The sequence below is a fragment of the Rhizobium sp. AN6A genome (genome assembly GCF_900215635.1).
Lineage (GTDB): Bacteria > Pseudomonadota > Alphaproteobacteria > Rhizobiales > Rhizobiaceae > Agrobacterium > Agrobacterium tumefaciens.
Map to the genome: position 1 here is coordinate 403,130 of NZ_OCNC01000002.1, position 57,671 is coordinate 460,800.

The 57,671-nt window shown below is 58.5% G+C and carries 51 protein-coding genes and 2 pseudogenes (1 of these 53 cut by a window edge); 19 read left to right on the forward strand and 34 right to left on the reverse strand.

The window, feature by feature from the left end; all coding sequences use genetic code 11:
- Positions 1-207: 207 nt before the first annotated feature.
- From CRO62_RS03215 to CRO62_RS03225, 3 genes are all read left to right on the forward strand, one after another.
- Complete coding sequence (locus CRO62_RS03215) at positions 208-588, forward strand: DUF6481 family protein (RefSeq protein ID WP_097099285.1); 381 nt, start codon at positions 208-210, stop codon at positions 586-588.
- 70 nt (positions 589-658) lie between these two features.
- Positions 659-934 (forward strand): hypothetical protein, encoded by a 276-nt coding sequence (locus CRO62_RS03220; protein WP_003519315.1) that lies wholly within the window; start codon positions 659-661, stop codon positions 932-934.
- A 340-nt stretch (positions 935-1,274) separates the two neighbouring features.
- Positions 1,275-1,649, forward strand: a complete 375-nt coding sequence (locus CRO62_RS03225) for a VOC family protein (protein WP_097099164.1) — start codon at positions 1,275-1,277, stop codon at positions 1,647-1,649.
- A gap of 103 nt (positions 1,650-1,752) precedes the next feature.
- Here CRO62_RS03225 and CRO62_RS03230 read toward each other — a convergent pair whose 3' ends face one another.
- A complete protein-coding gene (locus tag CRO62_RS03230) occupies positions 1,753-2,808 on the reverse strand; it encodes an aldo/keto reductase (RefSeq protein ID WP_097099165.1) in 1,056 nt (351 codons plus the stop codon).
- A 120-nt stretch (positions 2,809-2,928) separates the two neighbouring features.
- Between CRO62_RS03230 and CRO62_RS03235 the strand changes: the two are divergent.
- The 10 genes and pseudogenes from CRO62_RS03235 to CRO62_RS27515 form a co-directional block, all read left to right on the forward strand.
- Positions 2,929-3,835: pseudogene (locus tag CRO62_RS03235) on the forward strand (LysR family transcriptional regulator).
- 499 nt (positions 3,836-4,334) lie between these two features.
- Complete coding sequence (locus CRO62_RS03245; RefSeq protein ID WP_236760445.1) at positions 4,335-4,820, forward strand: RNA polymerase sigma factor; 486 nt, start codon at positions 4,335-4,337, stop codon at positions 4,818-4,820.
- 86 nt (positions 4,821-4,906) lie between these two features.
- Entirely contained in the window at positions 4,907-5,842 is a 936-nt protein-coding gene (locus tag CRO62_RS03250) for a FecR family protein (RefSeq protein ID WP_097099166.1), read from the forward strand.
- Between the two features lie 120 nt (positions 5,843-5,962).
- The gene (locus CRO62_RS03255) at positions 5,963-8,422 is read left to right on the forward strand and encodes a TonB-dependent siderophore receptor (RefSeq protein WP_097099167.1); all 2,460 of its coding nucleotides are present in this window, start codon (positions 5,963-5,965) and stop codon (positions 8,420-8,422) included.
- Positions 8,423-8,578: 156 nt separating this feature from the next.
- Complete coding sequence (locus tag CRO62_RS03260; protein ID WP_323455319.1) at positions 8,579-9,403, forward strand: iron-siderophore ABC transporter substrate-binding protein; 825 nt, start codon at positions 8,579-8,581, stop codon at positions 9,401-9,403.
- 2 nt (positions 9,404-9,405) lie between these two features.
- Positions 9,406-10,209: a siderophore-interacting protein gene (locus tag CRO62_RS03265; RefSeq protein ID WP_236765546.1), complete on the forward strand. Its 804-nt coding sequence runs from the start codon at positions 9,406-9,408 to the stop codon at positions 10,207-10,209.
- Positions 10,206-11,291: a FecCD family ABC transporter permease gene (locus CRO62_RS03270; RefSeq protein WP_038497307.1), complete on the forward strand. Its 1,086-nt coding sequence runs from the start codon at positions 10,206-10,208 to the stop codon at positions 11,289-11,291. Before CRO62_RS03265 ends, CRO62_RS03270 begins: the two co-directional genes overlap by 4 nt.
- Complete coding sequence (locus tag CRO62_RS03275; protein WP_323455447.1) at positions 11,288-12,394, forward strand: FecCD family ABC transporter permease; 1,107 nt, start codon at positions 11,288-11,290, stop codon at positions 12,392-12,394. The genes CRO62_RS03270 and CRO62_RS03275 overlap by 4 nt, the downstream gene beginning before the upstream one ends.
- Positions 12,391-13,194, forward strand: coding sequence for an ABC transporter ATP-binding protein (locus tag CRO62_RS03280; protein ID WP_046205679.1), 804 nt, complete (start codon positions 12,391-12,393; stop codon positions 13,192-13,194). Before CRO62_RS03275 ends, CRO62_RS03280 begins: the two co-directional genes overlap by 4 nt.
- Before the next feature lie 54 nt (positions 13,195-13,248).
- A pseudogene (locus tag CRO62_RS27515) lies at positions 13,249-13,365 on the forward strand (IS6 family transposase); the annotation flags it as partial.
- 137 nt (positions 13,366-13,502) lie between these two features.
- On the opposite strand, the gene CRO62_RS03290 reads toward CRO62_RS27515, so the two are convergent.
- From CRO62_RS03290 to CRO62_RS03360, 15 genes are all read right to left on the reverse strand, one after another.
- Entirely contained in the window at positions 13,503-14,135 is a 633-nt protein-coding gene (locus CRO62_RS03290) for a hypothetical protein (protein WP_038497304.1), read from the reverse strand.
- 302 nt (positions 14,136-14,437) lie between these two features.
- The gene (locus tag CRO62_RS03295; protein WP_097099170.1) at positions 14,438-15,592 is read right to left on the reverse strand and encodes an iron-containing alcohol dehydrogenase; all 1,155 of its coding nucleotides are present in this window, start codon (positions 15,590-15,592) and stop codon (positions 14,438-14,440) included.
- Positions 15,593-15,603: 11 nt separating this feature from the next.
- A complete protein-coding gene (locus tag CRO62_RS03300) occupies positions 15,604-17,355 on the reverse strand; it encodes a nitrilase-related carbon-nitrogen hydrolase (protein ID WP_065687646.1) in 1,752 nt (583 codons plus the stop codon).
- Positions 17,356-17,379: 24 nt separating this feature from the next.
- The gene (urtE, locus tag CRO62_RS03305) at positions 17,380-18,075 is read right to left on the reverse strand and encodes an urea ABC transporter ATP-binding subunit UrtE (protein WP_097099171.1); all 696 of its coding nucleotides are present in this window, start codon (positions 18,073-18,075) and stop codon (positions 17,380-17,382) included.
- A complete protein-coding gene (gene urtD / locus CRO62_RS03310; protein WP_097099172.1) occupies positions 18,075-18,824 on the reverse strand; it encodes an urea ABC transporter ATP-binding protein UrtD in 750 nt (249 codons plus the stop codon). The genes urtE and urtD overlap by 1 nt, the downstream gene beginning before the upstream one ends.
- Before the next feature lies 1 nt (position 18,825).
- Positions 18,826-19,965, reverse strand: coding sequence for an urea ABC transporter permease subunit UrtC (gene urtC / locus CRO62_RS03315; protein ID WP_097099173.1), 1,140 nt, complete (start codon positions 19,963-19,965; stop codon positions 18,826-18,828).
- A 1-nt stretch (position 19,966) separates the two neighbouring features.
- Positions 19,967-20,860, reverse strand: coding sequence for an urea ABC transporter permease subunit UrtB (gene urtB, locus CRO62_RS03320; protein WP_019565873.1), 894 nt, complete (start codon positions 20,858-20,860; stop codon positions 19,967-19,969).
- 156 nt (positions 20,861-21,016) lie between these two features.
- On the reverse strand, positions 21,017-22,267 hold the full coding sequence (locus CRO62_RS03325; RefSeq protein WP_097099174.1) for a transporter substrate-binding domain-containing protein: 1,251 nt from the start codon (positions 22,265-22,267) through the stop codon (positions 21,017-21,019).
- A gap of 249 nt (positions 22,268-22,516) precedes the next feature.
- Positions 22,517-23,125, reverse strand: coding sequence for an ANTAR domain-containing response regulator (locus tag CRO62_RS03330; protein WP_003516987.1), 609 nt, complete (start codon positions 23,123-23,125; stop codon positions 22,517-22,519).
- 12 nt (positions 23,126-23,137) lie between these two features.
- Positions 23,138-24,289: a transporter substrate-binding domain-containing protein gene (locus CRO62_RS03335; protein ID WP_097099175.1), complete on the reverse strand. Its 1,152-nt coding sequence runs from the start codon at positions 24,287-24,289 to the stop codon at positions 23,138-23,140.
- 370 nt (positions 24,290-24,659) lie between these two features.
- Complete coding sequence (locus CRO62_RS03340; protein WP_013637555.1) at positions 24,660-25,133, reverse strand: hypothetical protein; 474 nt, start codon at positions 25,131-25,133, stop codon at positions 24,660-24,662.
- 43 nt (positions 25,134-25,176) lie between these two features.
- Complete coding sequence (locus CRO62_RS03345) at positions 25,177-25,824, reverse strand: MarC family protein (RefSeq protein ID WP_020808305.1); 648 nt, start codon at positions 25,822-25,824, stop codon at positions 25,177-25,179.
- A gap of 65 nt (positions 25,825-25,889) precedes the next feature.
- Positions 25,890-26,321: a hypothetical protein gene (locus CRO62_RS03350; protein WP_013637556.1), complete on the reverse strand. Its 432-nt coding sequence runs from the start codon at positions 26,319-26,321 to the stop codon at positions 25,890-25,892.
- A 52-nt stretch (positions 26,322-26,373) separates the two neighbouring features.
- Entirely contained in the window at positions 26,374-28,539 is a 2,166-nt protein-coding gene (locus CRO62_RS03355; RefSeq protein WP_097099176.1) for a mechanosensitive ion channel family protein, read from the reverse strand.
- Positions 28,540-28,591: 52 nt separating this feature from the next.
- A complete protein-coding gene (locus CRO62_RS03360; protein WP_323455464.1) occupies positions 28,592-29,851 on the reverse strand; it encodes an alpha/beta hydrolase in 1,260 nt (419 codons plus the stop codon).
- A 426-nt stretch (positions 29,852-30,277) separates the two neighbouring features.
- Between CRO62_RS03360 and CRO62_RS03365 the strand changes: the two genes are divergently transcribed.
- From CRO62_RS03365 to CRO62_RS03375, 3 genes are read left to right on the forward strand one after another with little or no spacing between them, the layout of a single operon-like run.
- A complete protein-coding gene (locus tag CRO62_RS03365; RefSeq protein WP_020808308.1) occupies positions 30,278-30,562 on the forward strand; it encodes a hypothetical protein in 285 nt (94 codons plus the stop codon).
- 39 nt (positions 30,563-30,601) lie between these two features.
- On the forward strand, positions 30,602-31,708 hold the full coding sequence (locus CRO62_RS03370; RefSeq protein ID WP_097099178.1) for an HlyD family secretion protein: 1,107 nt from the start codon (positions 30,602-30,604) through the stop codon (positions 31,706-31,708).
- Positions 31,698-32,720, forward strand: coding sequence for a DUF2955 domain-containing protein (locus tag CRO62_RS03375; RefSeq protein WP_097099179.1), 1,023 nt, complete (start codon positions 31,698-31,700; stop codon positions 32,718-32,720). The genes CRO62_RS03370 and CRO62_RS03375 overlap by 11 nt, the downstream gene beginning before the upstream one ends.
- A gap of 174 nt (positions 32,721-32,894) precedes the next feature.
- Here CRO62_RS03375 and CRO62_RS03380 read toward each other — a convergent pair whose 3' ends face one another.
- Together CRO62_RS03380 and CRO62_RS03395 are read right to left on the reverse strand one after the other, a co-directional pair.
- Positions 32,895-34,700, reverse strand: a complete 1,806-nt coding sequence (locus CRO62_RS03380) for an adenylate cyclase (protein WP_097099180.1) — start codon at positions 34,698-34,700, stop codon at positions 32,895-32,897.
- A 707-nt stretch (positions 34,701-35,407) separates the two neighbouring features.
- Positions 35,408-36,325, reverse strand: a complete 918-nt coding sequence (locus CRO62_RS03395; RefSeq protein WP_097099182.1) for an AraC family transcriptional regulator — start codon at positions 36,323-36,325, stop codon at positions 35,408-35,410.
- Between the two features lie 156 nt (positions 36,326-36,481).
- Between CRO62_RS03395 and CRO62_RS03400 the strand changes: the two genes are divergently transcribed.
- The gene (locus CRO62_RS03400; RefSeq protein ID WP_097099183.1) at positions 36,482-36,868 is read left to right on the forward strand and encodes a limonene-1,2-epoxide hydrolase; all 387 of its coding nucleotides are present in this window, start codon (positions 36,482-36,484) and stop codon (positions 36,866-36,868) included.
- A 146-nt stretch (positions 36,869-37,014) separates the two neighbouring features.
- Here CRO62_RS03400 and eutC read toward each other — a convergent pair whose 3' ends face one another.
- From eutC to CRO62_RS03480, 16 genes are all read right to left on the reverse strand, one after another.
- Entirely contained in the window at positions 37,015-37,821 is an 807-nt protein-coding gene (gene eutC, locus CRO62_RS03405) for an ethanolamine ammonia-lyase subunit EutC (protein ID WP_097099184.1), read from the reverse strand.
- A 1-nt stretch (position 37,822) separates the two neighbouring features.
- Entirely contained in the window at positions 37,823-39,214 is a 1,392-nt protein-coding gene (locus CRO62_RS03410; RefSeq protein ID WP_097099185.1) for an ethanolamine ammonia-lyase subunit EutB, read from the reverse strand.
- Positions 39,215-39,223: 9 nt separating this feature from the next.
- On the reverse strand, positions 39,224-40,012 hold the full coding sequence (gene hisN, locus CRO62_RS03415) for a histidinol-phosphatase (RefSeq protein WP_097099186.1): 789 nt from the start codon (positions 40,010-40,012) through the stop codon (positions 39,224-39,226).
- Entirely contained in the window at positions 40,012-40,947 is a 936-nt protein-coding gene (locus CRO62_RS03420; RefSeq protein WP_097099187.1) for a choline/ethanolamine kinase family protein, read from the reverse strand. Before CRO62_RS03420 ends, hisN begins: the two co-directional genes overlap by 1 nt.
- 47 nt (positions 40,948-40,994) lie before the next feature.
- Positions 40,995-41,960 (reverse strand): phosphotransferase family protein, encoded by a 966-nt coding sequence (locus CRO62_RS03425; RefSeq protein WP_323455448.1) that lies wholly within the window; start codon positions 41,958-41,960, stop codon positions 40,995-40,997.
- On the reverse strand, positions 41,957-43,246 hold the full coding sequence (locus CRO62_RS03430; protein WP_097099189.1) for a Zn-dependent hydrolase: 1,290 nt from the start codon (positions 43,244-43,246) through the stop codon (positions 41,957-41,959). Before CRO62_RS03430 ends, CRO62_RS03425 begins: the two co-directional genes overlap by 4 nt.
- The gene (locus CRO62_RS03435; RefSeq protein ID WP_013637571.1) at positions 43,239-44,000 is read right to left on the reverse strand and encodes a DeoR/GlpR family DNA-binding transcription regulator; all 762 of its coding nucleotides are present in this window, start codon (positions 43,998-44,000) and stop codon (positions 43,239-43,241) included. The genes CRO62_RS03430 and CRO62_RS03435 overlap by 8 nt, the downstream gene beginning before the upstream one ends.
- Before the next feature lie 58 nt (positions 44,001-44,058).
- A complete protein-coding gene (locus CRO62_RS03440) occupies positions 44,059-45,894 on the reverse strand; it encodes an ABC transporter ATP-binding protein (RefSeq protein ID WP_097099190.1) in 1,836 nt (611 codons plus the stop codon).
- The gene (locus CRO62_RS03445) at positions 45,894-46,811 is read right to left on the reverse strand and encodes an ABC transporter permease (protein WP_097099191.1); all 918 of its coding nucleotides are present in this window, start codon (positions 46,809-46,811) and stop codon (positions 45,894-45,896) included. Before CRO62_RS03445 ends, CRO62_RS03440 begins: the two co-directional genes overlap by 1 nt.
- Positions 46,811-47,791: an ABC transporter permease gene (locus tag CRO62_RS03450; protein WP_038497236.1), complete on the reverse strand. Its 981-nt coding sequence runs from the start codon at positions 47,789-47,791 to the stop codon at positions 46,811-46,813. Before CRO62_RS03450 ends, CRO62_RS03445 begins: the two co-directional genes overlap by 1 nt.
- Before the next feature lie 71 nt (positions 47,792-47,862).
- Positions 47,863-49,446, reverse strand: coding sequence for an ABC transporter substrate-binding protein (locus tag CRO62_RS03455; protein WP_025591696.1), 1,584 nt, complete (start codon positions 49,444-49,446; stop codon positions 47,863-47,865).
- A gap of 965 nt (positions 49,447-50,411) precedes the next feature.
- Complete coding sequence (locus tag CRO62_RS03460; RefSeq protein ID WP_097099192.1) at positions 50,412-51,461, reverse strand: ABC transporter ATP-binding protein; 1,050 nt, start codon at positions 51,459-51,461, stop codon at positions 50,412-50,414.
- On the reverse strand, positions 51,461-52,507 hold the full coding sequence (locus CRO62_RS03465) for an NAD(P)-dependent alcohol dehydrogenase (RefSeq protein ID WP_097099193.1): 1,047 nt from the start codon (positions 52,505-52,507) through the stop codon (positions 51,461-51,463). The genes CRO62_RS03460 and CRO62_RS03465 overlap by 1 nt, the downstream gene beginning before the upstream one ends.
- 7 nt (positions 52,508-52,514) lie before the next feature.
- The gene (locus CRO62_RS03470; protein ID WP_097099194.1) at positions 52,515-53,333 is read right to left on the reverse strand and encodes a carbohydrate ABC transporter permease; all 819 of its coding nucleotides are present in this window, start codon (positions 53,331-53,333) and stop codon (positions 52,515-52,517) included.
- Positions 53,330-54,193, reverse strand: a complete 864-nt coding sequence (locus CRO62_RS03475) for a carbohydrate ABC transporter permease (RefSeq protein ID WP_097099195.1) — start codon at positions 54,191-54,193, stop codon at positions 53,330-53,332. The genes CRO62_RS03470 and CRO62_RS03475 overlap by 4 nt, the downstream gene beginning before the upstream one ends.
- Before the next feature lie 67 nt (positions 54,194-54,260).
- Positions 54,261-55,511 (reverse strand): ABC transporter substrate-binding protein, encoded by a 1,251-nt coding sequence (locus CRO62_RS03480; RefSeq protein WP_097099196.1) that lies wholly within the window; start codon positions 55,509-55,511, stop codon positions 54,261-54,263.
- Between the two features lie 135 nt (positions 55,512-55,646).
- Here CRO62_RS03480 and CRO62_RS03485 point away from each other — a divergent pair, with 135 nt between their 5' ends.
- Together CRO62_RS03485 and CRO62_RS03490 are read left to right on the forward strand one after the other, a co-directional pair.
- The gene (locus CRO62_RS03485; RefSeq protein ID WP_097099197.1) at positions 55,647-56,585 is read left to right on the forward strand and encodes an AraC family transcriptional regulator; all 939 of its coding nucleotides are present in this window, start codon (positions 55,647-55,649) and stop codon (positions 56,583-56,585) included.
- Between the two features lie 256 nt (positions 56,586-56,841).
- Positions 56,842-57,671, forward strand: partial view of an ABC transporter ATP-binding protein gene (locus CRO62_RS03490; protein WP_097099198.1) — the beginning only. 1,024 nt of this gene lie beyond the right edge of the window; the window shows 830 of its 1,854 coding nt (coding positions 1-830); the start codon lies at positions 56,842-56,844; its stop codon lies beyond the right edge, outside the window.

Genomic DNA, 57,671 nt, shown 5'->3' on the forward strand with positions numbered 1-57,671 from the left:
ACGACGATCTGCCTCACCGGCATCCAGATGTTATTTTCTGTCAAAAGCAACCTGGCGGCAGTGTCGGAATACGGCGCTCACGCCCCTTAGACCGAATGGCTGCCAGCGGCACGTCTCGCCAAGAAGGCAGGGCCACTGCTCCATCAGTCCGTTCATAAAACGCGCCAAAACGCGATGATCTCTCTTCCACTCATTATCAGGATATCCATGAAGAACGCCCGAAACAATGACGTCGCCGACCGTCGCGCCGCATCTACCGAAGCCAAAGCTGCTCTGCTCAATGCGTACCGCGCGGCAAAGACCGCTTTAGAACCTTCCAGGCTGGCAAGACAGGCAGAACGAGCAGCCATTGCCACCGCTCGGGAAGAGCGACGTCTTCAACGCGAGCGCACGAAGCTTGAAGAACAACAGCGTATCGAGACCGACGCTTTGCAGCGCCAGGCAGCGATTGAGGCGGTCGCAGTCGCAGAAATCGAAGCGCGGGAGAGTGCGGAAAAGGCACGTATAGCCCGAGTCATTGAAGATGAGACGATGCGAAAGGCTGAACGCGACCGGCGCTACGCTAACCGCAAGGCAAGACAAGCCTAAACTTGCCCTTGCACGCCGACCCCACAACATGACGGCGTCATGCTTGTGACACTCTAACGAAAGCAGCCCCATGGCACCGGATAATAACGAGCTCCAGGCAATCAACACGTCGTGGCAAATCGCTATCCAGGAAATCCTGCGCATGGTCATTCGCGACATGTACCATGACGGTGGAGAAGCGAATTTCAAGGCCCATATAAAACGTATTGAAGAAGCTGCGGTCGACAGCATCCACTCCGATCTGCGACTTCGAGGAACCGACGAGTGGACTGAAGTGCTTGTAAAGGAACGGGCGAGCAACTTCGTGACGACATTGCTGACGTCGTTCACTTACGACCGTGCCTGACCCCTGGACATCGGTTTTAACGAGGAACTGAGCCGATTGCCAAGGAGAAGTGCGCCACCTCCGAGTACGATTTTCTGATCAGGGTTTGGCCGAGGGATTGGCTTTTTCTCCTTTCTTCTGTGCCAGGGCGGCTGAGCTGGCCTTAAAGCTGAAACTGTCGTGCCCGGTATTCCGCATCAGTGGATCGAGCTCTCCGCTCCTTCAGAAGCGATCCACCAAACCCTACCCTCGCTTTGCGAGCCCCGCGGGACGGTGTACGGTGAAAGCAGACAAACGAGCTTTTGGCTCAGGTGGAGCTCGACCCCTGCTGCCAGCGGGCTGCCTTACGGGAGAAGAGACCATGTTCACGCACGTCATGATCGGCAGTAATGATCTGGAGCGGTCAAGAAACTTCTACGACGCCACATTCGCTGGACTGGGTGGCAGGCCCGGCGAGATGGATGCGAGAGGCAGACTGATCTATGTCCACGAAGGCGGACGACTGATGATCACGAAACCGATCGACGGCAAAGCGGCGACCGTTGCCAACGGCGGGACAATCGGAATCGCCGCCCTGAGCCGCGAGCATGTTCTGGCGTGGCACGACGCCGGTGTTATGCACGGCGGCACATCGATCGAGAGCCCGCCGAATGAGCGCCCAAACGGGGCCTTCGTCGCTTATCTTCGTGATCCGGACGGACATAAACTGAGCGCACGGTCTCAGCCGACAAAGTGACGCCAGCGCCAATAGCGCTGGTATTCTCGCAGCTGTTGTGGGTTGGTCTTTCTGCATAACTTTTGCAGCCGGATCTGCCGCCACATTAATCGCAACATTACGCTCAACATCCACGCATCTTGGAACCTACCATCGGCGGGTTAAGACGGGCAAAGCCCTCCTGACGATGATAGGGGAAATGCGGATATGGCGGCGTCAAGACGCTCGCATTGTCCAGGAGAGCAATCTGATCATCGGTGAGATGCCAGCCGACCGCGCCGAGGTTCTGTCGGAGCTGCTCTTCGTTTCGCGCTCCCATGATAATGGAAGACACCGTGGGCCGGCCTGCAAGCCAGTTGAGCGCCACTTGCGCAACTGTTTTGTCGACCTGTCTTGCGACGTCTTCAAGGGCATCGACGACGCGATAGAGATGCTCCTCATCGACTGGAGGACCAAAGCTTGCGGTTTCGTGAAGGCGACTGTCCTTCGGCAGCGGAGCGCCGCGCCTGATCTTTCCTGTAAGCCGGCCCCACCCAAGCGGACTCCAGACGAGTGCTCCAAGCCCTTGATCCATACCCAATGGCATCAGATCCCACTCGTAGTCTCGGCCGAGAAGGGAATAGTACACCTGATTGGCAATGTAGCGAGGCCATCCGTACGTGTCGGCAACCGCCAGCGACTTCATGATTTCCCATCCCGAAAAGTTCGAGATGCCGACGTAGCGGACCTTTCCCGCCCGAACGAGCATATCAAGGGTCGACAAGACTTCTTCAACAGGTGTCCGGGCGTCGTAGGCATGAAGTTGCAGGATGTCTATATAGTCCGTCCGAAGCCGGCGAAGTGCGTCTTCGACTGATCTGATCAAGCGAAACCTGGAGGAACCCGCATCGTTCGGCCCATCTCCCATAGGCAGGCTGGTCTTCGTCGATATCAGCACGGTCTCGCGACGACCTTCCAGCGCTGCACCCAGCACCTCCTCCGATGCACCGTTGGAGTAGACATCTGCGGTATCGAACAGATTAACGCCTGCTTCAACGCAGATATCGATAAGTTGCCTTGCCTCGGTGACATCGGTCGTGCCCCATGCACTGAAAAGGGGACCTGCCCCTCCAAACGTGCCTGCGCCAAAGCTCAGGACCGAGACTTTGAGGCCTGATCGGCCAAGAGAACGATATTCCATCTGGTCTTCCTTCTGGAGAAATGGAAGCGACTTGCGCCACCTGATGGGGAAGAGATAGGAGATCCGGCTTTCGTGATATAGATTGCGGGTGGGAACAACATTTGTGAAATTGGGGACCAGATGGCTCGAGCGGAAGTCAATCGATCCGGAGAAATGGAAGTCTTCGTGCAGGTTGTCGAGCGCGGTGGCTTCTCGTCAGCTGCTCGCAGCGTCGGAATGACGCCGTCGGCGGTGAGCAAACTGGTCGCGAGACTGGAGGCGCGGTTGGGTACCCGTCTCATCAACCGTTCGACGCGCGTGTTCAAGTTGACCTCGGAAGGCTGCGTCTTTTTCGAGCGCGCCACGCGTATCCTGGCAGACATCGAAGATGCCGAGCGGATCGCCAGTGCGGGTGAGGTGCCCAGTGGCCGCCTCCGCCTGAGTACCAGCGCCTCCTATGCCACCCATGTCCTCGCCGGCATACTCCCGGAATTCCTGGAGCGATATCCTGCGATTACCGTCGATATCGTGCAAAGCGACCTTGTCGTCGATCTGCTTGAGGAGCGAATGGACGTGGCGGTTCGCGCAGGGCCCGCTCAAAAGTTCGAGCCTCATAGCGCGCAGGCTTGGCGATACTGCAATGACAATCGTCGCTGCTCCCTCTTATGTCGACCGGCGTGGGCTGCCCCGGACTATCGAGGAGCTTGAAAGGCATGACAGGCTGGGCCTTGGTTACACCCGCGCGATGGATGGCTGGCCGTTAATATCGGCAGGCGGGACGATTTTTGCCCCAGTCGTCGCCCGTGTCCAGGCCACTGACGGCGAGACGCTGCGACAGTTGGTACTCGGTGGAAACGGAATTGCCCGCCTCGCCAACTTCACGATCCGCGGTGATTTGAAGGCCGGCCGGCTGGTGCCGGTGCTCGACGAGTATAATCCTGGAGACGGGGAGGAGTTTCATGCCATTCATATCGGGCAGGGTGGCCCGCTGCCTTCGAGAGTGCGCGCTCTTCTCGATTTCCTGGCCAAACAAGGCAAAGTTACATAGGCGCGAAATTGATGCTTGGGCGCGCTGATCAAGGCGTCTCGACCTTTTAAAGCTTGGCGCAACGCTTTCTCATCCCGAGCGTCCCTGTTGGAAGGCTGGGCGCCTCTAGGAAGGCGGCCCAGCTTTGTTTGTTGCGATCGGCAATCACAGTCGGCCCTGTTCAAGCAGCTCGCGGGTCCGCTTCAGCGTCGATACGAGGGCCCACTTGTAGCCTTTGTCGCTGTCGCCGTCTGGCGCGTGGTGACGCAGCTTGACTCGCCGATGAAAACACCCGCTGGCGCGGATGCGAAAACCTGGTTCCGCGAGGCGGGCCAGACGCTGGCCTGAAGACGACCGTCCGGTATCAGCGGTTCGAATCCCAACAAGGTGACGGCTGAGCCGGGATTAACATGAGTTTTCTTCTCTACTATTGCCAGCAGTTCGGCGAACCGGTATTGCGTCGAAAACAGATTTCGGGCGGGCAAGGAGCGAAGGGATGGCAAGTTACGACGACGAGCTTATGGCCGCATTTTCGCGCAATGAACGCCGGATTAAACGTTACCTCATCAGCAGAACCCTTTCGCAAGCAGACAGCGACGATCTCGCTCAGGAAGCTTGGATCAAGCTTGCCCGTAATGGCGCGGCTGCGTTAGCCGCGCCCGTTCCCTATCTGATGCGGATCGCACGTACCCTTGCGGTCGATCACGACCGCGGGCAAAAACGCAAACTCACCTCCAACGATATTGATGTTCTCATGTCTGTCGCCGACGAACAGCCGGGACCGGAGAAACAGTTCGAAGACCGGGATCAGGTGCGCTGCCTGATGCAGATCATCGATGAACTCCCAGAGCGCCAGCGCAAAATGCTGGTTGCTTGCCGCCTCGAGCAGCGCCGTCATGCCGATATTGCTGCGGAATTTGGGGTGTCGATCCGCACGGTCGAGCTGGAAGTCCGCAAGGCAGTCGACTATTGCAGGGAGCGGCTCGAGACAATAAATCGGGCCTGAGGCTTCGGCTTTTCATTTTTCAATCGTTGATAGTTTTAGAAACAGGTATACGCAACATCCTGTCACGAACGCGCACAAGGGAGCGGATGTTGGACGAGAATTTCGAAGCTCTCAGGCGCGAAGCGACAGCTTGGATCGTCCGCATCACATCCGGTACGGCAACCACCGAAGATGCCGAAGCGCTGCTACGCTGGCGCTCGCGCAGCGCCGCTCACGAGCAAGCCTTCCAGCAGTCGGCACGGCTGTGGAAAAATCTCGGATCAGCGCTTGGTGAGACCAAGAATACATCTGCCCCGGCTGTCACGCGGCGATCCTTCCTCGCGGCTGGAAGTCTTGCAGCCGGTGCGGCGGGCGTGGGGATCGTCTTGTCGGAACTCGGATTTCTGCCGTCCGTTGATGCCGTACTTGCTGATTACGCCACCGGGGTCGGCGAACAGCGAACGGTTGAACTCCTCGATGGATCGACGGCCACGCTCGATGGTGGCACGACCCTTTCCCTCGACTACACCCCATCAACCCGGCACCTGGTGCTAACATCAGGAGCGGCGGTCTTCGATGTGGTCCACGACGCCATGCGGCCCTTTGTGGTGACCGCCGCCAACGGTGACACAACGGCAATTGGGACGTCGTTTTCTGTTAAGCATGGCGAGGAGGATGTCTCTGTGGAGTGTCTTCAGGGACATATCACCGTACAATGTCTGGTCGATAGTCAGCTCACCGGCGGCGAAGGCATCAGCTATTCTCGGGTTGGGCTCGGTGAGAGAGTGGCAACCGATCTTGAGACGGCCGCGGCGTGGCGGCGGGGCCTGCTGATTTTCAAGGACCGGCCGCTCGCAGACGTTGTCTCGGACCTCAATCGCCATCGTCGCGGAAAGGTGCTGATTGCAAGCAGCAATCTCCGCTCACGCCGGATGTCCGGGGTGTTTCATCTCAATCGTCCGGACGAAATCCTCGCGCATCTGGAAGAGACGTTGCGGGTTCGCCCCGTCAGTCTTGTCGGTGGAATTGTGCTGCTGCGGTAGCCGGAAATTTTCTTTAAAAAAATCGACGGAAAAATTTCGTGTTTTCAAATTCGGATCGTTCTTCCTGCTAGAGGCCGCGCCAATGGATGGCACGGCGACGACTTGCATGGGGACATCGGAATGGGGCAGTTCAACGTCGGCAAGCACGGCCGTGAGGGCATGACAATATACAAATGGCGGATTTCCCACCTGTCTGCGTCCATTGCATTTGCGGCGCTCGCAATGACCTCGTCCGCGGTCTTCGCACAGCAAAGCGTCACCTATTCTATTCCTGCCGGCTCTCTTGAGCGCGGCCTGACACGGTTCGGTGCCGCGAGCGGCATCCAGATTCTCTACAACACTGCTGTCGCTAACGGACTGAACACCGCGGGCATAAGCGGTCCGCTTTCCCCAGAGGCAGCATTGCAGGGGCTTCTCGCCAATACGGGTCTGACATACCATTTTACCGGTCCGAAGAGTGTAACCGTCGCCAACCCGGCACAGGCTCCGGACGCGGTCACGGATGAAAGCGCGACAATACTACAGACGATTACGGTACAGGGCGCAGAGAGCGCCTATGGGCATGTCGATGGGATTGTTGCCAGTCGGTCGGCAACAGGTACCAAAACCGACACGCCGTTGATTGAAGTTCCGCAATCGATTTCTGTCATAACCGCCGATGAAGTAAAGGCCCGGGGTGCTGAAACGATCAAGGAAGCGGTGAATTACACTGCGGGCGTCCATGTCGGCGGCAGCAGTGCCTCGACCCGTGCGTTTGACAACATCGAAATACGCGGCTTCGCGCCAACGCCTCTCTATCTCGACGGCACTTATCTGCCCTATATCGGCGATCTCGGCGGCTCACCACAGATTGACCCGTATCTGCTCGAGCGGATTGAAGTCCTGAAGGGACCATCCTCCGTCCTCTACGGCCAGAACTACCCCGGTGGCATGATCAACATGGTCAGCAAACGGCCGACGGACAAGCCATTCAATGAGGTTGTTGCCGGAACCGGTACGGACGGTCGGGCCTATGGTGCATTCGATTTTTCCGGCCCCGTACCTGATAACGATGCGCTCCTCTACCGGCTGACAGGCGTTGCGACCCGCACCGGGACGAATATAGACTACACCGAGGACGAGCGGTTCATGGTCGCGCCCTCATTCACGCTGAAACCGGACGAGGACACGACATTCACGTTCCTGTCGCACTATCAAAAGGACAACGGTGTCCCGGACTACCAGCCCTTGCCTTACATCGGAACGGTGAAGGCCGGGCCTTATGGAAGAATCGACCGTGATCTCTTCACCGGCGAGCCGGCCTACAACGGCTATGACAGGGAGCAGGCCGTACTTGGCTACGAATTCAAGCATCAGTTCAACGATGTATGGTCGATCCGCCACAACGCGAAATATATCTCGGTCGATGATTCCTACCGGACATTCTTCAGTGGTGGCTATGTCGAGACGGGCGGCGTGACGGACTATACGAAGATGAGACGCAACGCGATCGACTATTCTTCGAACAACCAGGTTTTCGCCACCGATACCAATCTCCAGGCCGAGCTCTCGGCCGGCGAGGTTGAGCACACAGTCATCGTCGGCACCGACTACAAATGGTTCCGCAATGACTATACCGGCCGTTATGGCTTTGGCAACACGCCGCTGGATGTGTTCAATCCTGACTACGGATTTTACAAGGAGCCAACGGTCGGCGCCCGTTGGGACAACAAGATCAGCCAGCTGGGTCTTTATGCCCAGGATCAGATCAAATGGGACAATTGGATTTTAACGCTTGGCGGACGTTATGATTGGGCGTGGCAGACCGACAACGACATCCTCTCATCGACGGTAGGGAAAAAGACGGACACCGCATTCACTGGCCGTGCGGGGCTCATTTACCTCTTCGATAATGGCCTTGCGCCTTATGTCAGCTATGCCACTTCCTTCATGCCCTATTCTGGGTTTGACGGGCAGAACAACCCGTTCAAGCCCACGACCGGCGAGCAGTGGGAAGTCGGAATGAAGTATGAGCCGGTCGGTTACGATGCTCTCATCACGCTCTCCGCGTTCGATTTGAAGCAACAGAATGTACCGACCTATGATGAATTCACCTATATTCCTGCGCAGACGGGCGAAATTCACGTCCAAGGTATCGAGATCGAAGGCAAGGCAACGGTTTTTGATAGCCTTGATCTGATTGCAGCCGCCGCCTACACGGATTCGGTCTATTCCAAAGCGGATGACGGAACACAGGGGAACAAGGTTCGGTTCATGCCGCCGGTCAACATATCCCTTTGGGCCAAATACCGGATCGAAGATGGTCCACTCGAGGGGCTTGGGTTTGGCGCCGGGGTACGTCACTCAAACAGCGGATATGGCAATGCGGCCAACAGCTTCAAGTATCCCGCCTACACGGTCGTGGATGCAGCGTTGTCCTATGACTTTGGCAAACGGAATCCCAAGCTGGAAGGCCTGGAACTGAACGTAACCGCCCAAAACCTCTTCGACAAAACCTACGTGAGCGGGTGCAGCAATATCAACTCCTGTTTCTATGGAAAATCGCGGGCGGTCTATGCCAACCTGAGCTTCAAATGGTAAGTGAGAACGCTATTGTCCTCACCTCGTAAAATGGCAATCTTGCTGGTGTCAGTGCTGTTGTTCGTCGTCGGGCCTGTCCGGTCCGAGGACGGGTTTCCGCGAACTGTTCAGCATGCCCTTGGGACAACGGCGATACCGAACGATCCGGAACGGATCGTGACGTTGGGCTGGAGCGGCGAAGATGCGGTACTTGCGCTTGGCAAGACGCCGGTGGGCGTGCCGCGTTATCGCTTTTTCGAGAGCGGCATCTTTCCCTGGAACGAGCAACGGCTGGACGGTATCCGGCCATATCTCTTCGAAGGCGACATCGATTATGAGGCGATCGCAGCGCTACGGCCGGACCTCATCCTCGGCATCTATTCGGGCGTGGATGATCTCGCCTACAAGCGGCTTTCCTCCATCGCGCCGACTGTTGTCTATCGCTCTGCGCCGTGGTCGGCCGACTGGAAGGAACAGACTGAAATGGTCGGGCAGGCACTCGGCAGAAGCGATCAGGCCAAAGCACTCATCGAAAAGACAGCATCCTCTCTCAACGCGATGGGCGACAGCTGGCCTGTCCTGCGTGGCAAGACATTTACCTTCGGGACCTATTTTCCCGGCGGGTCCGGCGTCGTCGTCTATCTGCCGGAGGATCCACGCGTTGCCGCCCTACTGGAACTGGGGCTTAAACCATCTGCGGGTATACTGGCGCTCTCCGCTGCCAATCCCGGCCAGGGCTCTGTTACTGTTGGCATGGAACAGGTCGATAGCCTGGACGCCGACATCCTGATCATGTGGTACGGCGAAGGTGCACGCATTGCGGCCGAGGCGCAGCCGCTGTTTATGCGGCTTCCGGCGGTCATGAGCAGTCGTTATGTGGCCTTGGAAGATCCTGTTTCCGTCTGGTCGACATCAGCCTTGAGCGTGTTGTCAATTCCCTATGGTTTTCCGAGGTTTTTGCCCCGTCTTGCCGAAGCGGCAGAGCGGGCGGGCAAGGAGTAATGATGTCCCACGATAATGATCACGAACCCTACGTGGAAGATTATTTCTTCTGCGAGGTGACTGCTGTTACACAACTGACGCCATCGATGATCCGGGTCGCCCTGCAGGTCGAGGGCGGTGAGCGGTTGATATCGACCGGTCACCCCGACGAATGGGTGCGGCTTGCTTTGCGGCCTGATCCCCACACACCGGTGACGCTGCCGGTCTTGATGAGCAATGGGGAATGGGGCCGGCCGGATGGTTCGCAGCATTGCCCGAACCGACCCTATACAGTCCGCCGCTGGGATGCGGAGCGCAGGGAGATGCTGATCGATCTTGTCGCCCACGCGGGTGGCGTTGCCGCCAGCTGGGCGATGGGCGCCAAGGTGGGCGACGTCGTCGGCATCTGCAATCCGGAAGGCCGTTTCGAGCCGCCGGAAGATACGGACTGGATGCTGCTTGTCACCGACATCACGGGGCTTCCGGCAGTCGGTCGGATTTTGGAGGAACTGGACACGAATGAGCGCGCCATCGTGCATGTCGAGATTCCATCGGCTGCCGACCGCCAGGTGATCAACAGTGACGGCGACGTTTCGATCAAGTGGTACGAGACCCATGGTCCAAGAGCCGACCGTGACGGCTATACGCAGCTGCCGCAGATCGCCTGGGCGATCGACAGCTTGCCGGAAGGACCGGGCTATATCTACATCGCCGGCGAAGCACGGGCAGCCTCCGAATGCCGCAAGCATTTTCGCGACCGGCTCGGCTTCGACAAGACGCGGATCGACGCGATCGGCTACTGGATTGAGGGGCAGGCGCGCGTATGACCACGCAAGCTGTGGATCAGACAGGTACCGATCCAATCGGCAGACCGCCTGCTGTAAACCCGTCAGGCGGGCATGCCTGGCGATTACGGTCGCGGCTGCCCGTACTGTTTGCTCTGTCCACAACCATCCTGATCCTGCTGTGTATCGCGAGCCTCCTGACGGGTGCACGCGCCGTTGCGCCCTCGACCGGCTTCGATGCGCTGTTCGCCTATGACCCGGCATCTGCGGAACACATCATTATCCGCGATTACCGTCTGCCGCGAACGTTGCTTGGCCTCTTGTGTGGTGCGGCGTTCGGCGTCTCCGGTGCGTTGATCCAAGCTGTTACTCGCAATCCGCTCGCCGATCCCGGTATCCTCGGTGTAAATGCGGGCGCTGCCTTCTTCGTGACACTGGCAGTTGGGCTGTTAGGCTTTCACGCGATCTCCAGCTATCTCTGGTTTGCGTTTCTCGGCGCAATTGCCGTGGCGCTAGTGGTCTACGCGGTCGGATCGCGCGGGCGCGATGGGGCGAGCCCGGCGCGGCTCGTTCTGTCCGGCGTCGCGCTCTCCGCCGTGCTCGGTGGCATCGGTTCTGCGATCACGCTGCTTGATCCTCGCGCCTTCGACGGTCTGCGGGTCTGGTCGATCGGCTCGCTTTCCGGACGCAATATGGATGTCGTGCTGACGGTGGCGCCGTTCATCATCTGCGGGCTCGTCCTCTCGCTCTGCGTGGCACCATCCCTCAATGCCGTCGCCTTGGGTGATGATCCCTCCCGCGCTCTCGGGGTCAATCTGGTGCACACCCGCATCCTCGTAGTAATCGCCGTGACTCTCCTGGCGGGCGCTGCGACGGCAGCCGCAGGGCCGATCGGATTTATCGGGCTGATGGTTCCGCATGTGGTACGATGGCTCAGCGGACCCGATCAGCGATGGATCATCGCCTTCACCGTCCTTTGTTCGCCTATTCTTCTTTTGACCGCCGATATTGCCGGGCGGCTGGTGCTGTTTCCCGGCGAACTGGAAGCCGGGATCGTCACAGCTTTCATCGGGGCGCCGGTGCTGATCGCTTTGGCCCGGCGCCAGCGGGCGAGTGGCCTATGAGCGGACATCACCATGATCCTTCCAAGACCGGTGCTCATCGCCTTGCTGTCTCAAGCTCCAGCCAAATCGACTTCGGCCACAGGATCGCCGTGCTCAGGCTGTTTGGCGGGCGGCTGTCGATGCGGCTCGATCCACGCAGCCTTGTTGCTGGTGTGATCCTTCTGTCGCTAACAGTGATGATCGGGGCCGCATCGCTAGCAAGCGGAAAGTTTCCGGTCCCGCTTGCCGATGTTTTCAGGGCGCTCGTCGGTACCGCTGACGATACGATGAAGATGATCGTGATGGAATGGCGGCTACCGCGCCTGCTCCTTGCCTTTCTACTTGGCGCCGCCCTTGGTTTGAGCGGGGCGATCTTCCAGTCGCTGACGCGCAACCCGCTGGGATCGCCGGATATTATCGGGTTCTCCGCCGGCTCCTATACCGGCGCGCTGGTTGTCATTTTCGTTGGTTCCGGCGGTTATTACGAGACTGCGGCGGGTGCCCTTGCCGGTGGCATCTTCACGGCAGCCGCTATCTATCTCCTGGCCTATCGGGGCGGTGCCCAGAGTTTCCGGCTGATCGTCATCGGCATCGGGATATCGGCTATGCTTAGTGCGATGAATGCATGGATGATCCGCCAGGCCGATCTTAAGGTTGCCATGTCGGCGGCGATCTGGGCAGCGGGTTCGCTGAATGGTCTCGGTTTCGAACAGGTCCGGCCGGTCTTGCTGATGCTGGCGGCGATCATACCGTTTGTTCTGGTGATCACGCGGCCGATGCTGCAGCTGGAACTGGGCGACGAGACGGCAACGGCGTCCGGCATCCATGTAAACCGTCTCCGCCTGTTTCTGATGATCTGCGGTGTTGCGCTGACGGCAATCGTCACGGCAGCGGCTGGGCCGATCGCCTTCGTTTCTCTGGCCGCACCCCAGATTGCCCGGCGCCTATCCCGCTCGGTTGGCGCCACGCTGATCCCGTCGGCGCTCACAGGTGGATTGCTGCTCATCGCCGCTGACTGGGTTGCCCAACATGCATTCGGTGTGCAGTTGCCGGTCGGCGTCATAACCGTCAGCCTCGGCGGGCTCTATTTTCTCTGGCTGCTGATCCGTGAGGCAAGACAATGACAGATCGGCCGGATACTCGACGCGGAAGGCTTGAGGTTCACAATGCCACGCTGCGTTATAACCAACGGATCATCGCTGAGGATTTGTCTGTCGTGATTCCGGACGGTTCCTTCACCGTTATCGTTGGACCCAATGGCTGCGGCAAGTCCACGTTGCTGCGTGCCCTGTCGCGGCTGCTAACGCCTTCAGCTGGCGAGGTTATTCTCGACGGAAAGGCGCTCGCCGGCTACCCCGCAAAACAGCTTGCCCGCGCGGTTGGCCTCCTGCCACAGACCTCGATCGCCCCCGACGGCATCACCGTCGCTGAGCTTGTCGCTCGCGGTCGCTATCCGCATCAATCCCTCTTCCGGCAATGGTCGAGCGAGGACGAAGCGGCGGTCGCATCGGCAATGGCCGCGACGCAGACGACGCAGCTTTCCAGCCGTCTTGTCGAGGAGCTTTCCGGCGGCCAGCGCCAGAGAGTGTGGATCGCCATGGTGCTGGCACAGGAAACACCGATCCTGCTCCTCGACGAGCCAACCACTTTCTTGGATATCGCCCATCAGGTTGACCTGCTTGATCTTTGTCAGGAGCTTAACGCGGCCGGTCGCACGATCATCGCCGTGCTGCACGATCTCAACCCTGCTTGCCGCTATGCCACCAATATCATCGCCATGAGGGATGGCGCCATCATCGCACATGGCCCTCCGCCCGCTATCATCACCGAACGGTTGGTTGAAGACGTCTTCGGCCTGCCCTGCATGATCATTCCCGATCCGGTCTCAGGCACACCGTTGATCGTCCCGAAAGCCAGGCGGTGACGGTTCGATTCTCTCCAAGGCGAAGAAGCTACACCAACTTCGGGTGTTCAATCGCTTCAGAGCCGCCGGAACAAGCAGACGGCCTTGAAGTCGATGCGAAAGCTCCGGAAGGGCAAATGCGTCACACCGCGTGTCATGATCACCGATAAGCTTAAATCCTACGACGCAGCACTGCTGATCATCGCAAACTGCCAAACGTCGCCATGAACACATGGAGCGAAATCACCCTGTTAACCGCGGCATAAACGAGCCCCCACCGTGGCCATCATGTGCCCGAACCAAGTTAAGGCGACGCTGGCATAAAGTGCTCAACGAAGCAGTCCGTCCACGTCGAACTCCTCCCAGCCGCCGAGCTTCAAGGCCGGATCATCGGAACCATCTTCAGACGTCGTTGGCCGCTTCGCAACCTTCTTCTTGAGCGACCGCGTTAGCTTCGCCTGATATGCCGTGCGCCGCCTCTTTTCGGCTTTCGCCTCTGCATCCTCCACCCGCCATTCGTCTACAACGCCGCGGTCGAGAAGGTCTTCGACCACCTTGGGGTCGAAGACATGAAACGTGATCTGACGTGCGCGCCCGTTCAGTCTGACGGTTCGCGTCCCCCCGCTCGGCAAGCGACCGTCGGCAAGCCAACGATGCCGCTCGCTCGTCTTGATAGTCAGGATGTCCTCGATTTCGCGCGGGATTACCGGCAGTGCAGCGGCCTCCGTCACCACTTTTGTGACGATGGTCGCCGCCGCATTGAAGGCGGACTTTTCACTGGCCGCCATCGACAGTGTGAGATCTACTCCTTCGAGCGAGATCAACTTTTTTACACTAGCGGGCAGCCTTGCCTGTATTTCTTGAAGCACGCCTTTGGCGCGAACGGCCGATCCCATTGTCACGGTAGCCGGCAGGGTCCATGTCCTGATCAGTTCGATGTGATGTTTTTCATGCTTCGGCATTTGGCACAGATGGTATTTCAACGCGTTCAAGTCAAACAGCTAATTGATAGCACTCGTTCACTCTGCCAACTTGCTACGAGGCATGAAGGACAAGTCTGATGAACATCAGCCGATCTTTCCTCTCCCTTCGTATTGCTTAAATCTTCCATCAAGATGCACAGGAGTGGTGTATTGGATTCCAGGCAGAACTGAGCACATCATACCATGACGACTCCGTCGGCCTTGCAGTGCTTTGGCCAGGTCGCCTGACATAGGGGCTCATCGCATCTGATCGTTCCGCGTTCCTGACGTCCGTCACCATATTACCAAGCGGCTTCATAGATCCTGACGGCATCCGGTAGCAAAAGTGGACGAGGATTGTTGCGCAGTAAGCGCGTCTGTTCCATTGCGCTTTCCGCCAGCAGAGGAAGCCCGTCTTTGGGAATCCCGACATCGCGCAGTCGTACGGCGAGGTTGAGGCGCACAGGAAGCGCGGCTAGTCCTTCGATGAAGCCGGAAAGCCGCTCGGCGTGACCAACAGGCTCAAGGTGCGGAAAGAGGCATGGCGCCAGTTCTGCATAGGCGTCACCACACACCGGGGCGTTAAAGCGCAGCACGTGCGGCAGGACCAGACTGTTGGAAAGACCGTGCGGAACGTGATAACGGCCGCCGATCGGATAGGCGAGAGCATGAACGGCAGCGACGGGCGAATTGGCAAAAGCCTGACCGGCCAGCATCGCACCGAGCAGCATCGCCTGTCTGGCGGCGAGGTCATGTCCATTCTTGACGGCGATTTCCAGATTTGCTCCGAGAAGGCGAAGAGCTTCCTTGGCAAGGGCACGGGAAACAGCGTTGTTGTTTGCACTTGCGGAGGTGAAGGCCTCGATGGCGTGGACCATCGCGTCAATTCCCGTTGCAGCGGTCACGGCCGGCGGCAGGCCGATGGTAAGGTTCGCGTCCAAAAAAGCCGCGTCCGGTAACAGGACCGGCGATACAACGCCTTTTTTCTGGTCTGCCCCGGTAGTAACGATCGAAATCGGCGTGACTTCCGATCCGGTGCCTGCCGTTGTCGGTACCAGCACCAGCGGTAGACGCTGGCCTGTCACATTGCCAACTCCGTAGATATTGCCGAGATTTTCGCCGCTCTTGGCCAGTAGGGCCACGAGCTTTGCGACATCGAGCGACGAGCCGCCGCCGATGCCCAGTACACCAGTTGCGCCAAACTCGATCGCCCGCGCCACAGCCGTGTGAATGACGGTTTCCGGCGGATCGGCAATGACGCCGGTGAAAATTGATGTTTCAGCGCCAGCTTCCGCAAGGCTCACGAGGGCCGACTGAACAAGTCCCGCCTTGACGACCCCATCGTCGGAAATCACCAGGACGCGCGGTCCGAGCCGGGACTTGAGTTCTGAAATCCTTGCGATGCAGCCCGGTCCCGCAATTATCTGCGGGACGGTCGCGAACGTGAATGTCGACATTGTGCCGCCTTTTACTGATGCCATTTGACGAGAGGCTGATAGTGATGCGGCTGACGCATGACGACAAGGTCTTTTCGCCGGACGATGTTCGTCGGATATGGCGTGTCGAGATTGGTGGTATCGACAGCCGCAGCGGCAATCCCCTCCTCATCCAGGATCGCCGATTCCTGACGTGGAAAAGCAAAGGAATCCGGCCCGAATACCGCACTCTTGCCCAGATAACCCTTTTCCTGGTCCAGCACATTGGCGAAGGCGAAATAGACGTTGTTCTCGCCGCCGCGAACGCGAAGCGCATGCCAGTGGTAGGGATCGGCGCCCTTTGGGATCGGATAGTTGTGCGGGATTTTCGTACCGCCATGGCTGCCGGTGAAGGTGCCGGCGATCGCCGAAGGGCAGGCGACAAGATCGCATCCCATGAGTGAAAGCGAACGGATGGCTTCCGGATAAAGCGCGTCGTGGCCAATCGCCAGGCCCACCCGGCCAATGGCAAGGTCGTAGATTTTCCATTCGTCGCCGGCCGTTGCCCAACTGTCGGCGACACCCAGATGCGTCTTGCGATAGCTGCCCACCAGCCCCTCGGGCCCTGCAAGGACCACGCTGTTATAGATCCTGTCTTCGTCCGCTTCGGCAAATCCGGCGACGAGATAAAAGCCGAGCTTCATGGCCAGACGAACGAAGGCGGATACGGTTGGACCAGACAGCGGCTCCGCCCGCGTTTGCGGTGCCTCAAGTCCGGTCAGCGACAGTTCCGGGAACACCAGAATGTCCGGCGCCGTTGTCGCCTTAGCCTCGTTTGCGAGCCTTGTTATGTGGGCAATATTGTCTGCAATGACCGAGGTTGGCGCGAACTGGGCAACGGCAGCACGCGATCTGCGTCCACGCGGGATTGGCTGATAGCCATAGAGGCGGAAATAATCGCCAGGGTTCCAGGTGAAACTGTTGGTCATCATGTTCATGTAGAGCTCGGGCCGGCGCGTCTTGAAGACCGGTTCGCTTAAGACCTCGCGGCGACGGGCACGGGCAAGATCGACCTTGCCATAGGCAATTCCGTCGCCTGTGTCGATGGATGCGGCAACCGTTCCGTCGGGCTCGATCAGGCAACTTCCCCCGGAAAACTGCACGGTTCTTTCCAGACCCCACCGATTACTTTCGATGACATAGCAGGCATTTTCGAAGGCGCGGTTGATCCAGTAGGGAGCGGGCGCGCGCTCCTGCAGCCAGTTGGAGATGTGGCATATGATGTCGGCACCGGCCAGAGCCTCCAGCCGCGCCGTCTCGAAGAAGTGCAGATCCATGCACACCAGCATTGAAATACGTCCGATCTCCGTTTCGAAGACCTCGTGCACGATGTCGCCATTTGCGGCCCATTTTGGCTCGGCGATATAGGGATGGGACTTGCGGTGCCGACCAACGATGCCATCCGGACCGATCAGAACTGCCGTATTGTAATAGAGATCGCTCGCCGGATCGACTTCCGGCATGCCGACGACGATATAGCAGCGGTGTTTGCGGGCAATCGCCTGGAAAACATCGGTGGTCGGTCCGGGGATCGCCTCGACGAAGGGCTTCACCTCGGCCCTGTCGAACCAGCAATAGCCTGTCGTCCCCATTTCGGGGGTGACGATCAGGCGGGCGCCGGCCTGCGCCGCTTCCTCGCAAAGGGCGCTCAGCCGGCTGATATTGCGCGCCTTTTCGAACATGGTCGGTTCGAACTGGATAGCGGCGGCGGTGTAGCTCTGTGTCGGTGTCATGATTGTTCCCATTGTCTTATGAAAGGATGCGTCTTTTCAAACAGCCATATGCCTATGAACCAGCGCGTCGGAGAGCGCGTCGATTGCGCCGGCCGCGACCACACCTCCCTTCTCCAGCATGGCGAAGTGGTGAGAGACATGCCGCGCAAATGCAACGTTCTGCTCGACGAGGATGATCGTCATGCCGATCTCGCGATTGAGCCGGATGATGATCTTTTCAATCTCCTCGACGATCGAGGGCTGGATGCCTTCATTGGGTTCATCGAGAAGCAGTACCTTCGGATCCGCGGCCAGTGCGCGGGCGATGGCGAGCTGCTGTTGCTGGCCGCCCGAAAGCACACCGCCGGGCCGATCAAGGTTGGCCATCAGGTATGGAAAAAGCTCCGGCACCAGTGCCGGAATTTCGCGTTTGCGATCGGTGCGCGCAAAGGCGCCCATCAGGATGTTCTCGCGGATGGTGAAATCGGGAATGATCTCCCGGCCCTGGGGGACATAGGCGATCCCGGCCCGTGCCCTCATATGCGTCGAAGATGAGCCTATGTCTTTCCCCTGCAGATGCATCTCGCCCGTCATGCGGTCGGTCAGCGCCATCAGGGTTTTCAACAGGGTTGTCTTGCCGGTACCGTTGCGGCCAAGAATGCTGGTTACCTTTCCCGCCGGGATATCAAGCGTGACGCCGTGCAGGATATGACTGCGGCCGTAATAGCTGTGTACGTTTTTCAATGTCAGCATCAGGATATTCCTTTCGAACCGAGATAGGCCTCGCGGACCTTCGGATTGCTCTCGATATCCCCGACGCTTCCTTCGGCGAGAACTTCTCCCAGATGCAGAACGGTGATGCGTTCGGCGATTTCACGGACGAACCCCATGTCGTGCTCGACGACGAGGATGGTGTGGCGGCCTTTGAGATTTTTGATGATCTGGGCCGTCTTGCGGGTTTCGGCCTGGGTCATGCCCGCCGTCGGCTCGTCCAGCAGAACAACCTTGGGATCCTGGACGATGAGCATGCCCAGTTCCAGCCATTGCGTCTGGCCATGACTGAGATAAGCCGCAGTCACATTCTCCTCCGCTTCGAGGCCGGTGAGGGCGAGTACCTCATCGACGCGTTTGGCTTCGGCGCGCGAAAATCCAAACCGGAGATTGGCAAACACCGATGGATTGCGGCAATTGGCCACCTCAAGATTTTGCCGCACGCTGAGATCGCGAAAAATGCTGGGGATCTGGAATTTTCGACCGATCCCGGCGCGGGCGATCTTGTGTTCCGGCCAGTTGGTGATGTCTGTGTCGTAGACGAAGACCCTGCCTTTTGTGCTGCGGGTCTTGCCGCTGACCAGGTCCATCAAAGTTGTCTTTCCGGCGCCATTTGCGCCGAGCAACACACGCAACTCGCCATCGCGAACGGTAATGCTGACATTGTTGACGGCTCTGAATCCGCCAAAATCGACGCTGAGACCGTCGATGGTCAATGCGATTGCACTCATATTACAATGCCTCGCTTTGTTGCTGTAACGATGAGGATGCCGGGCCTGGTTTGACACGGCGGATAAACTGCCGCAGCACATCGTGCGCGACGCCGCCAAGGCCCCGCGGCATAAACAGGACGACAAGGACGAAGATGAGGCCGATGATCGCTTTCCAAGCCTCGACCAGCGCTTCGGTCTCGCTGACCTCGGCCTCGATCATGTTGATCAGGATCGCGCCGATGCAGGCGCCGAGCAGGGAGGAACGGCCGCCAACGGCCGCCCAGACGACCATCGTCACTGAGAAAGACAGGTCCATGAAGGTTGGCGAGGCGAACTCCGCGACGACCACATAGAGCATGCCGGCAACGCCGGCGATGCCTGCAGAAATGACAAAGAAGAACACCTGGTAAAGCGAGACGTCGAAGCCAAGATAGCGAGCGCGAAGCTGATCGTCACGGATCGCCTGCAGGATCATGCCTGCACGGGTCTCCACGATGAGACGCGCGCCGATGAGCGTCAGGGACAGGCATGCGGCGCACAGATAATAGGTTGCCCGGCTGTAGGGGTCGAATTCGATGCCGCCGATCGTTAGCCAGCCAAGATCGGTCAGGCCGTTGAAGCCGTTCGTCACCGGTTGCGCATCGACCATGACGAGACGCACAAGCAGAACAAGCGCCAGGGTGATGATCGAGACAAAGACACCGGAAATGCGCTTGCGGAAAACCAGCATGCCGAGTGCCCCGGCAATCAAGACGGGAAGCACGATGCCAAGCACGAGACCTACGGACTGGCTCTGAAACGGAAGCCAGAGGAAGGAGCCCTTGTTGATACAGCAAAGTTCCGTCGGCGCGCCGGGCTCGGCATTCCACAGCATGAAATCCGGAACCGGCCTGTCGGAGCCCTGTTGCAGACTGGTCAGGCTCGACAGTTTCAGCGACATGGCGAGCATGTAGGCGCCCAGGCCGAAAAAAAGCCCCTGACCGAGATTGAGAATGCCGGCATATCCCCATGTGAGAGAAATGGCGATGCCGAGCATGCCGTAGACCAGATATTTTGAAATGCGGTTCAGCCAGAATTCGTCGCCGAAAACGGGCGCTGCAAAAATCACCGCGATGAAAAGCACATAGGCGGCGATCTGGAATTTTCGTTCGATGCTCATGTTAGCGCCCCTTGAACGAGAATAGCCCGCTTGGCTTGACGAGAATGACGAGGATGACGACCCCGAAGACGACGGCGCGCGCCAGAATGTCGTTCGTTCCAATCGCCACCAGCGCATTGATTTCGCCCAGAAGCCCTGACGACAGGGCCGTGCCGAAAAGGCTGCCGACCCCGCCTGTCACCACGACCATGAAACCGTCAACGACCATCGTCGTGCCCATGTCGGGGAAAACGGTCTTGAAGCCGGACATCATTACGCCGGCGACGCCGGCAAGGCCGGAACCGAAGGCGAAAGTCAGGGCGTTGATGCGTTTCACATCGATGCCGCAAGCCGCAGCCATTTTTGGATTACGGATGATGGCGCGCACCTGCATGCCCGCTGTCGTCCGGTAGAGAATGAACCATGTCGCCAGCGTCAACGCGGCCGTCACCGCGATTATGAAGGTGCGATACGCGTTGATGTCGGCGCCGGCGAACCTGAAGGTGCCCTGCAGATACGAAGGCACGGCGACGTTTTGCAGCCCGGCTCCCAGGCCCTCGATATGAATACCGAAAAAGCTAAGGCCGAATTCGAGCCTTACGGCCTGCTGCAAAAGGATGGCGATGCCCCAGGTGGCAAGAAGCGTGTCGAGCAGGCGGCCGTAGAGCCTGCGCACCACCACCCGCTCGATCACCAGGCCGAGCAGGGCGGTTACGACAAAAGCCAGGGGAATTGCGAACAGAAGGCCTGTTTTCAGCCAGATGCCCGAGAGGACGGCGACGTAGGCACCGATCATGACCATTTCGCCGTGGGCCATGTTGATGACGCCCATGGCGCCGTAGGTGATGGCAAGACCGAGTGCCACCAGAAGAAGGATTGAGCCGAGACTGAGGCCGATAAAGAGAATGTCGAGCATAACGCCACCGTTCGTGAGAAGGGCGGACCAGACTTTGTCCTGCTCCTTGCCTGTCCCGAAATCGGGTCGGCACCGAGCAGAGGAAAAAACGCAGATCCGCCTTGCCGAGACATGGTCCCGCCAGGCATGGCTGGCGGGACGACGCGAAAAGAGGGGTCAGCCCTTGAGCTTTGCTGCGTCGAGACCGTTGCTGGTGCAGAAAAGATTGCTTTCCGTCTCGCCATAGGCCGAATAGGGCAGCGGCTTGATCGGTGCCGGGTAGGCGTTGACGACCTTGCTTTGTCCATCCGGCTGCCATTGGCCGATGCGCGGCGTCAGCCAGCAATGCAGGTTGTCGGGGTCGGTGGTCACCTTGCCGCCGGGCGCGTCATAGGTCTGGCCACGAATGCCGGCCCGGATCGCATCGGCGGACAGACCGCCGGATTTCTCCACTGCCTGCTTCCACAGGAATACCTGGAAATAGGCGGCCTCGAGCGAATGGTATGTCACTGCCTTCGGATCGTTGACGAAGGTCCTGAAGCGTTCGATGAAGCTCTTGTTAGCCGGCGTTTCGATCGACATAAAATATGGAAATGATGTGTAGCTGCCCGCCGCATATTCGGCGCCCATGGCGGCGATCTCGATTTCGGAGGTCACTGTCGCGCAGATCGGGATAACCTCCTGCGAGAGGCCCTGGTTCTTGAACTCGCGGTAGAAGGCGATGATCGAGTCGCCAACCACGTTGGAAAGAACCACGTCGGCGCCCGATTCCTTGATCTTGCTGACCATGACAGCCCATTCGGAGTGTCCAAGTTCCAGATATTCGTCCGCCACCCATTCTGCGCCCGCCGCCTCGATCAGTTTCTTGGAAACCTTGGCCATCTCGCGCGGGTAGACATAGTTGGAGCCAACGATGAAGAACTTCTTCTTGCCCAGTTTCTCGACAATCCAGGGAATGTAGTTGGAGAGCTGCTGGTTTGGAACGGCGCCGGAATAGACGACGTTGCGCGAGCACTCAAAGCCCTCATAGTGCGTCTGGTAGAACAGCATCGCGCCGCGCCGTTCGAAGATCGGCAGTACGGCCTTGCGGCTGGCAGAGGTGTGGCAGCCGAAGATGGTGGAAATCTTGTCCTTGAGGATCAGTTTCGATGCTTTTTCGCTGAAGGTCTTCGGATCGGAAGCGCCGTCTTCGACGACGACTTCCACCTGGCGGCCAAGAACGCCGCCGGCTGCGTTGATTTCGGCCACGGCCATCATGACACCGTTGGCGAGAAGCTTCTCGGCAACAGAAAGCCCGCCCGTCTGGGAGTAGAGCGCACCGACCTTGATAGCATCGGCTGCAAAGGCCCGGCCGCCCAGCGCCGGCAAGGCGAGTGCGGCTGAAGCGGTGGCTGCGGTTTTCAGAAAGTCACGTCTGTTGAACACCATCTTGGTTCCCCTTTTTTTGATTGGCGCACGCGACGGCACTGCCCGGCTCTACGGCGAGGCTTTCATGCCGAAAAAATACTGGAAGGCCGACGTCACTGTCAGCAGATAACAAAAAACCCGCGAGGCTTTTCACAGCCTGCGGGCACCCTTGCCATCATCGCATCACGGCTGCGCCGCGTGCAACAGCGGCACATGGCTTCGCGAAACGAAGGGATGTGCCGGAGGTGTTCATCTGGAACACATCAAAAACTAATCATGTTTTTGGGAAGGGCGCAAGAGCTGTTCGGCGTTGATAATCGAATTGGCGATTTCATCGATTGGGACGCGCCGAGCCATCGCTTGCTCGCGCATTTCACGATACGCCTCATTCTCGCTCGTGCCGCGATTGGCCATTAGAATGGCCTTTGCCCGGGCGAGCTTCTGGTCTCCCAAGACCTTGCGCTTATATTTACGGGCTTCCTTGACGAGCCTTTGGCGCTCAAGCCAGAGACTGCGCGCTATGGCGAGATTGGTCAGCAGGCCGAACGGTTTGATCGGTCTCTCGACAATGGCAAGCGCGCCGCTTTCCAGAACGATCTGCAATGTGGAGGGATTTTCGTAACCGACGATGGCGAGCATGGTCGGAGCGGGATTGGGGAGGCACTTCAGCAGGCGTTCGATTTCCGGTCGCGCCTCGTCTTCCATGGCAAGAAAGACGACATCCGTGCCGTGTGGCAACTCGGCAGGGACCGGCCAGAGGCAACTGACCGTACAACCGATACGGCGCAGGTGATCGACGAGAAACTCTCCTTCGGATGTCCGGGGATGAATCACCAGAACCTTGAGATCCCGCAAATCTCTGAGAAGGGCGAAAGACATCGTCGCTCCTTCTCAGACCTGAACACGATGTGGGAACGGCTGCGTCAGGTCCGGGCGATATTCTCGCATGAACGGATCTGGCGCCACGCGTAGCGACGGGTCATGGACGATGTCATAGCTGCCTTGCGCATTTACTTTTGCAACCCTTGGCCACAGATGGGTGTGGTTCGTCAGCCGGTCTACCTTCACAGCGCCCTGCGGAGCGTCGTACTCGACCTCGTAAAGGGCTGGAAGAAGCTGCTCCAGCCCGTCGCCACCGGCCCGCTGCAAAGCTCCCGCATAGAGATAGACTTGGAAATAGGCCGCTTCGGCCGGCGCGGTCGGCAGCATCTGCTGGCCGTATCGCTGTTGGTAAGCCAAGACGAAGGCGCGCGCGCGAGGCGTATCCAGGGAGGCGAAAAACGGGGCCGCGGTGATATGCCCCTCAGCCACTTCCGGTCGCATCCGGATCACGTCAGCCTCGCTTGTCGACTGACTGGCGATTGGCATCGTCGCTGCATCAAAACCCGCCTCCCTGAACGCCGTGTAGAAGGGAATGATACCGTCGCCGACGATTGTCGAATAGATGACATCCGGCCGTGCCGCGCGAATATGCCGGATTATTTTGGCGACATCTTCGGGCTTTAGGTTGAGAGGAACATATATTTCGTCCAGTACCTGACCGCCCAGCTGAAGAAAGAGATCGCTGATCGTCCGATTGGATTCGTAAGGGTAGACGTAGTTCGAACCCACAAGGAAAACCCGCTTTCCATAATGCTTGGTGAGGAAGTCGACCAGCTGCACGGAGTTCTGGTTGGGTGCGGCCCCGGTGTAGATACAGTGCCGAGAGTATTCAAACCCCTCATACAGTGTCGGATAGAATAGCAGGGCCTCTCGAGCTTCGATGACGGGCAGTACGGCTTTGCGGGTGCTAGACATATGGCAACCGAAAACGACCCGGACCCGATCCTCGTCGCAAAGCTTGACCGCAAGTTCCTTATAGAGATTGGGCGTCGATTTAGGGTCATAGGCAACAGGCTCGATCATCCGGCCGAGGACGCCACCAGCCGCATTGATTTCGTCAATCGCCAGCAAGGTCGCGAACCTCTGGGTTTTTTCGACGGCTCCGGTCACACCCGTCTCGGAGAACAACACACCGACCCGCCAGCTTTCTGAATGCATCATAGCCCACCAAAAAATAAAAAAGCTCCCGCCCGTTTCCGGTCGAGAGCTACCCTGCTCATGGAATATCAGCGGCCCGTTGAAGCCTGCAAAATGATGATGTCAGTTTCCTTGTCCGGTGGCAACATAGAGGAGAGCCGAAAACACTCGCAAATGTAAAATCATGGAATCAAAATTCTTCCGCGTTTTCGCCTGAGCATCGAGAATACGCACACACCCTCTTTGCTCCAGCGAGCGATGTCTAACTTCCCTTCATCCGCATGGCGCTATTCGATAGCCTGGATGGAACGCGATATGGACATCGGTTCCACCGCCAGGTCGGCTTCGACAGCGGCGGCCAACACCACACTGCTGAGCTGTAACCGGAGGCAATTTATGTCTCAGCTGGATCTTCGATCGCCTTCGCAAGACGTTCAAGTTCGACGGAGTAGCAAAAAAAACTGAACAGTACCAACAGGATCAAAGCCCCCTGCAGAACCGTATGACCAAGCGGGGGCAGCGTGTTGGATTCCGGCAAGTGTCGAAAGAAGATTGTTGAGAACAGGACGCCTCCGAACAGGAAGGCCAGGCGTGCAGCGAACGATAAGAGGTGAGATACGAATATGGAGTGGAACGGTGCGCGGACCTCGACCCAACGCATTCTTGTCCAGTAGCTTGCCTGTAAAAGCAGCGCAACCGCAAGGATTGTGAGCAATGTCGACACGGGCACTTGTTGGCGTTCGCCAAGATGGGTGACGACGGCGTAAAAGATCGGGAAGATAACCCGGAGCAGGAATGCGACCGCCAGGGACTGGAGCACGATGAGTGATCCGTAAGCGAGAGCATTTTTCCTTCGATCAGTCATCATGCGCATTCCCTTCGAGCCGCCTGGAGAGGCTGCGCCCTATGGGTCAATGACCCACCGCCGGCGCAATGATCCCTAGACGCCCCAGCCCGCTGACAATCAGCTGGACTGCGACAGCGGTCAGCAAGATCCCGAACACGACCTCTGAGACGACCATGCTCGCTGGCTTCATGTGTTTGGACAGCTTGTCGGTATTGGTAAAGACGACATAGTCGAAAGCAGCGACAATCAGGATCAGAACAGCGACAACTACCGCGCTGGCGACTGAGACAACTTCGCCAGACGCCAGGATTATGACGGTTATGCCGACGGGGTTGAGCAAATAGGGAACCGCAAGCGGGAACACTGCGAGTTTGTCCGGATCGATCGGATCGGCAAGCTCGTCATGCGGCTTTTCCGTCGGTCCGGAGGCCATCTTGATCGCTATGAGCGCAAGGATGACGCCACCTGCCACAGCGACGGCGCCGCCGGTTATGTGGAGAAGTCGCATCAGAAGCGCGCCGGTCGCAAAGAGGATCAGTGCTGTGACGAGTGCTGTCAGTACCATCTGGCGGCCGATGCGCACTTTGGTCGCGGTGTCGAAACTGTGGGTTTTCTCAAGAAACGGCACGAGGGCAATTTTTGGACCCATGCCGATCAAAAGCAAAAGAAGAAGCTTTCCAACAAGCGTGGCGTCGATGGTGTTGAAGTCCATGGAAGATCCCCTTCGTTGATGATCTGCGCGTGCGCGAGAAGCATGATTGTCCCAGCCAAGCAGTTTCAGTGCGGGCAAACGTCCCAGAAGCCGGTCGTTTTGGCTGGAGACGTGTAATACCAGCACTGGCCGGGCTGCGGCGGTGTACCAGCCAGTGCGACAGCTGCTGCACCGGTAACGACGCCAATGGCTGCGCCTGCAGCTATCGCGGCGCCCGGCCGCCAGTACCGGCGGGGAGCGACAACCACAACGCCGCGCCGCGCTGGTCGGTAGGCCGGGGCCGCAGGCCGATGGGCAGGGCGATATGCGGGTGCATGACGACGTCCGGCAGCAGCGCAACCGCGCGGTCCGCACGCCGCCACACCGCAGCCTCGGGGGCCACAGGCTGCAGCCCCACGGCGGGCTTCAGCGGTCGAGGGTAAAAGAACCGGTATGCTGATCAGCATCAGCACGGCGATCAGGCTCAGCAGGTGTGATACGATTTTTGAGGTTTTCATTTCATATCCTCCTTGTGATCTTTGATGGCGTTTCGCCTGGTTCACTTCGTGATCAAGCTGGCCCGGGCACGGCCACGGCGTTGTGTTTTGCCAGCGCCTGCTGGGCAGCGGCAGCAAGACCCTCTTCCTTTCCGCCTGCGACTTGCACAGTCGGAACGGCGATCTTGATGCCTTGGGCGTTGAATGCTTCCCGCAGCATCGCATAAGCTCTGCGACGGATGGCCGATTGCAGTTGGGTAGGTTTCAACGTCATCCCGAAGCTCAATTTTATTCCAATGTCTGTGATCTCTTCGACGCCTTTCATTTTGAGGTTCTCAATAATGAACGGCTGGAATTCGGGGTCATCGTACAGGGCTTTGCCCACGGCTTTGGTAATTGCCTTGACCTGGGCGACGTCGGATTCGTAGGACACGGACAACAGGAATTTGACCACTGACCAGTCGCGGCTCATGTTCTGAACGGCACCCAGTTCACTGAATGGGACGATGAATATCGGGCCCCTGTGGTGCCTAAGCTTGACCGAGCGGAGACTGAACGCCTCGACGGTTCCTTTGTAACTGCCGCTCTGAATGTATTCACCAATCCGGAATGCATCGTCGAGTAGATAGAACATGCCGCTGATGATGTCCTTGACGACGGTCTGCGCACCAAAGCCAATGGCGACGCCTACAACGCCAGCACCGGCGATCAATGGTCCGATCTCGATTCCGAGTGAAGACAGGGCCATCATGATCGCAATCGCTGCAAAAAGGATCATGACGAAGTTGCGCAAGATCGGGAGAAGGGTTCTCAAACGGGTACGCCGCCGCTCCCGCTCGCTTCCAATCTCAAGCGCGGCTTCCGTGTCTCCCATTTTCCGATCGATCAGCACTTTCACGACATTCCATGCCAGATCGACGACAAGGAGAATGATGCCGGCGCTTAGCACTCCACGTAAGAGCCGTAGCGCGGGTGAATCCTGCATCGTCATCTCGGTCAGTCGAACGTCCATGACATCGGCGAGGAAGAGGATGGCTGCAACGATCAGGGCTGCCCTTATCCCACGCTCGACGACAACCGAAACCACTGTGACACGGTTATGACCGTCCTCTTCAGCGCCGGAGCGGCGCAGAATGTTGTTTATGGATGCTTTGGTAAGAACGATCGCGCCTGGCAATGCGGCGCAGACGACCATAACCCAGAAAAGCGTCGTCGCGCCCGCCACCCAGAGCAACCAGATACCGGTTAAATAGGCAGTCCAAAGCCAGTTGCGACCATTCAATCCAATCCGGCTGCCCTGTAGCGTGGAGGAATGAGGCGGGCGTCGCCATATGGCCTCGATAGCAATGCCGAGAAGAATGAAACCCAGGAAGTAGGCCGCGAGCTGCCGCGCCGGGATCGATAGGCCAAGCGTACCTAGAAGCCGGATGGTCACCCAGCCAAAGGCGTACCAACCCACGAGATAGCTCAGTCGTTTTGCCCAGTGACCTGCCGTCTCGTCAGAGATCGGAACCACGCGGAAATGGCCTTTCTCGTTCGAGCGTGGCGCCAAAAACACATCCAGTACTGCGCTGGCGAGGCGGTAAATGACGACAGCGAACAGGAAGCCTACGACGATTTCCCTGACGATCGGTGGCCAGTCAAAAAGCAGGAAGAAACCGATGCTGCCCAGCCCGAACGACAGCACGTAAAAAGCCGCCCAGAGCAGCCGGGCGGTTATGGCAATAATCCTGTGCCAAACGGTCGTGAACGAGGCTTCTGCCATCCATGACCGCCAGCCAGCACTGATCCACCAAAATACCCATTGAGCGGCAAGTCCTGCGGCAACAAACGCGACCACCAGCACGATGGGCCGGGTCCCGCCAATCGTCTTGATGTCCTGCTCAAGTAAAGCGGCGCCACGCTTTGCTTCGGACGGAAAAGAATGTGCAGCGTCGACCATTGCGGCGGCATGGGCGCGGAAACGCATTGTCGATGCGGCAAACGAGGGACCTACCTCTGCGCTGGTCGAAGGCGGCGCTTCAGGATTCGCTCCGCGAGCGACGTGCTGCAACCATTTCTGAACATCGGGATCCGACATTAGGGTGATGAAGTGCTGGACATTGGGTGGTTGTTCCGCCGGAGCGGGCGCGTCAGGCATTTGCGCTGCTGCGGCTGAGATGCCAACAAACAGGATGAGCATCGCCGCAATAGAGGTGCGAGATATTTTCATCAGCAAAAATTTCAGACGCATTACCATTGTCTGTCCCTGTTGTGGTATCTCGGCGCCCTTCTGAAGGACGCTCGACCAGCTATTGATGACATGCTTCAGTCGAAGTATTCGGTGTGTTGCAGCGCGATGATTTCCGTGTCGTGCCACCTGAACCAAGGAGGGACTGAACCCCTCCGGCATAATTGTCTCTGGTGTCGGCATCGACGACGGCAACCGGAGCGGCAAGGATCAGCCCTGCGGTACTGCCCACTGCCGCTGCCGTGCCGGTTGTTGCTGCAAGGATCGTATCTCCAAGGCCAATCTTGCTGTCCGTCAAAGTCTGTCCATCAGAAATCCGGGCTCCAATCAGCCGGACGATCTCTGGCGACTCCGCGAACTTCCCGTGGTTGAGGCTGTCCCCGGCTTTGATCATGGTGAGGTCGATTACCGAGATCTGGCTTTCGGCCAATTCACTCTTGTAGGGAGGCTGCTCAGGGTCGATAGCGCCAAGCCTCGCGACGTTGCCCCACACTCGGCGGGACACGGCCAATGCCCGGTCATCCCGGGAGACAAATAAAGTGAATTTCGGATGCTTTTTGCCCATGTCGGCGATCTGTTGCCGGAAGACGTCGACGTCGACGTCGGGAGATGCGAGCATCACATTCTTGAACTTGGCCGGAAGGCTTCCATTGCGAATGGCCATTTGACGAAGCGCCTCGAGCGCGAGCCAGTTACCCATGGAATGAGCAAGGATCGAAACTTCCTTCACCTGCTTATCCCTGGCCAGATATTGAAAAAGCAACTCCAGGGCATTGCGCGTATAGTTGGTGCTCTCGCGGTCGTAGCCGTACGCAAGTAGGCTTCCGCGCGACGGCCAGGTGACCAGTACGGGAGCGCTCGCTACGCCGGAATCCTGGACGATTTGGGCAAAGCGATAGACCGAGTCTTCAAATCGATTGTTGAAGCCGTGAATGAAGACCAACACGCTGCCGTCACGGCTCTCTCTGACGGAAGCGCTCAGCCATTTCCGGGCATCGTCGCGGCTGATTTCCTGTGCCTTTAACGTCGCAAAATCTGTGGCTGGATTGGGAGGAATCCTTTTCGGCCAGGCAACATTACCAATCTTGCGGACATTTCCCGGAGGGATGGACACGGTGATCTCCGCGAAGGCCGCATCCCTTGCGCGTTCACCCGTGAACATCTCGCCTTTGTTCGCGGAGCGACTACGCGTTGTTGTGATCAGCATGTCCACCTTGGTGGATGTGGGGGCGCTATCGGCAACAGGGACAAGAACGTTTGTCGCGTGGCCGCCGCAACCAACGAGAGCTGCGAACATCACACAAAAAGGGAGCCTTCCCATTCGATATGGAAAGCGTCCGTTACGGAGGTCCCTTGTATCGTTGCCGTTCACCAGATCGCCCGCCGCCATTTGTCACAGCTTTGTCCTCGCCACGTCGGCGCAAAAAAAACCTATGCGAATGACGGGCTGTTTTCCCGTAACATCGGGTATGTTACGGGCATCCGGCGGGCGATGCCGTCACCTGAATGCGTGAAAGTGTCGAAGTTGCCAGAGACAATCACACGCGGCCCCGTAACCGTCGTCTCTCTCGCCCGCTCGCCAGCGTGGTAAAACATGCGAGGCCTTGACGGTGCTGCAATCCGACCCCGGTAAGCTGACCGCACCAGCGTATATTACGGTAACATACTGCACGAGCCGCGCTTCATCGAAGAATATGCCATCGAGACATTCGGCGTCGCCGTGACGCTGTGACGGTGGGAGAGGACAATGGATGAAGGTGTGGCTGCGGTCAGGCTGCGGTTTCCCACAAGAGTTCAGGCCATCAACGAGCTTGCGTCGCGGGACGTCATATTCTGTGAAATCTGCCAGGATTTTGCCGAAGCCCAGACGGAGTTGGCAAGATGGGAGGCGGCTTCTTCCGATCCGGTCCGAGATGACCGTGTGGCCGAATACAAGGAATTGTTGGCGGCCCTTGGCAGAGAGATTGAAGATGCTCTCGCCCGAGCCACCGTTGTCTCTCTTCATCGCTCACCCGGTCCGCGCCCGGTGTAACTCCGCCTGATGGGCAGTTAACTTCGAAGGAACAAGATCGTGGCTTCCGAGATATCACACGAGCCTGTAACTACCCCGCCACCCCGCAATCCCCTGCGGAGGATCGCTTTCGCTGTCGTTTGTCTGGCGCTGGTCCTGTTCGTGCTGTCAGTCTTCATGGAGCGGCGGACACCATCAACATCTCAAGCGCAGGTCCAGGCGTATGTCGTTGGTATTGCGCCTGAAGTCACAGGTCGCGTCGTGGAAGTGGGCGTTAACGACAATACGCGGGTGGAGGCCGACCAGGTCCTGTTCCGAATTGATCCCCAGCGCTACCAACTCGCCGTGAACGAGGCGGAGGCCGGTCTGGCCAGTGTCGGCCAGTCAATCGGCGCATCGACCGCTGCAGTGGATGCCGCCCAGGCAAAGCTTGTCCAGATCCGTGCCGACAGGGACAACCTTCGCGACCAATATGCCAGGGCCTCCGAACTCCTCAAAAACGGCGTGTTTTCAAAAGCCCGTTTCGACGCCGCCAAATCTGCCTTCGATCAGGCAGAGGCCTCGGTTTCCGGTGCGCAGGCTGATCTCACCAAGGCTCGCGAGCAGCTCGGCCCTTCCGGAAACGACAATCCGCAACTGCGCGCAGCTCTTGCTGGATTGGAGAAGGCCAGGCTGGACCTGATGCATACCACAGTGCGGGCGCCTTCGTCCGGGGTTGTGACAAACCTTCAGCTCACCAGTGGCAAGGTCTTGCCAGCCGGCCAACCGGCCATGACCTTTATCGATGTGGGCACCATCTGGATCAATGCCGCGTTCAAGGAGAACAGCCTCGAAAATGTCGTCGTCGGCAACAGGGCGGAAATCCTTTTTGATGCCCTTCCAGGCCGACTGTTCCCTGCCACGGTAGAAAGCGTCGGCTTCGGTGTCTCGCAAGGGAGCACGGATCCGAGCACCGGGTTGCCAACCATGCGCAGTGACAGCGGCTGGGTCAAGGAAGCGCAGCGGTTTCCGGTCCGTCTCAATATCGATGAAGCTCAAAGACCTAAGGGCGGCGTGCGCTACGGTTCGCAGGCGACCGTCATCATCTATACCGGTAACAATCCGGTCACCAATGCTTGGGGATCACTCTGGGTCCGTATCATGTCGGTGCTCACCTATGTCAACTGACTGCACCGCCGCCGAGCAGAAACGAAAAGGATTGCGGGTCGCTCTTGCGGTTTCGATCGGCTTTGTGCTGGCGGTGTATTGGGGGGCCTTTTTTCCGTTCCTCGGGCCGCTTTTCGCCGCGCAATTTCTGCTGGGAAGCTCTCGACCGATGCCGCTTGCCAAGACACTTGGCGCGGCGCTCGTCATTCTGGTCTCGGGAATGGCGATGATGATCTTGACCAGCAGCCTCGGCAATCGTCCTGTTCCCTTTCTCCTGCTTCTGGGGCTGACCTATTTCCTGTGTTTTGCCTTACAGACGTCGGGAAAGGGCGGGCCTGCGGTGTTTCTGGTGTTGGTGGTCGCGATCATCGTGCCGCTGCTCGGTATTTTGAACGATGAGTTGGCCAATTCCATCCTCTCGATCCTTGTTGGTGGCGTGTTGTCGGGCACGCTTTTGACGTGGCTCGCCCATGCGATCTTTCCCGAACCGGTAGTTCTGGACGGAAGTGCCGCGCCATCCTTCGACCAGCCGCCGGCTCTGCTGAGAGCATTGGCAAATACGCTGATCCTGCTGGCATCTGTCGTGATCTGCCTGACGAGCGACAATCTGACGGCCGCGGCGGTCATTCCGATCACCGTTGCATCCTTGCTCGGCCAGCTCGACGTCGCCGCAAGCACGCGGGCAGCTGTTGGGCTTATAATGGTCAATCTATTCGGCGGCGTCCTCGCATCTTTAGCTTATGCGATCCTCACGCTTCGCCCCAACCTGTTCTCGATCTTTCTGATTGTCCTTGTCGTTGCCCTCTTTCTGGGAGGTCGGGCAGCAGCTCGGACCAAGGAGGCGCCGATGTTTGCCGGTGCCCTGACGATTTTCCTTATCCTGTTCGGGCTCGGTGTGTCGCCCCTGCCTGGCAGCGCTGCGGAAAGCTTCGCCACCCGCATTGTCTATATCGCCGTAGCTTTGACCTACACTCTGTTGCTCGCCACCATTCTGTGGCCCAGAAGGCCACACCTGAGAAGGATAAACCCATGAAAACGCAGCTAGTGTGATTTCTACAGCGGTGCGTGGATCTGGAAGTATCCGCGTAAGACGTGGGCGTTCGAAAAAGGCCTGAAGGAAAGAGATATTGGCGTCACCTTTCCTACCTGCCCGTTTGGTACGTCGCAGCGGGCGGCATTTCGATTTTCAGCGTATTAAGCCTCTGCGCTAGCGCGGCTGCAAATCCGAAGCACTGATGGTTATCGCGGCGGGGTCTTTAACCTTGGGAGGCAGCATTCCGGCTTTGCGAAGTCCCTCTATCAGTCGGTCACGATCACTTGGCTGTACGTTCCGCATCGCCAGTTCTTCAACGACGTTTGGCAGGAAGTCCGGGCGCATTCGAACGAAAATCTCTGCCTCGTGCCGGGCTTGATCCATCATTCCGGCATCTGCGTATATGACCGCCGCAACCGCATGAAACAGCGGAAATTTTTGCATATCAGCCTTGGTGATCTCGCGGACGGCGGTTGAATTGTCGTGGAGCATGTAGGCTGCAAGAGCGCGTGTGCCGTTATAATAGCCGCTGCCGCCTGGGTTGAGTGCGATAGCCTGATCAAGTAGGTTGGCTCCCCGTTGCCACTGGCCGCCAAGGGCTAGTCTGGTGCCGAACTCGCCCATCAACTCGGTGTCGTTGGGGTTGGTAGCGAGGGCCACTTCGCCTACTCGCATCGCCTCGGTAAGCTCCCGGTTGAAAAACAGGGCCATCATCAACGCCTGAAGCCCCCGCGTGTTGCTCGCATCAAGCTGGGTCGACCGTCGCGCCGCGCGAAGCGCCCGCTGCAATGGTGTCTCCGGACCTTGGCCCCTATTGAATTTGAAGCGGTCTTCATCGAGATAGATGATTGATAGCATCGCCCAGGCAGTGGAAAAGGTCGGATACCGCGCAACGGATGTTTCCAGGCATTCGCGAACGTGTGCATGCTCTTCGGGGCTGAGCTCGCTACGATATGCGTAAAAGCGCAGGCTGCATTCGTATGCACCAAGATCCTGCGGTGGAGGATTTGCCGTGTCGGCCTGTGCCATCACACCATATGGCTGCGCAATGGCGGTGGCGACTCTTCTGGCCACGTCCGCCTGTATGGAAAACAGGTCTTTCGATCCGAGATCGTTGTCATAATCCCGCGACCAGACTATTTCGCCATCGTCGGTGTCAAGAAGACGGGCTGTCACGCGCAGGCTGTTTCCAGCAGTTCGCACCCCCCCGGTCAGAAGATACCGGGCCCCAAGCTCCTCCCTAACTTTGGATACATCGACGTCCGACGGCAGCGCTTTGGACGTCTCGCGACCAAAGACCTTGATCTCCTTGAAGCGGGGCAGGGCAGTCAGAAGCTCCTCCGTAAGCCCGAGGCTGTATAGCTGGGCGTTCGGTCCATCGCCCAAATTGGCGAAAGGAGCCACAATTAGGGCGGGTCTGTCGGGAGCCGTGCTTTCGGCTAACTCTTCTGTTGGCGCCAATCTTGAGTGACTTGAGAATTGATAGGCAGACGCAGCCATAAGCAGGACGAGGCAAGCAAGCGAAAGCCGCCTCACGCTCCACCATCGGACCATCGGCGATAGCTGTGATGTCGGAACGGACCCATTATCGACCTTCTTGGAAACCACCGCAGTATTCAATGAGAACACCGGGGCATATCCGCCCTTCGGTATGTCGATCCTGACCGGGTCCTTGTGACCTTCCACCAGATAATACCGTTCCAGCGAACGCCTTAGGCGCGCGGCCTCGATCCGTACGACCGGATCGTCCTGCGTGAAGCTTTCATTGCGGCCGAATACCTCAATTGCGATGGAGTAACCCTTGATGCGGGCGGCCCGCCCGGCGATGGCTTCTTCGACAACATATCGCAGAAATGCGGCACTTCGCCCCAAGCCGGGAAACTCCGCGCTCGCGACGATGCGTTCGAGTTGCGAGCGGATTTCCTCTTCTCCCGGAGGGTCTCGTGCTGCAGTTGAAGCCGTGGACACCGTCGTCTGCATAGCCGCCTCCCGTCCCCCCTCGAGATTCATCGCATGCGTGTAGTGTGTCGTGAGCTTACACCCGAGATATGGGCGCGTCCATTGTTCCGTCGAGCCCTCGCCTATGAAAGCCCGCTGTTTTTGTCTTTATATGCGCATAAGGCTAACGACTTGAGCAAACGTTTCTTTAGTTGCGGTGCCCGACGATTGCACCTGATCGTGCATTTAAGATCGAGAGCGAGCTGGTTGCCATGTTCTTGGCTTCCCAACAGCATGTCTCCTGTGGTGCTATATTTCCATCATCTATGCCGACTGATATGTCCGCTTTCCGTGGACGGCAACGCCGTGGTTTCGACTGTAACAGAGTTGGATCTGGCAACTGGGCAAAGCGCCTGCATTCCAATCGTGAATTGCGAGGCGCTATGGCCGCCTGCTAGCAACAATTGTCGGGCCTCCTGCAAGCTGAGATGCTTTTGGTACTGACTAGGAACGAACCCTGTTATCGCCAGAAAATGGCGATGCAGGCTTGCGCGGCTCATGCCGCTGGCATCGCGATTTTCGACAGGGTAGATGCGGTGTTCGCGCCTCTTTTCCGGTACTTCGGTTTCATCGACCCGCCATAACGCAGATGATATTTCAGGGTCTCCCGCGCGTCACGCGATGGCGCGAGGCTTTGGCTCTACGAGCGAGCGTCGTCGCAGCGGTCAGTCAGGACTACGGTCAGCGGTTCAAGCAACATCTGGCCGCGCACCGGGTGCTTTTGGCGGATTGATGCCCCCCAGGCCAGCCTTTGCTCGCTTGGTGTCTTGACCCGGGGGCGCTCCGAAGAGGCGCTTGTACTCACGGCTGAACTGCGAGGCGCTCTCATAGCCGACGGCGAACGCAACTTCGGCTGCACCTGCCTGGTTCGCGATCATGCGTCGGCGGGCCTCATGGAGCCGGATATATTTCTGATACTGAAGCGGGCTGACGGCGGCGACGGCTTTGAAGCGATCGTAAAAGACGGATACACTCATGCCGGCAAGTGCCGCGACCGCCTTGAAATCGAGACGCTCGGCGTAGTGGTCGCGTATCCAGGCCATTGCCTTTCGAATGTGCATCAGACGCGAGTCTGCGCCGGCAATCTGACGGAGCAGGCCGCCATGCGGCCCCATCAGCAGCCGAAACATCAGCTCATGCTCCAGAGACTGAGCCATGACCGGGATTTCGGTTGGGCGATCGAGCAGTTCTACCAATCTCCCCCAAGCACCGAGAAGCGACGCGCTCGCGGTGCTAACGCCGTATCCCGATTCCATCGGCAACTCTGGCATCGCTGCCATCTCAAGGACGAGGTCGGACAGCAGAGGCGGGTCCAGATATAAACCGATTGCGACAAACGGTCTGTCTGGCGACGCTTCGCAAACTTGGCCCAAGGCAGCAATCTCGGCCGCGACGATCATGCTTTGGCCGGGTCCGTATTCAAACATCTTGTCGCCGATAAACATGCGCTGCGTACCCTGGATCACCAAGGACGCCGCAGGATCGTAGATCAGCGGATCGACCTCGGTCGTATGGTCGAGAGTATACGCGAACAGTCGCGGCAATTTAAGGCTGGGACGGCCAGCATGGCGTATAGCGATGGCGCGTATTCTGTCGAGTTCGGTCATGGAGTCCCCCTAAGTCGATTGCCCAGTTCTATCAAGCATTCCGGAAGATCGGGCAAGAGTGACGGAAGTTTCGGCATCGTGGCATTGGGGTCGAAATCCTACTATCGCGGCAAGACAGAGGCCAACGGGGCTTCTGATGGCCCAGGAGAAACTGCCATGCCCACCCCAATCGAAACCGTTTCGGCTTTTTGCGCCACGTTCGTTGAAGACGGCGGAAGGCCAGCCGTGCGCCGCTGGTTCACACCCGCCACGCGCTGGGTCAATGAAGGCGTGTCGGTCACGACGGGCGTCGACGAGGCCATTGCGATGATCGACGGACTGGAGACATCGCTGGGAATCTCGACAGTCCATATCGATATGCTCGCGATTGCCGCCGATGGATCCCGCGTTCTCACCGAAAGGCTTGACCGGTTCGAGCGTGCCGACGGCAGTGAAATCGGGCGCGTGATGATCATGGGAATTTTCGAGCTCGAAGGCGACAAGATCGTCGAATGGCGGGACTATTTCGACGTAACCGCCGTCCAGAAGTTCTCCAACGGCTAGCACGGCAGCTTGCGAACGATGATGTTGAGTGCAGGGACTGTTGTCTCCGCACTCAACACAAGGCAGTCGACTGGACTTTCGACGACAGGCCGCAATCCTGCCAAAGCAGATGGGCCACGTTCCGAGGGTTTCGCACCGCAAAGACTTCAAATTGTCAGTAGGTCTTTAGCTGGAAGCGGATTGTCATGTCTTTCGAGAAACTCCACCATGGCAGCCTTGAGCGCCACGCCACTGACGCGGGTCCTCATCATATCCCTGGTCAGCGTCGCAATGATCTCGGCAGCTTCGCAGACCGGCAGACCACCATCCCTGATATTGGAGACACAATTTCGGCTGGAATCCAGGTTTCCCGACTTGGGACCGTAAGTGATATAAGCACCGAGGCTGTCGGCAGCTGAAAGTCCCGGACGTTCGCCGACAAGCACGATCGTCAGTTTTGCACCTAATGCCTCACCGGCAGGATCGCCGAGCGCGACGCGCGCCTGGCTCGCCAGCACAATAGGTGCAGCCGTCAGGTTCAGGATAGCGAGCTTCGGAACAAGCGCCTCGATCAACGGCACGGCATTGAGATCGATTGCGTGGGACGACAGGCCATCCGCGACGATAATTGCGACATCATAGCCATTGATCGTCCTCTCATGTTTCAGCCGTTTTTCGGATTCCGCCGCAAGCCGTCGGCCAAGATCCGGCCGCCGCACATAGATGCTGCGGTCACTTGCCATGCTATCGACATTGACAGCCGGAAGGCCGAGACAATCAAGCCTGTCTGCCAGCGAGGGCCGGTCGACGCTCGTCCAGACCGCTTCGCGCGCCCGCGCGTGGTCGAGAAGGAAGGCGAGTTGAGCGCGTGTCGGAAGACCCGCGCCATGACGGCCGAGCGAAACACGCGCATCGGTCATATCCTTGATAGTGAGGTTTTTTCCGGCAGCAGTGGGTTCTCGCACCTTTTCCATGTCAGGCTCCGATCAATGCGCTGTTGCGGACATAATTGGAAAGCGCGACAGGCTCGCCGACCAGCGCGCCATCTGGATCGGTCAGGCCGATTTCGAAAAGCCATTTCTCGAACTCTGGTGCGGGTGGCCGCTTCAGCGTCTCGCGGCAATAGACGGCATCGTGATGCGATAGCGACTGGTAGTTCAGCATGATATCGTCGGCGCCGGGAACGGTGATGACAAAATTGACATTGGCTGCGCAGAGGAGCGTCAACAGCGTATCCATGTCTTCCTGATCAGCATCGGCATGGTTGGTGTAGCAGACGTCGACGCCCATTGGCAGGCCAAGGAGCTTGCCGCAGAAATGATCCTCGATGCCGGCACGGATGATCTGCTTGCCGTTGAACAAATATTCCGGCCCGATGAAACCGACGACCGTGTTGACGAGCATCGGATCGAACTCGCGCGCCACCGCATAGGCCCGTGCCTCCATCGTCTGCTGGTCGACGCCGAAATGCGCATCGGCCGAAAGCGCCGCGCCCTGCCCAGTCTCGAAATACATGACGTTTGCGCCCGGCATGCCCCGACCCAGCGACCGCCCCGCCTCATGTGCCTCCTTCAGAAGCGCCAGATCGACGCCGAAGCCGCGATTGGCCTTTTCCGATCCCGCCACCGACTGGAAGACGAGATCGACCGGCGCACCGCGTTCGATTGCCTGGATGGCCGTCGTTACATGGCCAAGGCAACAGGTCTGTGTCGGGATCGCAAGCTTTTCCCGCAATTCGTCGAGCAAGGAAACGATGCGGATATAGTCATCTGTCGCATCGGTCGCGGGATTGACGCCAATCACGGCATCTCCCGAGCCCATCAGCAGCCCGTCGATGGCAGACGCTATGATACCGCGGCTGTCATCGGTCGGGTGGTTGGGCTGGTTGCGGGTGGAAAGCCGCCCGGCGAGCCCGATCGTGTTGCGGAATCGCGTCACGACACGTCGCTTGGCAGAAACAGCTATCATGTCCTGCAGGCGCATGATCTTCGAAACGGCCGCGACCATTTCCGGCGTCAGTCCGAAGGTCACCGCCTCCAGCCGCTCATGCGTCGTCTCGGGCTTGAGCAGCCATTCGCGGAATTCACCGACAGTAAGCGAGGAAACTGCGGAAAAGGCTGCCGGATCGTGCCGCTGCGCGATCAGTCGGGAAACTTCGTCATCCTCCGACGAAATGAGCTCCTCGCCGAGAAATGCTTTCAAGGGGAGATCGGCCAGCGCCATCTGGGCTGCCAAGCGCTCTACCGGGCCTTGCGCCGCAATGCCGGCCAGCTGGTCGCCGGAGCGCTCGGGGGTTGCTTTCGCCAGCAGCATTTTCAGGTCATCAAAGCGGAAGACAGTCTGCTCGATTGTCGTCGTATAGGGCATTTTTTCACGTCACAGGTTGAGGAGGGCCAGGGCTTCGTCATGAAGTCTCGGGGTGGCCGACGCCAGAACCCGTCCATCGGAATGGATCGAAAGCGCATTGCCCCGCCAGTCGGTAATGCATCCGCCGGCACCCGTCACAACGGGCACGAGAGCCATGTAGTCGTAAGGTTGAAGTCTCGTCTCGAGAGCGATGTCGCAATGGCCGGAAGCGATCAGACCATAGATATAGCAGTCTCCACCGAAACGCCGCAGCCTGGCTTTGCGGGAGAGACGCTCGAAGCTTTCGGCTTCGCTGCCCAGGAACATATCCGGCGAAGTCGTATAAAAACGCGCGCTGGAGATGTTTTCGCAGCCACTCGCGTGGGCCGGCTTGCCAGCAAAGAGTGTCTCTCCCGGCCGGCCCTGCCAGCGTTCGCCGGTGGCTGGAATATCGATCAGACCACAGAATGGCTTTTCCTGAAATGTCAGTGAGACAAGCGTACCAAACAGCGGAAAACCGGTGATGAAGCTCTTGGTGCCGTCGATTGGGTCCAGCACCCATGTAAAGGCGTTACCTTCCTTTACGCCGAACTCCTCACCATGGATGCCGTGATCGGGAAAACTCGCCTCGATCATCTCGCGGAGATGTTTTTCGATCGCCCGGTCGGCGATTGTCACCGGGCTCTCGTCGAGTTTTGAGATCACGTCGAGCGGCGTCCGGAAATAGGAGAGCGCCAGCGGACGCGCGGCGTCGGCAAGTTCCGCGGCGAAGGTGATATAGGTCGCAGCTTCTTGCGGGCTGATATCGGTGACGGGCATCAAAGGGCTTTCAGGAACAGGGGCCAACGGGGATCGTGGATGATCGAGCGGGCGCGCATATGCTTCCAGATTCCGTACTTGTAAAAGTCGAAATCGAGGGTCGATATCCGGTTTTGTACCATCGCCCAGGTGCTCCACTTGATGTCGGCGAGTGCCTTGTGGACGATGAAGCGAGCGTGATGCGCCTTGTCGTAACGACCGAAATACTCCTCGATTATCTCGCAGTCGGTCGCCTCGGAATAGAACATCTCGCCACTCCAGATCGCGAGATCGTAGAGCCTCTCATTGTTCGACGCATATTCGAAATCGATCAGCTTGATCGACTTGTCGTCACCGATCAGGAAATTGCCCGGCATCGGGTCATTGAAACAGGGAACCAGATCGAGCCCGGATGCCTCAAACGCGGCGCGCGCCTGTCTGTAGTTGCGGAAGAGCCAGTTGTGGTCGAGCGGCCAGTGGCCGTCAAGCTGGCGCACTTGGTCGAAATGTTCATCGATCATGTCGAAGACGGTTTTTGTCAGCGGCAGGGCAGGGGCGTCGTGAAACTGCCGGTACACGCGCACCGCTTCGTTGCGGATCGCCGGGTCTGCAAAATCCCTATGTGTCGAGGCGCGGCGACCGTCGATGAACTCGGCGATTTCGATGTCGAGGTGATCGAGATAGTCGAATGTCTTCGGGCCGATGCCGATCACTTCTGCCTGCTTGCTGGCGGCAGCGGCGGCCTTGCGATCGATGAACATCTCGGTGCCGCGGCCGGGAATCTTTAGAAAATACCCACGCTCTTCGCCTTCGACCTCGATGCGGAAATTGGTGTTGCTGATACCGCCGGAAACCGGACTGTAGCGCAGCCGCCGTCCTTCCCAAGGTGGCACCTGGATGATTGCAGCCTCAACTGCCTGTTCGGCATCGGATCGTGCCATTCCCAGTTCATTCATAGGCTTGTTCCCGTTATTGTTTCTAGCCCGTTGTCGTTATCGTATGCCTAAAGCGCTCTCAGCCTGGCCTCGAAATCCGGCTGACCGAGCAGCATCCGGCACCGCAGGAACCGCCAGCCGGCATATTTCAGGAATTCGACACCCCGTGGCGGCGAACGAAGCTCCAGTACGAGGCTGCGCAACGCCCAGTAGAGGTCGTCTGCCGCCGCATAGACACGGCAGCGGTTGAAGGTTCTTTCGCTGAAACCTCCATCATGCATTTCCAGCAAGGGCCTCATCTGGCTTTCGAACTGGTAGAGTTCGTTCATCTGAACGCCGAGCTGGTAATAGGGGTCGATGTCGGCGGCCATGTCGAAGTCCACGAGCTGCATTTTCCCGTCTGGGCCTAGCATGACATTCGAAGCCTGCGGATCACCATGGGCCGGTTTCAGGTCCACGCCGGCCGCTGAAACTGCCTCGCGGATCGGCGTCATCCAGGAGAGCATCCATTCGACATCGCCGGGCAGGCTGGTGTCACCGGCACTCACGATCGCCCAGAGCTGATCGATGCCGTCGAAGACTGACCATGTTCGGCCGGTGGAAACACTCCCTGCGATCGTCGTCTGCATCTCGATCAGGCGGGCAACAGTTTTCGGCTGCATCAGATCGTCGATCCTTGCCGCTCGCCAGCCGTCGCCAAGTCGGGCAAACAGCATGCTGGCCGTCCCGGCATCGTAACCAATCGGCTCAGGCGAAAGACCAAGGCTGTGAAAACGGTTTGCCGCAGCATTTGCTGTCTCGGCATTCACGAGATCGGTTACCTCATCGGCACCGAGACGCAGGAAATAACGTGCCTCCCCGCCTGTCGGCGCGACCACGAAACCGCAGGATTCGACGGCATGATAGGACGGCGATGCGACAGCTGCCGTCCCCGGCGCATAGGAAGGGGTGTCGCCAATCACTGCGGAAAAGACTGAAAGCGCCTTCTCCGCGCGGGCTTCCATCGGTGATTCAGGAGAGCCCGATCTCTTCATTCGGCAGCCTCGCTGAGTTCGACAACTTTCAAACCTTCACAGGCGATCTTGTAGAGCATGTCCGCCACTATCTGCGTGCCAAGGGCCTGGTCTTCAGGCGAGGTATACTCGGTCGGGTGGTGGATGACGCCGTCACGGCTCTGAACCGCCAGCACCACCGCCGGGCAGACATCGGAGACGGCAACGGCATCATGGCCGCCGATCGTATCGAGGTGACGGGCGCTCTGGCCGAGATGCGCCGCAGCACTTTGCGCAAGCGTCACCAGGCCCGGCGCGAACCTTCCCGCCTTGCGGCGGTCGATGGAGCGGACCTCCGAGGTGACGCCGGCTTTCATCGCCGCTTCCTCGATCTTGATCTTCATCTTGCGTTCCGCCTCCGTCAGGACGTCTGGCGATCCCGAGCGCAGCTCGATGAACAGCACGGCTTCGGCCGGCACGACATTGGGTGAATTGGGGAAGACTTCCAGGCGGCCAACCGACGTATGCAGGTCCAGCCCGTGTTCGGTCGATATCTGCTTGAGATCGGCGATCAGATAGGCAGCAGCAAGCAGCGCATCCTTGCGATCTGCCATCGGGGTTGCGCCGGTATGTGCCTGGCGTCCATGGAAGGCGAGGCGATATTTTGTCGCGCCCCAGAACCGCGTGAAGATACCGAACCGCTCCCCGGCGCGGCTGAGCGTCGTGTCACCTTCTATATGCAGCTCGATCAATGCGTCGGGAATTTCCACCTTTTCCTTGCCAGCATAACCGATCTCGTCCAGCGACTGGCGCACCGTAATGCCATCGCCGTCGGCCCGTTCCAGCGCCCATTCCAGGTCAATGGCGCCGGTAAACACGCTGCTGCCGAGCAGGCTCGGCTGGAAACGGGCGCCTTCCTCATTGGTCCAGTTGACGATCTGGAAGTTGCAGGCGGACAACCTGCCTTCCGCCTTGAGACGTTCGCTGACGGACAAAACCGCCTCGCAGGCGGCGATGACGCCAAGCGCTCCGTCGAAACGACCGCCGTTCGGCTGGCTGTCGATATGGGAACCGACCATGACGACGGGCGCATTTGCGCCCGCCAAGGTCATCTTGCCGAACTGGTTGCCGATCGCGTCTACGGCCTGCTCGAAGCCGTTTTCGGCAAACCAGTGCCCCAGCCAGTCGCGCGCCATTCCGTCTTCCCTGGAAAGCGTCAGGCGGGTCATCGAGCCATCGGGGCCGCCGCCAAAAGTGGAGAGGGTCTCCATCAACATCTGGAGCCGCTCGGCATTGATCGGGACAGGGGAGGAGGAGACGTCAGGCATGTATGATTTCCACTTTGGATTGATTGAATTGATCTGAAAATTCCCGCGCGATGACGCCGCTGGTCACCACCGCGTCGATTTCGCTGAGGCCGAATGTGTGGATGGAGCCGAGACGACCAAACTTGGAACTGTCGGCAACAATGATCGAACGTTTTGCCTGGGCCTTGGCGACGCGGCGCAGGATCGCCTCGTCCTCGCCGAAATCCATGAACCCGCGTTCGGCGTGAATGGCGCTGATGGCGATAATCGCGAGATCGAAGAAATGCTCCTTCAGCGCGGCCACGGTCTCATGGCCGTATGTCGCCTGATAATCTGGGCGCATGCGACCGCCAAGAACCCGCACACTTGCCTGCGGCAGATTGAAGAAGTGGGCTGCGACCGCCAGCGAATTACTGACAACGGTCAAGTCCTTGCGCGTCTCGATATGTTTCAGGCAGGCAATCGTTGTGGTGCCGGTATCGATGAACACCTTCATGCCGTCCTCGACCAGCGACGCTGCCGCCTCGCCGATCTTGGCTTTCTCGCGTGAGCTGACGCGCAGTCGGTCGGTAAACGGCTGATCGCTTTCCTGCTGGTCAAGGACCGCGCCGCCATAGACGCGGCGGGCATAACCGCGCATCTCAAGTTCCTTGAGGTCGCGCCGGATCGACTCCTGGCTGACCTGCAGATAATCGGCAAGCTCCCTCACATTGACGCGCTGGGTTTGCTTCAGCATGTCGAGGATAAGCTTGAGGCGATGTTCGGTGAAACTCATGAATGCACCCTGGATTCTAGTGATCGTTGCGGCCCCGTCTGTGGCGCCGCAACCATGGTCAGGCTAAAGCCATTTGACGTGTTGCGTCATCGAGAGCCAATGGCTGGATGAGATGACAGGCGGCGAAATCCTGGCTGCCACGCGCGGTAAGCGCGGGCTGCAGGCTGCCGCATTTCTCCATCGCACGCGGACAGCGCGACTTGAAGCTGCAACCTGGAGGAATATCGATCGGGCTTGGCGGTTCACCTTCCAGAAGGCAGTCTTCCGCCTTGTAGCGGCGTTCTTCAAGTGTCGGCATCGCGCTGAGCAACGCCATTGTGTAAGGATGTCCGGGATCGAAGAACAACCGCTCGTTATCAGCCAGTTCGAAGACCTCGCCGAGATACATTACCGCCACCCGGTTGCAGACCTTGCGGACCATCGCAAGGTCGTGGGAGATAAAGATGTAAGTGAGGCCGTATTCCTTCTGCAGCTTCTGGAAAAGATCGAGAAGCTTGAACTGTTCTGTCTGGTCCAGGGCAGAAAGCGTTTCGTCCATGATCAGTATTTCAGGCTCCAGAACCAGCGCACGGGCAACGTTGATGCGCTGGCGCTGGCCGGCACTCAGGCCGATCGGCAATTCCTCGTAGAGATCGGCGGAGAGGCCGACTTCGCCCATGACCTTGAGCACCCGCTCACGAATTTTGGCACTGTCCTTCCATCCGTGCGTGCGAAGTGGGCCCTCCAGCATCTTCCCGACCGATGTGCGTGGCGGCAGGGAGCCGAACGGATCCTGCAGTACCATTTGCAGCTTCTTGCGGAAGGTCAGAAGGTCTTTGCCACCGAGCATGGCGATATCGTCGGCACCGCACAGAACCTGGCCGGAGCTCGGCAGTTCCAGCCTGCTCAGAAGCCGCATCAGCGTCGACTTGCCACAACCGGATTCACCGACGATCGCGAAACTGTCGCCGCGCCGGACATCGAATGTGACGTTGCGAACCGCACGCACATGGTTGAAGCCACCGAAGCCGGTCTTCTTCTTTACCCTGTAGACCTGTGAGGCGTCGCGCAGGCTCAAGACAACGTCGCGTTTGTCGTTGAGATGCGGCATCTCGGTCTTTTCGATCCAGATCTTCGGCGTCTGTTCGACAAGCTCTTTCGTATAGGCATATGCAGGAGCAGCGATCAGCTTTTCGGTTTCCTGTTCCTCGACGATGCGACCTTTCTCCATCACCAAAATTCGGTTGCAGGCTTCGCGGGCAACGGGAAGTGAGGAGGAGACGAACAGCACAGCGGTATTGAAACCGTCGGTCAGTTCCTTCATCAGACGGATGACCTGGGCTGCGACGGTAACGTCGAGCGGCTGGGTGACGTTATCTGCAATCAGCAGCGCCGGGTTCGTCACCAACGCATCAACGATCAGTGCGCGCTGCATCATGCCGCCGGAAAACTGCGAAGGGTAGTCGCTGAAACGGCTGCGGGCCGAGGGAATGCGGACGGCCTCCAGAAGCTCGATCGTGCGCTTTTCCGCCTCTTTCCGCGAGGTTCCTGGAACGACCGCACGCAGCTTCTCGACGATCTGGACGCCGACCGGCAGCGTCGGATCGAGTGCACCCATCGGATTGGCGCCGACATAGGCGACCCGGCGGCGCAGGGTGCGCATCTCGTTCTCGGAGATGCCGTAAATATCCTTGCCTTCGAAGAGGACGCTGCCGGAACGCACGGAAAGCGGCGGTTCCAGCCAGTTGACGACTGCCTTGGACAGCACCGTCTTGCCGGCTCCGCTGGCCCCGACCACACCGACGATCTCTCGCGGCGCGAGGCTGAAGGAGATATTGTCCAGAATAATCTTCGCCTTGTCCGAGCGACCGGCATTAACGGTGAGGTTTTTCAGCTCAAGAAGCGGCTTGATCATCACTCGGACCCTCCGTGGATGGTGTTGCGGGCCCGTTCCAGCGAAGCGCCTATGAGATTGATGCTGGTTAAAGTGAGGCCGAGGAAAATGCCGGGCATGGTAGCGATCCACCAGGCGTTCAGAAGATACTTTCGGCCATCGGCAATGATATTGCCGAAGGTCGGCGTCGGCGGCTGGACACCCAGGCCGAGGAAGCCGAGTGTCGATTCAAAGATCATCATGCGTGCCACATCAAGCACTGAGGTGAAGATCACCGGCGGCAGGAGCAGCGGCAGAAGCAGGCTGACGATGATGCGGAAATCGGTCGAGCCCCCAAGTTTGGCAGCGCGCACATATTCCCGCTGCCTTTCCGTCATTACAATGCTACGCATGATGCGCGCATAGACCGGCCAGCTTGAGAGACCAAGCACCAGGACGATGGCCGGAATTGTCGGGCGCGACACGCCAAGAACGGCGATCGCCAGAATGATCATCGGGATAGACAGCTGCGCATCGGTCAGACGCATGATCAGCATGTCGATACGACCGCCAAAGTAACCGGCGATCGTGCCGAGGGCGCAGCCGATGATGAGTGTCACTGCAACCGATGCAATCCCGATCAGGAAGGAATAACGCAGGCCGACAAGCGACCTCACCAGCATGTCGCGGCCAATCTGATCGGTGCCAAGCGGGTGGCCCCAGCTCCAGTTGTCGCCGAAGAAAAGTGGCGGCAGAAGGCGGGCCTTCACATCCATCTTGGTCGGGTCGACGCCACTGATTTCCGGATGAAGTGCGGCGGCAATCGCAAGCAGCAGGAAGATCGTAAGGCCAATGCGAAAACCCGGCGTCGATGCGGCGCGATCGAATATGCGGCGCGCAATCGAGCGGCTTGCCATTTTCGATATGATCGGGGTGTCGAGTGCGGATGTGATGGACATCAGTATTCAAGCCTCGGATCGATGGTTGTTGCGACGAGATCGACGACAATGTTGATCAGTACAAAGATGGCGCTCGTGACGATCGCGATACCCTGGATCAACGGAAAGTCGCGCTGCAGCACGGCATTGATGGTCAGAAGGCCGAGCCCGGGATAATCGAAGATATATTCGACGATGATGACCCCGCCGAGCAGGCTGGAGAATTGCACACCGAGCAGGTTGAGAAGCGGCACCGAGGCGTTGCGCAGCGCATGGTTGGAGATGATCCGCGAACGGCTCAGGCCACGTACGCGTCCGACTGCCACATAGGGCTCCATCATCTGGCTGGATACGGAACTGACCAGCGTGCGGATCAGCACCGGAGACAATTCGACCGCCAGCACGATTGCCGGCAGGATTGTGTAGGCAAAGCCCTGATAACCAATGGCAGGAAGCCATCCGAGCTTCACCGAGAAAAGCAATGCCAGAACGATGCCGAGCCAGAAATTCGGCAGCGAGATGAATATCGATGAGATGTAGAAGGCAAGCTTGTCTGGCCATCTGCCGATCGAAAGCCCGCCCGCAATGCCGATGATTGCCGAGAAGACCAGTGCAATCACCAGCGTCACGGCCGCCAGTTGAAGCGTCATTGGAAGTGCATCGAAAATCAGGTCGAAGACCTTCGCTCGTTCGCCGCGAGTTGAGTCGTTGAATGTCGCGCCACCGGTCGAGGCGCCGTTCGCCGGGCGCACGAAGGACTGGCCAAGATCGCCACGAACCACACCGCCCATATAGCGACCGAATTGCACCAGTATGGGATCGCGAAGGCCCATGTCGGTTGCGATCTTTTCGATCAGTGCTTCGGGCGCCATGCCGCCCGCCATAAGGCGTACCGGGTCACCCGGCACCACCCGCAAGAGGGTAAAGATCAGCAAGGACACAAGGAATATGATGATGGCGCCCTGCATGAGGCGTCGCATCAGGAAGTTCACGGCAAACATTCAGTCACTCCGCTCGAAAAGTCACGGGCAAGTCCACACGCCGCCTGATCGCGGCGTGTGGCTGATCACGGTCAGGCAGCAGGTTTGGCGGCGTCGATCGACCCGTCGGGATAGATGTACATGCCCTCAAAGTCCTTCTGCATTGCGTGGATCATCACGGATGTGAACAGCGAGAGTGCCGGCATCTTGGCGGTGATGAGAGGCATGGTCTCTTCCTGAAGGATCTTCTTGCGCTCTTCCAGCGTCGGTGCCGAACGTTCCTTGTCGAGGCTGGCATCGATCTCCTTGTCCTCGATGCCGCAGATGCGGTGCGAGGTGGAATGGAAATGGGTGCGCAGCACCAGATCCGGTTCCGGAGACGCTGTCGACCAGCCGCAATCGACCATATGGCCCGGGCCGCCGCCGGGGCGATGATACAGTTGCTCGTTCCAGGCCGCAGGTTCAAGCACGGTCAGGCTGACGTTAAATCCCTGCTCCTGCAGCATGGCGGTCAGCATCTCGCCATATTCCTTGGTCTTCGGATAGAAGCCGACGGACGTGATGTATTCAAGTGGCGGCAGGCCCTTGCCGTTTGGGAAACCGGCTTCGGCGAGCAAGGCTTGAGCCTTCTCGGGGTCGAATTTCGGGTAGTTCGCCAGATCGACATAGCCGAATTTGACCGGCGAGACGAAGTTCGACGAGGCATGGCCGGCCGAGCCCATCAGTTCCATGATCATGTCGCGATCGATCGAATGGCAGGCGGCAAGACGGATACGCGGATCGTCGAAAGGCGGTTTCGAGCAGCGGAACCACAGATACTTGTTCTCGACCGAAACGACCTTGTTGATGAAAATCGCCGGATTGTCCTTGATCGTGTCAACCTGTTCAGGCTCCAGACGTTCAACGATCGAAGCCTGGCCGTTCATCAGCGACAACATACGGGTGGTGGAGTCGCCTGTGAAAGTGAAGTTGATGCCGGGGATGGCCGGCTTGCCCTTGAAGTAGCCGTCATAGGCCTGCATCACGGTGTCGTTGCCGCGCTGTTCGACGAATTTAAAAGGACCGGTGCCGTTGAGCCGCTGGGAGAGCGGGCCGCCGGGGCCGCCGGCGACGTCCTTGGCCGACATGATCGGCAGGAAGGATGCAAGAAAGATGAAGAGATGGGCCGGATAGCCGCCCTTAGATGTGTCGACGATGACGGTGTAATCGTCAGGTGTTTCGATCGTCAGCGTCTCGGTTGGGCCGGGATACCACTGCGCCGGACGATCTGCCCTGGAGCCGTATTCGAAGGTGGCCTTGACGTCTTCTGCCTTGAACGGCTTGCCGTCATGGAAGACGATGCCTTCTCGCAGCTTGATCTGTAGCCGGTGGGGGTCAAGCAGCTTGATGTCGGTGGCCAGTTCGTAGACGACCGCGCCGGGATCATCGAGTTTCATCGGCGTGCGGGTAAGAAAGCCCATGACGAAACCTTCGATATTCTTCTGAGAAAGTGTCGTATGAGCGGTCGGGTCCCAGTTGCCGGTGATGTTTTCAGCCGACAGGAAGGTCATGGTCTTGCCGGCCTGCGCGAAGGCCGGCGAGATGAAGAAGTCAGGATTGATCTGCATATAGCCAGCGACGGCGGCTGCGCCCGCGGATCCTTGCAGGAAGCGACGACGACTGAATTCTGAACCCATCGAGTTCCCCTTTTCTATTTTGAATAAACCGTCAAATCAGTCAAAACGGTCAAATCAGTCACAAGCAAACAGCGTGCCAATTCAATTTTCAGGCGGATATCGCGCTTTTGGGCCAGTGAAATTTGTGGGATTTGACCATTTATTGGTCGAATGAGAAAGAATTAAGCGGCCAACAAGATCGCTAAAATCACGGGGTTATTTCTGCCGTTGAAGCGGCGGACTGCTGATCGTTGTCAGGATGTGACCGAAAATAATGGCGGCGGTGACTGCAAGCGCCGCCGGATTGAAATTGCTACGAGAGTTCAACTGAATATTTCGGTTGCTCTTCTTTGTGTGCTTTCTGGAGAGCGGCACCTCCGTCCTCGATCCCACAGGCCCGCCCGATCGATGCGGTCATTCAGGATCTGTGGGCGCCTCCGGTAAATGATCAGCTGATCTGATAGTCGCTAGCCGTCTTTTAAGCGACCGGTGCGATATGCACCTCGCAGGATTGCAAAATTTTTGGCTCAGAGGAAAGCGGTGTCTTCCTATCACATTGAATAAGCGCGACAGGCCTTTCCGGTAACTGCCACGGTGAAATTGATGGCTTGAATACACCAACAGCGGGCCGCACATCCGCCGATCCGTTTCGTGCAAGCCCGCCCGCAGTTGTGCTGCGGCCTCATCTCTCTGCCGCCTCAGTTGATCACCTGATCCTTCATAGTGACTAACGCTGTACGATGGGTGATCGCGATTACAGTGACGTCGCTGGCGGCAGATATCAGCCGCTCTCCTGTTCTTTCAATATCCCAATGAACTGCTCGTCCGTGAATGCTTGGTGCTGCCCGTCTCTTCAGAGCAACCGACCCTACCAGGATTTGAAGGAAGTTTTGCGGCTCAGGTCACCGGCCACCCGCCGGAAGCCAGTTAGATTGCAGGCGTCCAGTAGGTCTGCGCGACGTCATTGAAGGTCCGACCTGAGTGGATTAAATCAACCTCAGTCCCGTACCGGGATCAAACACGTGAAGGTCGGACGAGGCCACTTCAACACCAAGCACCTCGCCGATGGCGGGTCTAGTGTCTGCAGGAACAGAAATATTGATCTCGTGGCGGTCGTTTTTCAGGCAGATCAGACGTGTCTCACCGTGGAACTCGTTCCGCTCGACGGTGCCGCGAAAGGCTTGAGCATCCTGGTTTATACGAAATGATCCGGGCCGAATTCCAACGGTGACCTCACCCGAGCGTAGGCCTGCCGGAGCTGCAAACCTGACAAGATTGTCGCCGAGCCACTCCTGTGTCATCTGCAACTGAAGGAAGTTCATGTTCGGTGTGCCGATGAAGCCGGCAGCAAACACTGTCCGAGGTGCCTGATAAATTTCTTCGGGCGTGCCCATCTGCTCAATACGGCCGTCCTTCATTAGGACAATACGGTCGGCGAGGGTCATGGCTTCGAGTTGGTCGTGAGTGACATATATGCTTGTCGTTTTCAGGTCGCGGTGGAGGCGCGCGATCTCGACCCGCAGGCTGCCGCGCAACTTGGCATCAAGGTTTGAAAGCGGTTCGTCGAACAGGAAGACCTCCGGGGTCTTGATCATGGCTCGGGCGATGGCCACACGCTGCTGCTGTCCGCCCGACAGTTCCGTCGGCTTGCGCGCAAGATAGACGCCAAGACCGAGCGCGTCGACCACAGGCGCCAGGCGCTGATCGATCGCGGCTTTGCCTATTCCCGCCCTCTCGAGACCGAAAGTAATATTGTCCCGCACACTCATATGGGGATAAAGCGCGTAGTTCTGGAACACCATGGCGATGCCCCGGTCACCCGGATCGCGATCGTTCATCCGCTCGCCACCGATGAGCAGATCCCCGCCTGAAATCTCTTCAAGCCCGGCAATCATCCGCAGCATAGTGGATTTTCCGCAGCCTGACGGGCCAAGAAAGACGACGAATTCGTGGTTGTCGATCTTCAGGTCAAAATCCCGCATGACCTCAAGCGAACCATAGACTTTCCGGATCCCCCGGCACTCAACAGTGGCCATCACTTCGTCTCCCCGTCCACGACGATCTGCAGCTTTACGTCCTGCGGCCGGCCTTCAGCTGCCCTTTCAAAGGCGTCGATCGATTGATCAAAGGCATATGTGCCGGAAACCAAGGGCTTCAGGTCGACCTTGCCTGCGGCGATCAGCGCCAATGCACGGTCAAACACGTTGGCGTAGCGAAAAACCGTTTCAATACGGCATTCGCGGAAGCAGGCCGCCGCAAGGTCTACCGCGACGGGTTCCGGCGGCAGGCCGACGATAACGACTGTTCCGCCCGGGCGCACGACCTTGAAGAGATCACGGACCGCGGCCGGTGCGCCGGAGCATTCAAAGACGATATCGGCTCCCCACCCTTCTGTCGCCTCGTTGACGGTCTCAATGAGATCGACCTCCTTAAGGTTGATACCAGTGATGCCGCCATAACTTTCGGCCAGTTTAAGCTTTGTTGCGGAAATGTCCGAGATCAGCACTCGCGAGCAGCCGCCGGCAAGGGCAGCCAGTGCCACCATGATGCCGATGGTTCCGCAACCGGTAACAACCGCCGTATCGCCGGGCGTGATCTTCGCCCGGGCAGCCGCCTGCATGCCCACGGCAAATGGTTCAACCATCGCGCCTTCGGCAAAGGAGACATTGTCAGGCAGCTTGTATGTGAAACTTGCCGGATGGACTGTCTCCGGGCACAAGACGCCGTGCACCGGCGGCGTTGCCCAGAATGTCACGGCAGGATCAACATTGTAGAGGCCGAGCCGCGACGCACGCGATTTCGGATCGGGGATGCCCGGCTCCATGCAGACGCGGTCACCGGGCTTCAGATGGGTGACGTTGGCGCCGGTCTCGGTGACGGTTCCTGCTGCCTCGTGGCCGAGAACCATGGGCGCGTTAACGACGAAGTCACCGATGCGACCATGGGTGTAATAGTGCACGTCGCTGCCGCAGACGCCAACAGTGTGGATACGAATGCGAACGTCATCCGGCCCCAACTCTTGGGGAATTTCGATATAGCGCAGGGAAAGTTCGCCGACATGTTCGAGGACAAGTGCTTTCATGGGTCAGTCAACCTTTGTCAGTTTTCTTGGAAAATGCGGCGTTGAGGCCACCGGCAAGCACTCCGAGCAGGATCAGCGGTGGCAGCGACAACAGGACGACGGCGGCGTTCAGAATACCCCAGGGGACGTTCATGCCGAGCTGTGACATCTCGGACGCGATGATCGGCAGGGTCTTTGCCTTCGAGGTCGTGAGCATCATGGCAAGCAGGAACTCGTTCCAGACAAGGACGAAGGAGAAGGCAATGGCGCCGAAGACTTGGAAACGGGCAATCGGCAAGGCGATGCGGAAGAAGGTCGCATAAGGGCCAAGCCCATCCACCCGGGCAGCTTCTTCAACGTGAAGGCTAACACGCTCGAAAGCCGGCACGGAAAGCCAGATGGTGATCGAGGCTGTCACAATGAGATAGGTCACGATCAGCGACAGCCGGGTGTCATAGAGATCAAGGCCGAGCCAGATGACCAGCATGGGAATAGCGATCGCGACGGGCGGCAGAAAGCGCAGCGACAGAACGAAGAACTGCGCCTCCGCGGTGATCCTGTTCTTGAATCGGGCAATCACATAGGCCGCCGGTACACCGAGCACGGCGCCAAGCACGACCGCACTCGAGCAGATGATCAACGAATTGGTAAGTGCGCGCGCCACCGAGCGGCGATTGAGCACATAACTCATATTGTCGAAGACAGGCTGAAAGATAAGCTTCGGCGTTGACACCAGCAGGTCGGCATTGGTCTTGAAGGCGTTTAGCAGGGTCCATAGGAGTGGCAGCACGACAAGTGCAGCGGCAAGAACCAACAAAAGCCTGAGCAGAAAGGTGGATATCTTCATCGGTTCAGCCTCTTCCAGGTAAAGGTAAAGGTGACGATGGTCAGGACCATCATGATGACGGCCATGGAGGACGCATAGGAGATCTTGCCGGCTTCTATGAAGCCTTGGGAATAGGCATACATGTCAAGCGTCTCGGTTGAGATGCCGGGACCGCCGCGCGTCATGACGTAAACGAGGTCGAAGGACCGAAGACTCTCGATCGCCTTGACCAGCAGCAGACTGATCAAGGGTGCTTTCAGCATCGGCAGGGTCACGAAACGATGGATTTCGAAGCGGGTCGCCCGATCTATGCGTGCGGCTTCCAGCGGCTGAGGCGGCAGGGATTCGAGAAGCTTCAAGATGATCACTGAAAAGAACAAGCCCCATTGCCAGACATCGACGAAAGCAACAGCAAGGAGCGCGCCGAGCGGCGTCGACAGAATGTCGGGCGTGATGCCGGTGAGCTCCCTGACCGGCCAGGTCAGCGCGCCGTAGAGCGGATGAAAGGCGAACTTCCACACAAAAGCGGCGCACACGCGTGGCAAGAGAACGGGAATGATGAAGAGCACGCAGAGGACGTTGCGCATACGGGGGCTCGCTGCCTCGAACATGGCAATCCCGAGCGCAACCCCCGTCAACATGGTCAACGAGACGCTGATGACCTCCCACTTGAAAGATACCCAGAGCGCGTTCAGGAAACGGGCATCCGAAAACAGCGCCAGATAATTGGCTAACCAGACATAGTCTGCATCGGGTGCCGAAAGGGTTCGGTTCTGCAGGGATATATTGATAGCGTAGATCGTCGGCACGAGCGCCAGAACGATCAGGATACCCAAAGTGGGCCCAAGAAAGACGTAAGGCAGCGAGCGGCCGCGGCGCATGGCAGATCCTCGGATTGGGAAAAGGGGGCGCGTCATCAGACGCGCCCGTCAGACGGCTTGGGAGGCGTCAGAGTTTGGCTGCGAAGGCTTCAAGGTCGTTCAGCGTCGCCTTGATGTCAGTGCGGCTACCGGTGATCAGCTCTTCCAGCATGATGCCCCACTGGTTGCCCAATTCCTGCCAGCGCGGATCCTGCCAGAAGGTGACTGTGGTCTTCTCACCGGTCGCAGCCATGGCGTCGGCAAGGTTCTGGCCAAAGGTCTTGGCGTATTCCGGGCTCTGATAGGTGCTTGTGCGCGTCAACTCGCCCGGCTGGCCGGCGGCGAGGCGACGGGCCTCCTGTTCCTTGGACGTTGCCCAGGCAACAAAGAGACCAGCACAGGCCTTTTCCTCATCGGTCTTGTTGGCCTTGGACGCGATTGCAAAGCCATGGGCGTAACCGGCCCCAGGCAGCGGCGACGGTGGAACGGAGAAAGCAACCTTGTCTGCCACCTGGCTCTGCGCCTTGTCGACGGACATACCGCCAAGGGGTGCGGATTCGATGATGATCGCCACCTTGCCGGAGCGGAAGGCGCCGGTGGACTCGTCCCAGGAGCCGGTCTGAGTGCCCGGCGCCGAATATTTGAAGAGCTCGAGATAGGTCTCTGTCGCCTTTACCGCGGCATCCGAATTGAAGGCCGGCTTGCCGTCCTTGAACCACTCGCCACCGTTTGCTTTGAAGAACGGCATCCAGCGCCAAACGTTGGCGCCTGAACCGCGCTGTCCGCGAAGCGCAGTGCCGTAGACCCCGTTGGCCGGATCATGCAGCTTCTGCACGGCTGCGAAATATTCGTCCCAGGTCTTCGGCGGCGCGATGCCTGCCTTTTCCAGGAGGTCGGTGCGATAGACCATCAGGTCGCCACCGCCCTGTACCGGTGCAAACCACTGCTTGCCGTCATAGGTCGCAGCTGCGCGCATACCGGCGTCGAAGTCTTTGTAGTCGTATTCGGATGGATAAAAGCCATCAAGCGGGACGATCCAGCCAGACGAGGCAAAAAGCGCCAGATTGGCTTCATCAACATAATACACGTTGAAGCTTCCGACCGTCGAGGCGTCGGCCTGCGACTTCGCGCGGCGATCATTCTCGTTAAGATAGCTGATCTCGAAGCCTGCGCCGGAGAGTTCTTCGAACTCATCGACATATTTTTCGAGAAGGGTCAGTCCGTCGCGCGGCTGCGCAAGGACACGCACGTCGCTGGTGCATTGTGCGGCGGCAAAAGCGCTGGATGCGGCAAATATGGCGATAACCGCGCAACCGGCGCGCAGAGCGTTGAGTGTCATGATGTCCTCCCTGAATGGCAACTCCCTTGCCATCGACGGGCCCACATTTGCGCAAGCGACAGACGCGTACTAGTTTGCCTCCGTCAAAGAACTGGTATTATCTTGACATTTGTGCGCTATAACATGAGCAATTGAATGCCTATTGCATCAGACTTTCCTCAAACGGTCTCTGAGACCTTCACCGCCACGCGCGAGCAGATCGTGTTACCCGGAGGCGCTTCCTATCTGATCCGGAGGGACGACTATCCCAATCCGATCTGCATCTGGAACTATCATCCCGAATGGGAGATTCACTTCATCCCTGACGCTACCGGATTTGCTTATGTGGGGGACTATATCGGCCCATTTCGACCCGGGCATCTGGTGCTCACCGGGACAAATCTGCCCCATAACTGGATCACACCTGGTGCACCGGCTTTACCCGGCCGCGACATGGTCCTGCAATTCGACGCGGATGCCCTGATCGGTGTTCGCGCAGTATGCCCCGAGTTTGAAGTGCTCCACCGGCTGAAGCCTCTGGCCCAACGGGGGATCGAAGTTCTGGGCGCCGACGCACTCGCGATTGGAGCGAAGATACTCGAGCTCCACGCGGTAGGACATCGCGGTGGGCTAGGGCTGTTTTTAGAGATACTGGAGGCAATCGAAGCGGCCACCGAAAAGAGGTTGCTCGCCAGCGAACACTTCCTATCGGTCTATAACCAGGTGTCGGACCGCAGGCACCGACGGATCGACCAGGCAATCCAGATCCTGCAATCGGATCCTGGTGCGCAGATGCATGAAGTGGCTGCGCTGGTTGGTTTCGAGCCGTCCGCCTTCTCCCGTGCCTTTCGGCGTCTGACCGGGATGAACTTCTCTGACTATAGCCGATCAGTCCGCGTCTGGCGAGCAAGAACCCTGCTCGCGGAGACCGAAATATCGATCACCGATATCTGTTTCGAGGCAGGCTTCAACAACCTGTCGAACTTCAATCGCTATTTCCGGATGGAGATGGGACTCACGCCTCGGGCCTACCGAAAGGCCGCTCGCATAAGAGCCAAGTCCGTCATTGGAGGAGCCCCGGTTAAGTCCATTTAAACCGTGGTCGCGCCGCGACATCATCGATCCTGAGACTGCAATTTTTGCCGCATGACCGCAGCATCGATATGTCGGCTTCCTTTTTTGCTAGCAACAGGACGGACATGGACTTCTCGTGGATCGGCCTCATGAGCTCGTTATCCAATCGAACCGATGCTAGACGAGGTAGCCGATATGATGCGACGACACTATTGGCCGTTATGCTAACGTATGCCTGAGACTGTCTGATCTTTCTTCAATTGGAGTTCGAGCCCTGATGTCGATTTCCGATACGATCTATCGACCCTTTGAAACGCTGATCCAACCCCTCGACATCCCCTATCAGCCGTTGCCCGCGAATGGCCCGGTTGCTGTTCTCCTGCACTTCATCCGGATGTTCCGCGGCATCCTGCTCGTGCTCGCCCTTTCGACAATGGCAATCGAGGCCATGAATCTTACTATCATTTGGGGCCTTTCGGTCATTGTTGATGGCGTAACGCAACAGGGCGCAAGCGCCTTCCTGCACAATGAATGGTTGCTTCTGACCTTGCTTGGCCTGATGCTCTTCCCCGCGATCCCGATTGGCTCCTTCTTCGTCAACACGCTGAACTCGCATACGCTTGGCATTGGTATGCCTGCCGCCATTCAGTGGCAGGGCCACAAGGCGGTGGAGCGGCAGGACCTGGCCTTTTTCCATGATCTCTATGCTGGTCAGGTCGCCTCGCGTCTGCAGCAGGTGGCCTCGGCCGTGCAGCAGCAGATCATATCGGCCTTCCAGTCCATCCCACGCTTCGTGATGCAAATGGCTGGGTCGGTCATTCTCTTGAGCGCACTCTCCTGGCAGCTCGCCTTGCCGACCATCGTCTGGATCACGCTCAACGTTCTGCTCGCAGTCAGGCTGGCACCTGTTTTTACCGAGCGCTCGCGTCGTTCTGCCAAGCGGCGCAGCCTGATTTCTGGCGCCATCACTGATCTCTACGGCAATATGCAGATGGTGAAGCAGTTTGCCGCCGAAGACAGCGAGGCGGGCGCTATCCGCGGCATTATTGCCAAGGCCATCAATGCGCAACAAAGTGAACAGCGGATCTACCGCACCTCAGAGGTCAT

What these genes read in the sequence shown, in the direction of transcription:
- CRO62_RS03410 (WP_097099185.1), bottom strand. Translation starts at nt 39,214, where the DNA reads ATGCCCTATACGACGACAATCGAGCAGACTGTCTTCCGCTTTGATGAC.
- eutC (WP_097099184.1), bottom strand. Translation starts at nt 37,821, where the DNA reads ATGGAAAAGGTGCGAGAACCCACTGCTGCCGGAAAAAACCTCACTATC.
- CRO62_RS03270 (WP_038497307.1), top strand. Translation starts at nt 10,206, where the DNA reads ATGACCACGCAAGCTGTGGATCAGACAGGTACCGATCCAATCGGCAGA.
- CRO62_RS03265 (WP_236765546.1), top strand. Translation starts at nt 9,406, where the DNA reads ATGTCCCACGATAATGATCACGAACCCTACGTGGAAGATTATTTCTTC.
- CRO62_RS03335 (WP_097099175.1), bottom strand. Translation starts at nt 24,289, where the DNA reads ATGATGCATTCAGAAAGCTGGCGGGTCGGTGTGTTGTTCTCCGAGACG.
- urtE (WP_097099171.1), bottom strand. Translation starts at nt 18,075, where the DNA reads ATGCTGACATTGAAAAACGTACACAGCTATTACGGCCGCAGTCATATC.
- CRO62_RS03345 (WP_020808305.1), bottom strand. Translation starts at nt 25,824, where the DNA reads ATGGACTTCAACACCATCGACGCCACGCTTGTTGGAAAGCTTCTTCTT.
- CRO62_RS03425 (WP_323455448.1), bottom strand. Translation starts at nt 41,960, where the DNA reads ATGAAGAGATCGGGCTCTCCTGAATCACCGATGGAAGCCCGCGCGGAG.
- CRO62_RS03445 (WP_097099191.1), bottom strand. Translation starts at nt 46,811, where the DNA reads ATGTCCATCACATCCGCACTCGACACCCCGATCATATCGAAAATGGCA.
- CRO62_RS03250 (WP_097099166.1), top strand. Translation starts at nt 4,907, where the DNA reads ATGTTGGACGAGAATTTCGAAGCTCTCAGGCGCGAAGCGACAGCTTGG.
- CRO62_RS03275 (WP_323455447.1), top strand. Translation starts at nt 11,288, where the DNA reads ATGAGCGGACATCACCATGATCCTTCCAAGACCGGTGCTCATCGCCTT.
- CRO62_RS03465 (WP_097099193.1), bottom strand. Translation starts at nt 52,507, where the DNA reads ATGAAAGCACTTGTCCTCGAACATGTCGGCGAACTTTCCCTGCGCTAT.
- CRO62_RS03450 (WP_038497236.1), bottom strand. Translation starts at nt 47,791, where the DNA reads ATGTTTGCCGTGAACTTCCTGATGCGACGCCTCATGCAGGGCGCCATC.
- CRO62_RS03245 (WP_236760445.1), top strand. Translation starts at nt 4,335, where the DNA reads ATGGCCGCATTTTCGCGCAATGAACGCCGGATTAAACGTTACCTCATC.
- CRO62_RS03325 (WP_097099174.1), bottom strand. Translation starts at nt 22,267, where the DNA reads ATGGTGTTCAACAGACGTGACTTTCTGAAAACCGCAGCCACCGCTTCA.
- CRO62_RS03440 (WP_097099190.1), bottom strand. Translation starts at nt 45,894, where the DNA reads ATGATCAAGCCGCTTCTTGAGCTGAAAAACCTCACCGTTAATGCCGGT.
- CRO62_RS03330 (WP_003516987.1), bottom strand. Translation starts at nt 23,125, where the DNA reads ATGTCTTTCGCCCTTCTCAGAGATTTGCGGGATCTCAAGGTTCTGGTG.
- CRO62_RS03395 (WP_097099182.1), bottom strand. Translation starts at nt 36,325, where the DNA reads ATGACCGAACTCGACAGAATACGCGCCATCGCTATACGCCATGCTGGC.
- CRO62_RS03435 (WP_013637571.1), bottom strand. Translation starts at nt 44,000, where the DNA reads ATGAGTTTCACCGAACATCGCCTCAAGCTTATCCTCGACATGCTGAAG.
- urtB (WP_019565873.1), bottom strand. Translation starts at nt 20,860, where the DNA reads ATGCTCGACATTCTCTTTATCGGCCTCAGTCTCGGCTCAATCCTTCTT.
- CRO62_RS03430 (WP_097099189.1), bottom strand. Translation starts at nt 43,246, where the DNA reads ATGCCTGACGTCTCCTCCTCCCCTGTCCCGATCAATGCCGAGCGGCTC.
- CRO62_RS03365 (WP_020808308.1), top strand. Translation starts at nt 30,278, where the DNA reads ATGGATGAAGGTGTGGCTGCGGTCAGGCTGCGGTTTCCCACAAGAGTT.
- CRO62_RS03350 (WP_013637556.1), bottom strand. Translation starts at nt 26,321, where the DNA reads ATGAAAACCTCAAAAATCGTATCACACCTGCTGAGCCTGATCGCCGTG.
- CRO62_RS03215 (WP_097099285.1), top strand. Translation starts at nt 208, where the DNA reads ATGAAGAACGCCCGAAACAATGACGTCGCCGACCGTCGCGCCGCATCT.
- CRO62_RS03485 (WP_097099197.1), top strand. Translation starts at nt 55,647, where the DNA reads ATGCCTATTGCATCAGACTTTCCTCAAACGGTCTCTGAGACCTTCACC.
- CRO62_RS03340 (WP_013637555.1), bottom strand. Translation starts at nt 25,133, where the DNA reads ATGATGACTGATCGAAGGAAAAATGCTCTCGCTTACGGATCACTCATC.
- CRO62_RS03230 (WP_097099165.1), bottom strand. Translation starts at nt 2,808, where the DNA reads ATGGAATATCGTTCTCTTGGCCGATCAGGCCTCAAAGTCTCGGTCCTG.
- CRO62_RS03355 (WP_097099176.1), bottom strand. Translation starts at nt 28,539, where the DNA reads ATGGTAATGCGTCTGAAATTTTTGCTGATGAAAATATCTCGCACCTCT.
- CRO62_RS03400 (WP_097099183.1), top strand. Translation starts at nt 36,482, where the DNA reads ATGCCCACCCCAATCGAAACCGTTTCGGCTTTTTGCGCCACGTTCGTT.
- urtD (WP_097099172.1), bottom strand. Translation starts at nt 18,824, where the DNA reads ATGAGTGCAATCGCATTGACCATCGACGGTCTCAGCGTCGATTTTGGC.
- CRO62_RS03375 (WP_097099179.1), top strand. Translation starts at nt 31,698, where the DNA reads ATGTCAACTGACTGCACCGCCGCCGAGCAGAAACGAAAAGGATTGCGG.
- CRO62_RS03290 (WP_038497304.1), bottom strand. Translation starts at nt 14,135, where the DNA reads ATGCCGAAGCATGAAAAACATCACATCGAACTGATCAGGACATGGACC.
- CRO62_RS03470 (WP_097099194.1), bottom strand. Translation starts at nt 53,333, where the DNA reads ATGAAGATATCCACCTTTCTGCTCAGGCTTTTGTTGGTTCTTGCCGCT.
- CRO62_RS03460 (WP_097099192.1), bottom strand. Translation starts at nt 51,461, where the DNA reads ATGGCCACTGTTGAGTGCCGGGGGATCCGGAAAGTCTATGGTTCGCTT.
- CRO62_RS03295 (WP_097099170.1), bottom strand. Translation starts at nt 15,592, where the DNA reads ATGTCGACATTCACGTTCGCGACCGTCCCGCAGATAATTGCGGGACCG.
- CRO62_RS03255 (WP_097099167.1), top strand. Translation starts at nt 5,963, where the DNA reads ATGGGGCAGTTCAACGTCGGCAAGCACGGCCGTGAGGGCATGACAATA.
- CRO62_RS03480 (WP_097099196.1), bottom strand. Translation starts at nt 55,511, where the DNA reads ATGACACTCAACGCTCTGCGCGCCGGTTGCGCGGTTATCGCCATATTT.
- hisN (WP_097099186.1), bottom strand. Translation starts at nt 40,012, where the DNA reads ATGCCCGTCACCGATATCAGCCCGCAAGAAGCTGCGACCTATATCACC.
- CRO62_RS03300 (WP_065687646.1), bottom strand. Translation starts at nt 17,355, where the DNA reads ATGGGAACAATCATGACACCGACACAGAGCTACACCGCCGCCGCTATC.
- CRO62_RS03360 (WP_323455464.1), bottom strand. Translation starts at nt 29,851, where the DNA reads ATGGGAAGGCTCCCTTTTTGTGTGATGTTCGCAGCTCTCGTTGGTTGC.
- CRO62_RS03420 (WP_097099187.1), bottom strand. Translation starts at nt 40,947, where the DNA reads ATGAATGAACTGGGAATGGCACGATCCGATGCCGAACAGGCAGTTGAG.
- CRO62_RS03380 (WP_097099180.1), bottom strand. Translation starts at nt 34,700, where the DNA reads ATGCAGACGACGGTGTCCACGGCTTCAACTGCAGCACGAGACCCTCCG.
- CRO62_RS03220 (WP_003519315.1), top strand. Translation starts at nt 659, where the DNA reads ATGGCACCGGATAATAACGAGCTCCAGGCAATCAACACGTCGTGGCAA.
- CRO62_RS03455 (WP_025591696.1), bottom strand. Translation starts at nt 49,446, where the DNA reads ATGGGTTCAGAATTCAGTCGTCGTCGCTTCCTGCAAGGATCCGCGGGC.
- CRO62_RS03475 (WP_097099195.1), bottom strand. Translation starts at nt 54,193, where the DNA reads ATGCGCCGCGGCCGCTCGCTGCCTTACGTCTTTCTTGGGCCCACTTTG.
- urtC (WP_097099173.1), bottom strand. Translation starts at nt 19,965, where the DNA reads ATGAGCATCGAACGAAAATTCCAGATCGCCGCCTATGTGCTTTTCATC.
- CRO62_RS03280 (WP_046205679.1), top strand. Translation starts at nt 12,391, where the DNA reads ATGACAGATCGGCCGGATACTCGACGCGGAAGGCTTGAGGTTCACAAT.
- CRO62_RS03225 (WP_097099164.1), top strand. Translation starts at nt 1,275, where the DNA reads ATGTTCACGCACGTCATGATCGGCAGTAATGATCTGGAGCGGTCAAGA.